Below are 57,671 nucleotides of genomic sequence, written 5' to 3'. Positions count from 1 at the left end.
TACACGGATGTTGGCCTCCCGCGTCGACAACCTGCTGGCGACCGACATTTCGGCGTCGGCAGTCGCTCGGGCGGCCTCGCTTCAGGACCATGATTCCGCGGTAGCCTATCGGCAGTTGGATCTTTTGAGCGACGAGCTGGAAGGGCCTTACGATCTCATCGTCTGCAGTGAAGTTCTGTACTATTTCGAAAACAGAGAAAAACTCCGCCAGATAGTCGACAAGATTGCGGGCAGTCTTCGCACTGGTGGTTGGTTCGTGACGGCCCACGCCAACCTCCTGATTGATAGGCCGCATGAGACAGGATTCGGATGGCCGCATGAATTCGGTGCGGTCGGCATAGGCGAGATGTTTGACCAGCACCCGGATTTAACTCTCTCGGTCGAAGCCAAAAGTCCGCTCTATAGAATCCAAAGGTTCGAGAAGGTGGAGCACGGGTGCGGCCTTGAGCCGACACGCGTGGAAGTCAAGACGGCGCAGCCTTTACCCATTCAGGTCGCCAGCCAGGTACGCTGGAGAGGGGGGCAAGTTGTGGAAGCGGCCGCCGACTGGAACGATGTCCCGATCTTGATGTATCATCAGGTTTCGGACGACGGTGCCGAACAGCTTGCTCGATACCGCCAGTCCCCGGAGGCTTTCGAAACCCAACTGGCTTTCCTGCGCGACTCCGGATGGCGCGGGATGACTTTGGACCGGCTGCTTGCTTGTTTCGATGAAGGTGCCAAACCGCCAGAGAAGACATTGGTCCTGACCTTCGACGACGCAACGCGCGATTTCATGACGCATGCCCTCCCACTGCTTCATCGATACGGCTTCCCATCCTCACTTTTTGTGCCAACCGGCAGGGTCGGCGGCTCTGCAATATGGGATTCGGCCTATGGATCGCCAGCTCCACTGCTAACGTGGGAGGAACTTGCGGCAGTCGCAGACAGCGACGTGACGCTGGGTGCCCACGGTGTCCGGCACGTGCGTTTATCTGCCCTTGCACCGGAGAGCCTATTACGAGAGCTTGCTGGCTCCAAAGCTATGCTTGAAAAATGCCTGGGCCGAGAAGTGCTGGCGGTCGCATATCCTTACGGCGACTTCGACCCCGCCATCCGGGACATAGCCGAACAATGTGGTTACCGGATCGGGTTAAGCTGCGTCGGTGGCACGGTGCGGGCGGATGCCGATAAGCTCGCATTGAAAAGACAGGAGGTTTTTCGCGGGATCACCCAGTCAGAGTTCACAAATCTGCTATTTGGCTGAGACAAGAATGGGGGATTCCACCGTCCAACCCGCATCGTACTTTGTTCCTAGGGCAAAGCGATGATTGGGATTTGGAGAGAAATAAGGTTCCTGCTTCAGCCATGATCGGGCCTTTTTTTTGAGGTTCCTCATTGCCTTTGATCTCGCGTCGACCACAAGCATCTGGGCGGCAATTGGCTTGTCATGTCGCGACATGGTAGCCACAAGTCCGATGAGCGCGCGGTATTGGCCTTGTTCAACCGCCCTCTGGGCGAGCCACCGGCCACAGCGGCGTAGGCCGGCCCGGATTGCAAGACCCTTTTCCGGGTGTCTCTTTAGCATTTCCTCCGCGACCAGGATCCAGGACCGAAGCATTCGCGTCAGATTGGCTGACATGTTGTCGGGGGTTTGGCGATAGCCAACAAGATGATCCGGCACCACGACAAAATGCGAGAGTTCAGCGGCCAGGCAGTAGAAGAGATAATCTTCACATCCCTGCGCCTCGCGCTGTTGGAGTGAGGAGTCAAATCCTCCCGTCGCGTCGAGGACATTCCGCCGGACGAGTGGCGAGCTTCCATTTCCAATGAAGTTTTCGGCAAGGACTTCGTCCAGCACATCTCCCTCGACCGAAATCTCATTGCTCCGGTAAATAACGTAATTCTTGTGGTCGATCATCGCATACCAAGTGTAGACCAGCCCAACTTGCGGGCCGCCGGTCTCCAATACCATCAATTGTCGCTCGATTTTATCAGGTGACCAAAGGTCATCAGCATCAAGAAATGCCACTAGGTCGGCCGAGGTAGAGCGCCAACCCGCATTTCGGGCAGCAGCGACGCCGGCATTTCTTTGTTTCAATACTCGCACGCGCGGATCAATTTTAACGATTTCTTGTGCAATAGCCAGGGTATCGTCCTTGGAACCGTCGTCCACCACGATGATATCAAGCGCGCGATGCGTTTGATTGCGAACGCTGCTGATTGTTTCAGCCAGAGTTCCTTGCGCGTTGTAGGCCGGGATCACAACAGCAACAGTTACTTCACTTCCTGCCGATTTCTTCAAGCTCTCAACTCCGAAGTCCACACGATCGCAAAGAGGTTACACCAGGATGGACGTTTGAGTTTCCATAAATGGAGTAATGGCTATTCGACAAAGATATTTCTAGCCAGCAGATGTTCATAGTCGAGAAAGTGCGGTGCAAAAGCGACGCGCGCCGCCAGAAAGACAGTTACCATCTGCCTGTGAGAAAGCTGTTATGTATCCATCCCGCTTCGCGCTTTCAGTACCGTGGCGGGAAGGAGATTATTGCTCGTCATTGCTCGCCTCCTTCACCGCGACCATCAGAAGGTTTGGCGACAACGGTACTCCGTTCCGCATCGCTCATGCCTCGCATCGGCGGTCGACCGAACGGTATGCTCAGTTGCTTGATCGGCATTCTCGCCGGCTGAGGCCGCCCGAAATGCGGTCCAAAGCACCGTCATCATCAAGCTGATACAGGGCTGAGGATCCGGTGTTCGTGGCTTACCGCGCGCAGCAGAGACACGGTCGCCGCCCAGTCCTAAAAATGATGGTGCTTGAAAATGCTCGTCGGAGTGAGCTTCATTCGGAGGCCCTTGAGGGACACTACGCTGCACAACCAGCGCTAATGTAATATTTTAAATAAAGTATAACAACCAAATAATAATCTTGGACAGGATCGAATTCAATTGCAATAATACCGACGCACTGTGCAAGCATTTCCTACCGGAGGACCCGTCATCCACCCCGACGGGTCCTCTGCTTTTCTTCCCGAAGGCTGGCCGAAAATACGATTGCTGTTGCTTCAACGTCAAAAATATTGCTTCGACCAGTGCTATCGCCGGGCAGAGATCCGCATGATGAGATAAGCTCACATTTTTCGACTGAAAGACAGAACGTCCGCCGCCCGCCCAAGCGGGATCAAAAGCTATATTTCAACTTCGGCCCGATACCACCTATACCTCAATGTAATTTCATCAAACGGCGATGTCATACGATCGATACCGGAACATTTTAAACGATAATAAAACCGAGAACCATGAAAATAATAATACCCTTTTTGATTAGAATTTAAGCCCAGCTGTTAACTGATACTTAAATACAACCCCTGTCTGAAAGTTACGATTTTACCTTTTGATGAACATTTTCTTGATCACTCGGACTGTCGGTTACAGGTTATTCTGTCTTTAATTCACCAACCTCGGTTCCAGTGTTTTCAGAAGGGAAAAAAGTCAGCTGAAGCCGCTTCCCACCTCGGGCTTCAGCCGCCGATACCTTGCCCGGCTCGGGAGAAGTAGATCGCTCGGCTGTCACAAAGATGCCCGCGCGCCGAAGCGTTGCCGGTGCCACTAAAGACCGTCCGGTGACGGCAGCGGAGATGCACGATAGGGCAACGTATTGCTGAATCAGATGGTTAGACGGAAAATACAGTTCAGGTCCGTCGGCAGCACCAGTCCATCCATTTCCCCCGCGAGGCATGGGTTCCGGTATATCCGACAAGGATACCCGCGCCAGGCCGCGGCGTCAGCCACGTTCGCGATCCTTTCAATACGAAGGACAGGCCCTCTTCGAGCCCATCCCGTTCAACACGCCAAAGACGTCTTATGGCATGTCACACCTGTGTCGAAATGGTCGCACATCGACAGGGAATTAACCCTTCATAAAGCATTTGCTTGCTCAACTTATAATTTGTGTCATGGTCACTGTAAGTAGTGAAGGAGCCGACCTGATGGGTGATATAGCGTCGCATATTCCGGAATTTGGTTACGATGAACGCGTGATGATCTGCCGGAAGCAGATCGAGAAGGCGGTTTATCAATTCATTGCAAATACGAAGGTCGAGGGGTGCGATCCGGCGGAAGTCGCAATGGCCATCGCAGACATTGCCGACGATTATATCTTACTGCTGGCCCAGAAGCGCAATTTGACCCACTGAGATAGGGATGGGCCGTCGATCGGCCGATCGCGCAGAAGCCATGTGAACGCCGCTTCCCCTTCTGGAAGCAACGTCAGGGATATCCATTACCCTTCGTTTGAAACCATCAGCGGATCGTTTCCGGCAGACCCTGAATAACGCGCCGACCATCCGCCGCTCGCAACGAGCCGGGCGTCTCCAAGCTGCAATTGAGATGGATTTGCTAAGGCTCGGATATCGGTTTTCACCCCGTTATCTCCCCGCGATAGGGTCGAATAGTCCCGCGAGTGCCACGTCGTAACAGCCCATGCATTGCGCCGAGCACCGAGTCCCTTGTTTTTTGCATGTCGCCCGGAACGCTGCACACTTCCGGGCGGCATGCATCAGAGTGGTCCAACTTTTCACGGAAGCATAGAACCGCTCTAGTCTTTTGTTTTTACACAACTCACGGCAAAAGCGCTTCGTGCTTTGCCCGGGAAAGCCGCTTCATGCTTTCTCTGGCATTGCTCTAATCTAATGCGCATCGCATGAAACTCATGCGACGCGCATTGGTTCTCTGTTTTTATGCATGTCGCTGTCCCGGAACCGCCGCACGCTTCCGGGCTATATGTTTTAGTGACGGCTCGCGCTCACTTGCGGAACCGGCGAGCCCAATTCGGCAAGTTCACTGGTCAAACCGTCCCCAACCTCTTGCTTCACGGCCTCGAGCGCCAGATCGAGGCAATTCGTCGCGAACTGCAATTTGACATCCTGAGCGACCTGTCGCGCGTAGGCAATCATCCGCGCCAGCGCGATGAGTTCGTTCAGACCGTCTTCCGCCCTCTGGTCTGCATCTACCTTGGCAATCGATGTCACGCCCATGACCATTTCTCCAACGAATTGAAGGCATGATACGCGCGATGAGGTCGTCGAGCCCGTGAAAAAAGCGTGACACAACCCTTGGTGAAAACTGCCATCTTCAATTTACAATGCAGAACGCGTATGGAACGCGGTTGCGTGCAGTTTCCAGGGCAGATCGACGTTCGAACGGATATCGCGGGCGTCCTGTACGGCTTTCAGCAATTCCAAGGCATCAAGGCGTTTTTGATCGACGGAATTCGAAAGAAGTGCCGCCAGCAGCTGCGGACGGTCCGGCTCGGCAATCCCGGCGCATTGCTCGACGATCGCCCGCCACGTCCGCCTTTTGAAAAAGATCGCGTTTGCCGCATCTTCGAGCTCCTGACGCAACCCACCTGCCAGCAGCCCCCGATCCTCCATCGCATCGAGCGTGGCGCTGACATTGACGAGCGGTATCGTCAGCGGCTTGCTGCCCAGCGCGCTCGGCGCGTGCATGAGTGCGACGGCGGCATCGTCGACCAGCCGGCCGGTGCGATAGTCCTCAAAAATGCGGCCGAGCCCGATCATCCCGAACGGTTGACATTCCGCAGCCCGCAAGGCGCCCATGCTTGCGGCCCCGAAAACGGCCACGCCAAGCGAGAGGGCATGGAGAATTTCCTTGTGCCAGACCGGTGCGGCATATTCGAAGCCGCCGTCGATCAGGCCGACGACGTTGGCGCCCTGCTCCACCTGAGCCAGGACATCGCCCTGCATGGCAGGAGGCAGGACGTGTATCGCCTCGCCGGCAAGCGATGCCGCCTCGGGAAGACTGGGACCTGCGAAAATGATCTTCAAAATCCCATCGCCTTGGCCAGAGCCCTTGTTCCAAATCGCCGGGCGCGCTCTCCCTCCGGATTTTCGAGCTCGGGAATAACCACCTTGACGACGCTGAAGGGAAGGGTGTCGTCGCTAAGGTCAACCCGGATGACCGAAGCGACCCCTCTGTTGCGCAGAACGTCAAGCACATGCTGCAGGAGTTGCGTCAGATCCTGTGGCCGAAATCCTGCCGCGTCGTCATCGCGCAGCGCGGCAGGCGGTGCGGCAACCGCGTCAAAGGCCCGCCGCATCAGCGGCGGGAGGGATCTCGAGAAGGTTGCAGGAGAAATATCGTCCCTGGCGCCGCTGATATAGGTCAGCCGGGATTGCACGGCTTCCGTCACCGCCCGAATGGCCGCGCGCACGGGGGACGGATGCGCTCCGCTGCCGCCGGTTACCTCGACGAGGCGAATTTGCCTGTCAGAACCAGGATGCCTGGAGCCCGCAATGAGCTCTCCGGGGCCCAGCACGGCGGTGAAACAGGGGATTGCGATGTCACTGGTGATGTCGAATAGCCTGAGTGCCAATCCCGATGCTTCGATCTTGTCGATCAGCCCGTTGAGGGCGTGGTCCTCAAAGCCGCGAGGATCCACGCAGCCGGCATAGCGATCGACTTCTCCGCCCACCAGCCACAGCACATGAGCGTCACGCTCGATACGCTCCAGCACGCCATGCAAGACTGCCTCCTCGGCACTGTTTCCCGAAGCCAGGCCATCCGACGACATCCAGTATCGCGCGTCACGCGTCCGGTCGAGTACCACCGCTTCGAAGGGAATGTGGATCTCTTCGCCGCTGAGGATATTGACCCCCGCGACCCATTCGGTCTCGTCATCCGGCCCGAGATCGGGTTTATGGACGGCGGTCAGGCAGCTCAATCTGTCGACCTGGCAGCCCATTGCCTGCAGGCGGGCGGAGGAACCGTGGACGCGCTTGATGAAGGGTTCGCCGGCAACGGCTCGTTCGAGCGCCTCCATGACGGTGGATACTTTTGCGTCCAGATCGGTCAGGCCCTTTCCCTGAGCAATCACGATCGACCGTGAATTCGGGGCATAGGCGCACCAGACGGGGATTCCGATGTCGTCCAATCCGGTATGTCGCGCAACCCTGGTAATGCCGAACCTGGCCAAGAAAGGTTCGACCCGGATAAGAGTCTCCGCCGGCGGTACGATCCTGTCGGAATAGTGGACCCGGCGCGTCAGAATGATGCCTCAGCCGTCGACGCTGAATTCATAGTTCGGGCAGAGATACGGGCCATTATCAACAGCCTCTTGCTCGGAGAGCTGACCGGGCCGCCATTCGCCTCAATCAACCGCAGATCGCCGAATCTCTGCAGGTGGAACACGCTTCGTCCTCAGCCGTTGATAACCGGATCCCGCAACTCGCCGTCGATATCAGACAGCCCCGCAACTGCCAGGCTTTTGGCCAATGCCACCAGTTTTTGCCTGATATTCGGATCCTCGATGGCGATGAACGCCTTGTTGAGCGCCAGCCCCTCCTTCGAGGACAAAAACTTGTTCAATTCGCTCGTCTCGCCTTCGATCGGTCCGGAACCGCCGTTCTCGAAAAAGAAGCCGATGGGCACACGAAGAATCTCGGATATGCGCTGAAGACGGCTGGCGCCTATTCGGTTGGTTCCTTTTTCGTATTTCTGGATCTGCTGGAAGGTAATGCCCAGAAGTTCGGCCAGACCGTGCTGGGTCATCCCGAGCGTCTTTCGCCGGACCCTGACGCGGTTGCCAACATAGACGTCGATCGAATTCGGGGATTTAGCCTTCATGTGAATAAGTCTCCCACTTTATCAGCATGCCCAGCCGTATAATGGAGAGTTTAAGCAAGAATGCAACTAAAAGTAAATATTTCGTAAGGTTTTTTTTCCGCGGCGCGCATAGCAAAAACAACCTATGGATTATTGCAGCGGATACCTAGGCATGGGGGCGCATCACACTCGCGCGCAACTGCGCAGGGCAATGCTGTTCGAATTGGCCGATGCCCGACAAAGTCTCTAAAAAGGCTTTTGAGCAACGGCGATCATCGACTTGGCAAAAATGGGAATTCTTCCGACATATTCAAAGCGGACCTTGTCGAAGCCGGCATCCAGCAACAGCGTGCTCAGGGTATTTGTCGACCAGAACTTGATATGCCCATGATCCTTCAGCGCCATGAAATGATCGTCCATTTTCCCCATCGCCGCGAGCGCAAGATTCTTCAGATAACCGTGATAGGGGGTGGACATCACGGCGACGCCACCCGGCTTGACGAGATCGTATAGCGTCGAGGTGAACGCCCTCGGATCGTAGACATGCTCGACCACCTCCAGGCTGATAACGGCATTGAACGTGCCGTATTCCCGGGAAAGATCGTCATAGGCCGAGCCGACATGCAAGGGCAGCTCGGGATAATTGATATTGGCCTTGGCAATACCATCGCTGGAGGGGTCAACGCCAACGACATAATAACCCCTCTCCGCAAGGGCAGCGGCTGCCCCGCCGGTACCACATCCCAAATCAAAGACGTCGTTTTTCGCAGAACCGCCGAAATGGTTCTCCAGCACGTCGAGCACGGCGGGCAAGATGTAGGAGTGCGCGGTTGTCGGCTCGGCGTGAACATAGGTGGTTGCGTCTAACTCGACGGACATGTCCCTCCCCCCGGCGATTGCGCGGCAAACCCTATCGCAGAATACGTCGAAAATTTGATCAAACCCACCAGATCATGGGGATAACAAAATATATAATCTGAAGTTTTATAATTTAAAACAAAACCCCGGCGCGAAATTACAGAAACGCTGAAACATAATCAATAATAATAGGACGATCTATCAGTAACTGCCTGGAACCTACCGAATAATTCATCGACATCACAATAAAAAACAGAGGAATATTTCAAATTTCGAAACCCAGCCGCGACTGTTCGCCGAACGAATAATGACATCACCCGCGGTCTGCCGCAGCGATTTTCCACACCTGCATGAACGGTTCCCGATGGAATCGTGCTGCGCCCTTGCCGAAAGCTGCCGCGCCCATCCGGTGGGGCACAAAGGCGCCCAATTGCCGACACGAGCCAAAGATATTTAACGGATAAATGTATACTGCTGGATTTAGACAGCCCGATCGAAACCCTTCTCGCACCGGAGAAGACAAGCTTGCCCGATAATTCATCGTCCGCAAATGCGAAACAGCCATTGGGAAAACCGAAGATTCCCGTGGTCTTCTGGTTGCTGCTGACGATCTCCCTCTCGCTGGTCATGGGGACGGTACTTCTTTCCAACCATATGAAACACTTGAAGACGGTCGGCCATTATTTTGGCTTCGATCTCTTCCCCCCTGACGTCAGGCCGCCTCCCCCCAAAGCCCTTCCCCGACCGACACCGCCAGCCACCTTCAAGCTGCCCTTGCATATCATCGAACCGCCGGTGGCACAGACTGCGTCGACTTTTCTGCGCACATGGCGAATATCCGGGCCTGCAATGTGTGCGGCGCTGCGCGATGCCGGCATCGAAACCAGCGATTGGGCGGCGGCGAGCTTTAACGCCGGTACGTTCGAATGCTTTTTCGAACATGGCGGCAAGCGGGAAAAGGATCAGCTTCCGAACTCCATCTTCGTCATCGTTCGCGGCGACGCCACCGGCGCGATCAACAATATGCGGGTGAAAATCATCAATCCCGAGACGGATCAACACGGCCAGCTCGATCCCGGCATTCTGCGAATTTTCGAAACCATGTTGCGGCAACCGCAATGGCTCGATTTCCACGAGACGCTGAACGCAATCAAGGATCTGAGGGACGTCAAGGAAGACGGCTTCGGAGCCAGTATCAACTTCGCCCATGAGGTGCTCAATCCCGGGCGCTATAACTTCACGCTGTCGCTGGATGCGAGCTCGGGACCACAGAAAAGAACCACACGCTATTTTTCCGACAGAACATGGCTTCCATCACCGGACCCGACAGCCGAGGCCGGCATGGCACCGGCACCGGCACCGGCAGAAAATACGCAACATCCGCAGTAGAGCAATTACAACAAAAGTACGCGGCGGAATTGCGTGAAAATTGGGCGCTCGAGCGTGCCTGTGATTCGGACACAAATGATTATGCGACGTCTAACGCCGCGTAAGCCGATCATGCCATGTAGATCATGCCATGTAGCTTGCATCGTCGTGATGCCTGGCCAGGATCCTGTAAAGCTCTTTCAAACTGTCCGCACTCGGCTGTTCGGTGCTGTCACCGCCCGCCAGGCGCCAGACACGCTCGACATTGAGGTCCTGCGTGACTTTCGCAAGGTCTTCGTTCAGCGCGGCAATGGCGAGCTCTGATCGCCGCAACCGCCGCGACTTTCTGACGAGCGCTGCGAACAGGATGAGAATGACGCCGACGATGCCGAAAAAAAGGGCTGCGAACTGCCGGCCGTCGAGAAGAGACAAATCGTTTCGGACAGTCGCCATAAAAAAAACGGCATTTTGAAATGCCATATGAAAACAGCTCAACAGATAGCTAAACCAATCTTCCATCGCGAGCGCCCTCCAGAACGGCTTATATCTTGGAGCAAGCTGGAAAGTCTAGCAGATACCTACAATATCCCCTGATACGAAAGTATATTTGAGGTTGTGTTACTCTACTGAATTGAACGCAAACCCCGCGATGGATCGTTTGCCGGCCAACCCGGCCCATTAAATTGCGCCGCGGACATGAAAAAAGCCAACAGTGAGAGATAAAATGAATAGACGACGTTTCCTCGCCTCGATTCCGCTTGCTCTGTTGTATGCCAATGCAGGCCCCGTCCTGGCACAGGTACCGCCGGCGAAAGGGTTGCGCGCCCTTGCCGATAGCAAGTCGTTGCGATTCGGATCGGCAATCGACCTGCAGAACATCGATGATCCTATCGCTTCCGGGATCTACATCGGCAACGTCAATTCGATAACGCCGCGAAACGAGCTGAAATGGAATGCGACGGAAAAGAGACCGGGTGTTTTCAGCTTCAAGAGCGCCGACCTTATGGTTGCATTTGCACGCAAAAACAACATGAGGGTTTATGGCCATACGCTGATCTGGTATCGCGTCCCGGAATGGGTGTCTGCGATCACCGACGCCAAGACGATTCAGGCGGCGATGAACCGTCATATAAAACAGGTTGTCACTCGCTATAAGAACTCGATTGACGCTTGGGATGTGGTGAACGAGCCGTTGGAATATGATGCGCCGGATCTGCGGGATTGTGTTTTCCGACGCCTTCTAGGCGACGACTACATCCGCATGAGCTTCGATATGGCACATCAGGCCAATCCCGGCGCGACGCTGGTGCTCAACGAAACGCATCTGGAGAAAAAATCGGATGTTTTCGAACAGAAGCGCGCGCGCATCCTGAAAATCGTCGAGGATCTCGTCGCCCGCAAAACGCCGATCAACGCGGTGGGGCTGCAGGCGCACTTCCGCCCCGGCCTCGACCGCATCGACCCGGAAGGCATGGGCCGTTTCTGCGCGGCTCTGAAGGACATGGGTGTCGGTGTTTTCATCACCGAACTCGACGCCTCCTGTCACTTCCTGGGCCGCGACAAAAGCTTCACGCCGGCGTCATACGCCGACATTTTCAGTGACGTGATCACCGTGGCTGCCGAACGTGGCGACTTGAAAGGCGTGACGGTATGGGGCATGTCGGAAAAATACGGCGAGCCCGACGAGAAGGCCGCCGGTCCCGACGCGGCGTGTACGAAGCGCGTTAATCTTTACGACGAAAACAATGCGCCGCGAAGTGCGGTTGATGGCATCCGGCGAGCAATAGAGGCGATGTGATGCGCAAGACAACGGAGACGTCGACAGATTCATGAGAAAAGCCGTTATTTACGTGGAAAAGTTTTTGCCTGCCAGCCAGGCATTTGTTCTCAACCAGGCGGTGGCATTTCGTTCCTTCGAAGCTGAAATTCTTGCCGGTTCGCGAATTTCTTCCGCCCACACCAAAAAATCCACTGTTCCGGTTCATGACATCCGTCGGTCTCCCGTTGCACGCGCCGGTGAACTGCTTCTGAAAATCCCCCAGATCGGCCTTCCCTTTCTCTTTCCGGCGATCGGCGGTGCCGATCTTGTTCACGCCCATTTCGGCAAGAACGGTTATGTCATCGGGCCCTTGGCACGCGCCGCCGGCAAGCCGCTGGTCACCACATTCCACGGCTTCGACGCCACTTATGGCGGCGATCCGAAAAAGCCTGGCGGCTTCAATCAGGTGCGCTTCTTCGCCAAGGGCCGCCGGGAGATGGCCGGCTGGAACAGCTGGAACATCGCCGTTTCCGATTTCATCCGCGACCGGCTGCTGGCGCTCGGATTTCGCGCCGACCGCGTCTATCGCCACCATATCGGCATCGATCTCGATCTCTTCAAAATGGAGCCGCGCCCTCGAAAAAAGGGCCTGGTGGTTTCCATTGCCCGTTTCGTCGACTATAAGGGCCACCGCTTCATGATCGACGCGCTGTCGCGCGTGGCGACGACCGGCACGCCGGTCGAATTCGTCATGGTGGGTCAGGGACCGCTGAAAGAGGAAATCGAGGCGCTGGCGCGTCGTTCCTTGCCAAGCGTCACGATCCATGAAAATCTGTCGCAGACTGAGATAAGGGATCTGCTCGCCAGTGCGGAACTTTATCTTCATGGCAGCGTGACCCTCGACAATGGTCACGCCGAAGCATTCGGCCTCGCCAATTTGGAGGCCGAAGCCGTCGGTACTCCGGTCGTCGCATTCCGTTCGGGAGGCGTGGGCGAAGCGATCGAAGAGGGGAAAACTGGTTATCTCGTGGAGGAGCGGGATGTCGCGGGAATGGCCGAAGCAGTCGGAAGGCTGCTCAACGACCAGGCCCTGTGGACAACCTTCAGCGCGCGGGCACCGCTTCTGGTGGCCGAGCGTTTCGACTTACGTCGTCAGACGGGGATGCTCGAGGACTATTACAGTTCCGTGCTAGACGAATTTTCCAGCCGGGGTCGGACTTGATGGTGCAGACAGGAAAGAAGCCGAAGTGGGGACTGAACGTATTTCGGCCGCTGCGGGACGGAATCGTGAAGGCCAAATGGCTTTACTATACAAAATTCTGGGGAATGGACATCGACCCGACGGCGAGCTTTTCCCTAAGCGTCCGGTTCGACAAGACCAATCCGAAAGGCCTTCATATCGGCGCGGAAACCTATGTCGCCTTTGAGGCGGCGATCCTGACGCATGATCTGACGCGCGGGCTCTACCTTCACACGCGAATCGGCAAACGCTGCTTCATCGGCGCCCGCAGCATCATTCTGCCCGGCGTTGAAATCGGCGACGAATGCGTCATCGGCTCCGGCTCGGTGGTGACCAGGAGCGTTCCGCCGCGCTCGCTCGTGGCGGGCAATCCGGCAAAGATCATCCGCAGCGACATCAAGATCATTTCGCGTTACGGACGCATGGCACGCGAAGACGAAACGGTCTCGCAGATCGTCACGCACTTGCCGACTGGAGAAGCACGATGAAGATGTTTGCCTACCGCGGGAAACACGAGAATTTTGGCGACGAACTCAACCATTGGCTCTGGGAGCGGCTGCTGCCCGGCTTCTTCGACGATGACGAAGGCCAGCTCTTTCTCGGCATCGGTTCGATCCTCTACGACAATTTCGATCCGAACATGCAGAAGATCGTCTTCGGTTCAGGTTATGGCGGTTACACCAACCCGCCGAAAGTCGACGGCAACTGGACATTCTATTTCGTCCGCGGAAAGAAGACCGCCGAGGTCCTCGGCATCGATCCGAGCTACGCGATCGGCGATTCGGGCATTCTGACGCGCAGCTGCTGGGATGCCAAAAGCATCGAGAAGCGTTATCCCGTCTCCTTCATGCCGCACTACGAAAGCGCCATGTACGGCAGCTGGGATAAGGTCTGCGATCTTGCCGGCATCCATTATATCGATCCCCGCTGGTCGGTGGAAAAGGTTCTGACCGAAATCAGCGCGTCGCATAAGGTCGTCTCCGAGGCGATGCATGGCTGCATCATATCGGATGCGCTGCGCGTTCCGTGGCGGGCAATCCGGCCGATCGCGCCCGGCAATCGCGCCAAGTGGTATGATTGGGCGAGTGCGCTCGATCTGGAGATCGATTTCGATCCGATCGGCCCGTCGAACCTCGTCGAGGTCGGAGCCTCGCTGGTGCGGAAAAATACCACCCTGTTGAAGAACATCACGTTCCGTCATCGCCGCATCCGGCAGCTGACCGGAAATTATGTCTTCGGATCGACGGTCAAGACATTGCAGCGGGTGGCGCAGAAGCCCGGCCAGCTCAGCACAGATGATTCTATCGTAAGAGCACACGAGAGAATGCTGGTCGAACTGAACCGGCTGAAGCAAGATTATTCCAAGAAAACGGCAAGCGTCCTTTAAGGTCGCAAACCGGTTTCGTGACGAGGCAATAAGGCATGATGCTTTCCAACTCCATCGATACCCTCTGCGCTCGCGAGGGCCAGAAGCACCTTGGATTGGCATGCGGCCCGCTCAAGTGGTCGATGTCCTCCAGCTCGGGAGCGGTTCGCCCATGAGCAGTGTGACCGACCGACTGATTCAGGGCAGCATGTGGCTGAGTCTGTCCCGCGCCATCGTCAACGGGCTTTCGGCGCTCAGCACCTTTGTTCTGGCCTGGTATCTGGTACCGGCTGATTTTGGTCTCGTCGCCATTGCAACGACGATCCAGGTCATCTTGAGTTCGGTCACCGAGCTTTCGCTCAATCAGGCCCTCATCCGACATGAATCTCCGAGCGAAACTCACTTCAGCGCGGTCTGGACATTGAGCGTGACGAGAAGCGCCATCTTGGCGATTCTGTTTGCCGCCGCGTCCTATCCGATCGCCGAGTTTTACAATGAACCTCGTTTGACGAGCGTGATGCTTGCCCTGAGTTTCAGCCTGCTGCTGAGTGGTCTCGCCAATCCGCGCCGCGTCATGCTCCAGCGCGATCTGATTTTCTGGCAGGAATTCGTCCTGAACGTCTCGCAAAAGCTGGTCGGCTTCATCGTGACGGTGGCAATTGCCGCGATTTACCAGAGCTATTGGGCGCTCGTGATCGGCACGCTTGCCTATCAGGTAACCAATATCATCGTGTCTTACACCGTCTTGCCGTTCTGGCCGCGCATAACATTCCGCCATGCCCGGGAATTGTTTTCCTTCTCGGTGTGGCTGACGGCCGGACAGATCGTCAATACGCTGAACTGGCGGATCGAGTATCTGCTGATCGGCAAGATGCTCGGCGCCACACAGCTTGGTCACTACACCGTCGGCAACACTCTTTCGACGCTGCCGACGCGCGAGGCGACGGCGCCGTTGAACCAGACGATTTATCCGGGCTTTTCCAAGGTCCGCAACGATCCGGTCCGGCTGGTTGCCGCCTATCAGCGCGCGCAGGCGCTGCTGGCGGCAGTGGCGCTGCCGGCGGGAATCGGCATGGCTGTCGTGGCGGATCCGATGATGCGGCTTGCCTTGGGAGAGAAGTGGGCGCCTGCGATCTTCATCGTCCAGGCGCTTGCATCGGTCTTCGCCCTGCAGACGCTCGGCTCGCTCGTCCAACCGCTCGGCATGGCCAAGGGCCATACCAAGATGCTGTTCATCCGCGACACGCAGATGCTGGTGGTTCGCATTCCCATCATTATCGCCGGCCTGATGATGGCCGGGCTTCCCGGCGTGGTTTATGCGCGCGTGCTGACGGGCCTGATTTCCACCGTGGTCAACATGCTTCTCGTCAAGCGCCTGATCAATCTGCCGTTCTTCCAGCAGCTCGCGGCAAATTTCCGCGCGCTTGCGAGCGTCGCCCTGATGGCCGCCGGTGTCTGGGGATTGTCGCATGTCCTGAACACCCCCACCGACAAGCTGGCGCTGGCCTTGCACCTCGCCATCCTCGTCGTCACCGGCGGTATTCTCTATATCGGTTCCAGCTTTGTCCTTTGGCTCGCAATGAAGAAGCCAAATGGCCCGGAAACCGAAGTTCAGCGTATCGCCGTCAAGTTCCTGTCAAAAGCCAAGCGTATTGCCGTTCCCAAGTCGGCTTAAAGCTAAAAACGAACCTTAAAAAGTGAGGCAGAATGACCAGCCTATCCAGATCTGAGCTGATCTCAAAACTCAACGGCATGATCCATGATTGCCTGAAGGACTATGTCTCGCGCGACGAGCCGCTCGCGATTCTCGACTTCCCCGACATCCGCAATTGTGGCGACTCGGCGATCTGGCTGGGTGAGATGGCCTATCTCAAGAATCGCTTCGGCAAGCGCCCGGACTATGTTTCCAGGCTCTACGACTTCTCCGTGGAGGAACTGAAACGGCGCGTTCCCACAGGCCCGATCTTCATTCACGGCGGCGGCAATTTCGGCGATATCTGGGTTGCCCATCAGGATTTCCGCGAGATGATCATGGAGCGCTTCCCCGATCGGCAGATCGTCCAGTTCCCACAGTCGATCCACTACAGCTCGCCTGAGCGCATCGAACAGTCCAAACGGGCAATCGGGCGCCACAAAAATTTCGTGCTGCTCGTGCGCGACGAAGAATCGAAGGAATTTTCCGAGAAACATTTCGACTGCACGGTGCGGCTGTGCCCCGATATGGCTTTCGCCATCGGCGCGCTTCCGGAAAGGGCGACGCAAATTCCCGTCCTCGCCATGCTGCGGGAGGATGCGGAACGGGTTGGCGGCACCGATCGCAACCTCCCTTCCGACATTCCTGTGGAAGACTGGATCACAGAGTCGAAACGGAAGGTGAATATCGCCAAAAAGCTTGGCGTAGCTTCGGCCTATCTGGCATTGAAGCCCAGCGAAGTCGCATTGCGCAGGCTGGACGCGGCTGCGCATAACCGCTTCGAACGCGGCATCAGCCAGATTTCACGTGCCCGCGCCATCGTGACCGACCGCCTGCACGTCCATATCTGCTCGCTGCTGCTCGGCCGTCCGCATGCCGTGCTGGACAACAGCTATGGAAAGATCCGCCGCTTCATGAATGCGTTCTCCGGCGGGACGGAACTTTCATACAAGGCAACCTCGCTCGACGACGGGATCGAGTGGGCGCGTCACCAGGCAGCCAAAGGGCGTGTCGATAACAAGGAAGCTGTGAGCTTGCGGGCTTAAGGGGTTATTCGATGCCACTCGTTACCTTCATCATACCGGTCCGACATCAGGACAATGCCCGCGACTGGAGCAAGCTGAAGGCGAATCTCAGCCAGACCGTGGCCTCGATTTCCAACCAGACCAATGGAGATTGGCGCGGCATCATCGTGGCGAACGAAGGCGCCGACCTGCCTGATCTGCCGGAAAAATTTTCTGCCGTGCGCGTGACTTTTCCGCCGAACGACCTGCATGAACTCGGAAAGGGCAGCAAGGAAGACTTCCTCGACGCCTTCCGGGCAGACAAGGGTCGGCGCGTCCTGAGCGGCATGTTGACCGCCGCCGATAGCCGCTTCTTCATGATTGTCGACGACGATGACTTCGTCAGTTCGCGGATCGTGCAGCACGCATCCGAAAATCGAGACGCGAATGGGTGGACGATCGACCACGGCTATATCTGGGACGATGGCGGCAATTTCCTGTTCGGCCACGATGATTTCAGCCATCTCTGCGGCACCTCGTTGATCATTCGTGCCGATCTCTACGAACTCCCCGGTCGCTTCGAGGATGCTTCGCTCGACTGGATCAAGTCGATGCTGGGCAGCCACGTCCGCATCGCGAACATCCTGTCCCAACGTGGAGCGCCGCTGACGAAACTTCCCTTTCGCGGGGCGGTCTATCGGGTTGCCCATGGCGGATCGCACAGTCAGGCGCCAAGCCTGCTGCGGCAATATTTCCTGAACCGCGGCGTGCTTACCAAACCGCGGCGGTGGTTGCGCAACCTTCGCAAGCTGAGGATACTCGGCCAAGGTCACAGGCGCGAGTTTTTCGGCAAGACGCGGTCGAACCCCGCATAAGCGCCGATCCCGTTCAAATATCGCACAGGCAGTCAAAATATGAGGCTTTTCTCTTTCGACTCCACCAATAGGGTTGGTCACTGATGTCGGATCTTTTCGTCAGCGTACTCTTTTCATCCTATAATGGCGCCAGCCGCCGGCTGCGCCATACTTTGGATTCCTTGGTGCGCCAGGAGCTTCCCCATGATCGGTGGGAACTGGTTGCTGTCGACAACAACAGCAATGACGACACGTTCGATCTTTTGACGTCATATAGCGACAAGCTCCCCATCACGATCCTGCAGCAGCGCAAGCCGGGAAAGTCCGGGGCGCTGAATATGGCTCTGGATCGGGTGAAGGGCGATCTCGTCGTCTTTACCGATGACGATATACGCGCCGAACCGAACTGGTTGAAAGCCATCGTCGACTGCGCCATCGCCCATCCAGCTTATGGCGTCTTCGGAGGCAGAATCGTCCCCGATTGGGAAAAGGAGCCAAAGGACCGCTTCATCGAGTGGATTCCGATGGGATCCACCTTTGCGATCGTCGATGAAACGCAAAGCGGGCCGTGTGACCCGACAAAAGTCTGGGGCCCCAATACCATCATTCGCCGGGAACTGCTGGGAGCCAGCGTGCGCTACCGGGAAGATATCGGTCCTCTTCCGGGCAAGATATTTGCCATGGGGGAAGATGCGGAGATCATCATCCGTCTGGCAGCAAACGGCGCCAAATCCTATCGATGCGCCGAAGCCGTGGTTTATCACTGGATTCCTGCATCAAGCGTCACCGAGGATTGGGTGCAGAAACGAGGCGAGCGTCTAGGCTATGGCATGCCGGCGCTCTTTCCCGACGAGGTGCCAGGAGGAGTGAGATTAAGCGGAGTTCCGCTTCCGACCTGGATCGAAAGCGCGCAATGGGCATTCCGGGCTGCCACGCTTTATCTCCTGCCGCAGTCCAAGAAGCGCTTCTGGGCTATCTGGAAATATTACTACATGCGTGGATATCGTGCCGGAATTCGCCGATACGCGCCTCAGACGCTGGCGCGGTGATCGATTGATCCAGGAGACGGCAATTTGAAACTCTCGGTGCTGATCAACAATTTCAATTATGGACAGTTCCTGCGCCCATGCATCGACAGCGTTCTGTCGCAGGCCTATCCCGACTTCGAAGTGATCGTCGTCGACGATGGCTCCACCGATGATTCCAGGGAGATCCTTGCCTCCTATGGCGAGCGGATTCGACCGGTATTGAAGGAAAACGGCGGCCAGGCCTCGAGCTTCAATGCGGGTTTTGCGGCCGCAAGCGGCGACATCCTCTTTCTCCTCGATGCCGACGACGCGTTTCTGCACGGCAAACTCGCGCGGATTGCCGAGATCTACGATCGCAACGAGATCGACTGGTGTTTCGACCGCATCACGACCGATGAAAGCGACCAGCCTGCCGCAGAATTGCAGGTGACGTTGTTCGACAAGCGTGACACGCTGCGTAAAGGCGGCTTTCCGTCGCTCCCGGTTCCCACTTCCGGCCTGAGCTTCCGCCGCAGCCTGCTGTCTCAGATATTGCCGATGTCGGTCGCAACGGATGTCGTTCTCAGCGACAACTACATCAAGTTCGCCGCCGCCTTTCTTGGCCGTGGCGCCATTGTCGAAACACCGCTGACCTTTCAACGCATTCATGCGTCGAACCGCTACACCGGCACAAGCAGGGCCAAGACACTGCGCCCGCGGATCATGATCGCGACAGGACTGGAATTGGCGCGCCGATATGATGGGCTGCAGGCGCTCGGCAAGAGCCTGGTGGCCGGCGGCATTGCCGAGACGACATCGCTGCTGAAGCTCAGGAGCGAAGCGCGCAACACGGTGACCGGTGGTCCGTTCGGCGATGCTGCCGCAACCGAGGTGGCCCTGATGGCGGCACGCAAGCGCTTGGGAAATATGCTGCGGAGAGGACAGTCATGAACCAGCAGGAAACTTTCCCGCATTCATCCGTCGGCACCGATCAGGCAGGCGCTGCGCCGTTGAAGATCGCCGTCGGCGTGCTGACCTACCGGCGGCTGGACGGGATCGCCAAGCTGCTTGACGTCATGACGCGCCAGATCCGGCACCCGGCCCGGCCCTATCATCTCACCATGGTGATCGTGGATAATGATGCGGCCGGCAGCGCAAAGGCAACGGTGGAGAGCTTTGGCCAGACACGCGCCTACGACCTGATCTACGTCGTCGAGCAAAACCAGGGCATCCCCTTTGCGCGCAACCGCGCGCTGGATTCGGCGCCTCCCGGCACCGACCTGTTCTGCTTTCTCGACGATGACGAATGGCCGGTCGACGGCTGGCTGGACGCCATGCTGGAAACCCGCGAGAAAAACCGCGCCGATTGCGTCTACGGGCCCGTCCAGCCGGTCTATCCCGAAAACCCGCCGGAATATTTCATCAAGGCCAGGGTATTCGAGCGCAAGAAGAACATCGACGGCCAGCGCATCGGTTATGCGGCTTCGAACAACGTCATGTTCGACTATCCGCTGATCCGTGCATGGAATCTTCGTTTTGAGGAGAAGATGCGCTTCACCGGCGGCACGGACTATCTTTTCTTCAATCAGGCCATCCGCCGCGGCATGAAGATTTTCTGGGCCGACAAGGCCCTTGTCCATGACATCGTTCCGGCGAACCGGATGACCTGGAAATGGGTGTTGCAAAGACAATACCGGCTCGGCAATACCTTCGCAGTCAGCGAGGTTCTGCATGGCAACCTCAAGCGCCGGGTCTACCGCGCTGCCTATGGCGCCACCAGGGTCGTGCTCGGATTGGTCATGCTGCCGGCGATCCTGATTTCACCTTACTGGGGCATGCGGGCGCTTACCCATGTTCTGCGCGGCGCCGGCATGGTTAACGGGATCCTTGGACATGCATACCAGGAATATAAACCCAATGCCGCTGTCTGATATTATGTGCGGGCAGGTTCGGATGAGCTCCAACGCTTCCTATGTTCCAAACGCACACATCCTATGTGATTGGCCGTCCACCAACTTCGGGGCTTCGACCAGCCCGGCCAAAAATGGTACAGTCCGGCGGAACTATCTTGACACGAGCGCTGTTCGGACTGAACGGTTTTTCACTCTCATCATCGGTCAAATATAGGAGATGCCTGTCTATGACTGAGAAAAAATTAAAGGTTCTCGCCGCCTCGTCAGGAGGCGGCCATTGGGAGCAGCTGATGGCCATGCGCAGCGCGTTCGAGGGCTGCGACATCATTTTTGCCACGACCATCCCCGGCCTGCTGGCCAAATACGACATTCGCGACGGGCTGGTCCTTCCCGATTGCAGCCGCGACTCGATTACCATGTCGATCCGATGCTTTTTCAGCGCCTTCTCTATCGTTCTCAGACACAGGCCCGACGTCATCATCTCAACCGGCGCCGCGCCCGGACTTTTTTGCCTGCTGGCCGGTAAATTGACGGGCAAGCGGACGATCTGGATCGACAGCGTCGCCAATGTCGAAAAGCTGTCCCTATCGGGAAAATTGGCCGGCCGTATCGCCTCGCTCTGGCTCACGCAATGGCAACATCTGTCGCGGCCGGACGGCCCCCATTATGCAGGAGCTGTCCTTTGATCCTTGTCACCGTCGGAACGCAGCTCCCGTTTGATCGCCTCGTCAAGGCCGTCGACACCTTCGCAAAGGACCTGAGCAAGCCGGTTCTGGCGCAGATCGGCAAGGGCACCTACACGCCGCAGAACATGAAATGGATCAAGAACATCGAACCGGCGGACTTCGACAGGGTCTTTCGCGATGCGACTGTCATCGTCTCTCATGCGGGGATCGGCACGGTGCTGACGGCAAAGCGTTTCGGGAAACCGATCATTCTCGTGCCGCGCCAGGCAGCCCTCGGCGAGCACCGAAACGATCATCAGCTTGCGACGGTCAGCCAGCTCGTCGGCCGGCCGGGCATCTATGTCGCCAATACCGATGACGAACTCAAGGATTACCTCCTCCAGGACCTGGACAGCCCATCCCATGAAGACGCCTCCGAGGTCGGCCGGGCGTCGCTGGTCAATTATCTGAAAGGTTATCTCGCGGCAGGTTGAAGCGCCCCGCGGACGCCATCGGCAAAGCAGAGATCTGTCATTCTTTGCAAATGCCGCGGGCAATATGTTTGACAAGTTCCGGCACGATGATCTTGGCGGCAATCTCAGGCAAAGGATGGGCGCCATCCGGAATGGCCGCGGCCAGCGCCGCCGGCGTCAGGCGCTGCCAGTTCGGCCGGTGATCGACAAACTCCAGACCGCGTTTCTGTGCCTCCGCCTGATGGCCCGAGATGTAGCTGCCGACAAAGGGGCGGATCAGGCCGCGCAGTCCCGAAAACGGATTCATCGCCATGACGATGATCCGCGCCTGTGGCAGACGCTGCCGAAGCTGATCGAGGATGTCGCCGATATCCTTCCGGCTTTGCGCAAGCGACACGAACCGCTGTAATGCTGCGTCGTTGGCGTAAAACTCGACCAGAACGATATCCGGCTGCTCGGCAACGACGCGATCGAGCTGGGTAAGAGCCCATAGCGACGTCTCGCCACTTTTTGCAACGCTTTCGATTTTCACCGGCCGCTGCAGGCAGGCGGCAAGCCCTGTCTCAAGAGCAGGCTGCCACCCTCCCCGGGCCGTCAAAGATGTTCCGAACGCTACTATTTTCAACGGCGGCGCATTCCCGGCATGACCGGTTTGAGGGAGCGACAGCATCACCAGACACGCCAAAAGCAGAAGCCATCCATAGGCCGATCGTCTCTCAATCGGCGCTGCTCGCCGAAGCCGCAAACTTATCATGGAGAAATCATATCTCGACGGAACCGATAGGTCACGCGTCAGGACTCGGCCTCGAAGGGCATGCCTGCCCTTCTTAACCCAAGCTGCAGCAGGCTTGAGACAATTTCATGAAGATGCCGTCTCATGCCGATGGTGACGCGGCACAGCCGCGCCATCACTCCTCACGGAAGACGTGCTGCATCTGATCGGTCAGCGGCTTCGTGAGATAGGAGATAACGGTCCTGTCGGCGATCTTGATAAAGACTTCAGCCGGCATGCCGGGATAGAGCTTTATCGACTTCAGCTTGGCGATGCTTTCAGCCTCCGGCTTGACGCGAACGGGATAGTAGCTGATGCCCGTCCGCTCATCCTTGACGATATCAGGCGCGATCGAAGTGATCTCGCCGCGCACATCGGGCGTCGTGCGCTGATCGAAAGCGCTGAAACGCACATCGACGGACTGGCTGACGTGAAGCTGGTCGATATCGCGCGTGGCGACTCTCGCCTCAACTGTCAGATCTTCATTTTCCGGAACGACGAGCATCAAAGTCTCACCCGGATTGACGACGCCATTGACCGTGTGAATGGAAAGCTCGTGCACGCGCCCGCTGAGCGGCGCGGTAATGTCGAGACGGCGGAGTTGATCGAGCGCAGTTCCGCGGCGCTCTTCATTCTCGGCGATCTTCGCCTCAACGTCGGTCAGTTCCTTGGCGATCTCCGAACGGCGATCCTCGTCCAGCTGGATCGACTGGCGATCGATCTCGATCGCCTTGCCTTCGGCCTCCGCCTTTGCAGCGATTTCCTGGCCGCTGTTGCCCTGAAGGTCGGCGCGGGCGCGCTTGAGCGAATTCAAACGCTGCAGCGTCACCAGCCCCTTCTTGTATAGCGTATCGACACCCTCGAGTTCCTGTTCGATCAGGCCTAGAGAATCATGGGTCGCGTCGATCTGAACGACCAACCCCTTGATCTGCTCGGCCAGTTGATCCTTGCGCGACGCCAGCTGGCTTTTCATCCCGATCAGCGCCGATCTGCGGCTGTCGAACAGCTTCGTCTCGCCGTCGAGCAGATCCCGCGCCGCGGTGCTGGACGTCAGGTCGCTGATGTTTTCCTGGACATCGAATGTCTCGGCGTCGATCCGTTCGGCCTTCAGGCGGGCACGGCGCGCATAAAGCTGAGCGAGCGTACTCTCGACGATCGAGAGCTGTGCCTTTGTCGTCGTGCCATCAAGCCGTATCAGGACTTGTCCAGCCGTCACATGGTCATTTTCGGAGACCAGCAGTTTCGACACGATACCACCGGTCAGGTGCTGGATCTTCTTGACATCGCCGTTGACGACGACAACGCCTTCGCCGATGACAGCGCTCGAGAGCTCCGTCGTTGCCGCCCAACCGCCGATGCCGCAAACGAGAGCTATCGCCAAGGCACCGACAATGGCGACATGGCGATTGAGGGAGCGTTTCGATTCACTGATGACCTTACTCACAATCTTACCTCCGGCCTATTCAGCCGCATTTATGCCGTCGACAACGACTTTGAGCTGAGCCACGCGCTCGGCAATAGGCGTACGCGCCGCTTCCGGCCGGCTGACCCGTGCCAGAACTTCCTCCTTCGGACCGAATGCGATCATCCGGCCGTCCTGCATCATCAGCACGAAGTCGCAGACCGCCAGAACCCCGGAGCGATGCGCGATGACGACGACGATGCCGCCGCGTGCGCGCACGCTCATGATCGCGGCACTCAGCGCCCGCTCGCCCTCTTCGTCGAGATTGGAATTCGGCTCGTCGAGCACGACGAGGAAGGGCTCGCCGTAGAGCGCTCTTGCAAGCGCGATACGCTGTCTCTGGCCGGCCGAAAGCGCGGCCCCCCCTTCCCCGATTTCGGTTTCGTAACCGTTCGGCAGGCGAAGAATGAGATCGTGAACACGCGCCGCCCGCGCCGCGGCAACCACCGCCTCGGGCGACATGTCCTTGGCGAAACGGCAGATATTCTGGGCGACGGTTCCTGAGAACAATTCCACGTCCTGCGGGAGATAGCCGATATGCCGGCCAAGCGCGTCGCCATCCCACTGGTCGAGTGCCGCGCCATCGAGGCGAATGGATCCCCGGGCGGTCGGCCAGATGCCCATCATCGCCCGCGCCAAGGACGACTTGCCCGAGGCGCTGTAACCGATGACCCCGAGGGCGCTACCCGCTCTCAGCCCGAAGCTGACATCGGAAATGACCAGGCGTTGACCCGCCGGCGGCCCGCTTGCCAGCCCCTCGACCGTAACCTGCTTGGAAGGCGGTGCCAGCGCGAGCGGAGCGGGAATTTCCGGAATGGTTTTCAACAGGTTCGCAAGCCGTGCCCAGCTTTGCTGGGCGGAAACGAAACCGCGCCAATTTCCGATTGCTGCTTCCACAGGCGCCAGAGCGCGAGACGTCAGGATCGAGCCCGCGATGATAATGCCTGAGGAGGCCTGTCCTTGGATGACCAGGATCGCGCCGGTCGCCAGCGTTCCCGACTGCAGGGCAATACGGAATATCTTCGACAGGGTGGCATATCCGTTCCCGACATCCGAGGCCTGCCGAGTGATGAGCCGGTATTCGCCGTTCTTGCGGTCCCAGATTTCAGCCATGGTGCCTGCCATGCCCATTGCGTGAATGACCTCGGAGTTGCGGATCGAGGTCTGCGCAAAGGCATTGCGCATATTGGCGGCTTCGGATTGCTGTTTTGATAGCGTCCGCGTCCCCTGGTTGGTCAGGAACGTCAGGATGGCGAGAACCAGCGATCCACCGATCGCGATATATCCGATCGCCGGATGAAACAGGAAGCAGATCACGATATAGAAGGGAAGCCAGGGCAGATCGAACATCGCCGTCGGGCCCATGCCGGACAGGAAGGTTCTTATCTGGTCGAAGTCGCGCAACGGCTGAAGCCCGTCGCCGCCGATTTTGACCTTCAGCGGCGCCTTGATGAGCGCCCGGAATACGCGTCCATTCACCATCTCGTCGAGAGCACCGGCAACGCGCACCAGCATTCTGCTGCGGAGAACTTCAAAGGCGCCCTGAAAGGCGTAAAGAGCGAGCGCAAGTATCGCCAACGCAGCCAGCGTCGGTATGCTTTTGCTGGGGATGACTCGGTCATACACCTCAAGCATGAAAAACGAGCTGGTAAGATAGAGAATATTGATAAGCGCGCTTGCTATGCCAATGAAGATGAGCCCCCCCTTGCACTTTCGCAAGGCTTTGGACGGCTCACTGGCATCAGTCGCTGAACTCTGAAACACGAATTAAATCCTCTCCTACCGCATCGCATACAGGTAAATAAGCCTGCGTACATCGCAGCTACCGGTCTATCAAGCCCGAACAATGACACAGCTGCTTGGGATCATCGAGATCCGGTGCCGCTGACAGACCAAAGCCTATTACATGAATCCCACTGAAAAATGACCGAAAATTCCTATTTATAGCGAGCGATTTCAGGGGCTCTAGCTTAACGCTACGCTAACTATACCGGCCTAAGCAAGTGAAAACCACGAACCGCCCAATAACGGCTCAAAGCGATGAACATGACACGCACACCGACGCGAGATTTACTGGGGCATTAACTATAAATTCAGTCTATAGTTTGTTCTGATTATGACCGGGCGGACATATTTGTCATCCGCCATCTCCGCTTTCCACAGCCTGCAGCATTCATCAACATTGGAAGTCAGGCAACGTCAGCCTGAAGAAGCCCTCCGACTGACGCTGTCTCAGCATCGGCTTGCCTCACACCAACAGGTGCGAGGCGTGGCTGGAATGAAATGCATCGACATTGATGTAGATGCCCAGCGAGTCCGTGTCGATGTGCGAAGCGCCGTCGGAAATTTTGTACTGGAAGGATTCGCTGACGTTCCCGCTGAGACCGGCGAGTTTCGCCGCGTCCACGGTGTAGGTGTAATCGCCATCACTCTCGATATGGATGACACCATATTTCCCGGTGACCGTCAGCCCGTACTTATCCACGGCGCTGTCGCCAAAGCGGCGGAGCAGCACATGTCCGTTGGCAGCACTGTCATTGTCGAGAAGGTTTCCATGATATGCGCTGCCGGTATCGGCCGAAATCTTCAAGTTGTCACGGACGGCGACAATTTTCGGCGCCGCGGCTGTGGGCACGGTTGCGACCGGCGTTTCGGTCGTCGGCGCCGGGGAGGCTATCTGCGGCTGCGCCGGGATTTCCGCGGGATGTTCGATGACCGGTACGGCAGGCGTCTGCTCGTGGCTCGGTGACGTATCGCCACTCGTGCCGCCGGCGGCGCTGTCGAGTTCGGCCTGCGCTTGCTCGAATGTCTTGTTGTCGCCGACAAAGAACGTGTTTTGCGCAGCGATTATCGCCGGCATCGTCAGGGTCGATACATCGCTGTCGATAATATTGTCATAGAAAGAGCCCGATGCAGGCCGGTCGACCTTAAGCGCCGAAGACGACAGGTCGTCAAAGACATTGTCATGAACATCGATATTCTCGCGAACATAAAGCGGATTGCCAGCGGCGCTGACCAAAACCCCATACACCCCGTCATGAATATAATTTCCGCTAATGTCGTAGTTCTTCGCGTCGCCCTGGTCGCCCAGGCCGATGCCGTAGGACCAGCTGTAGCCGCCATATCCCGAGATGTTGTTGTCGTGGATGGCGATATTGCTGCCCGCCTGTGCGCTCAACCCGAAACCGCCGCCGACGAGCGTGTTGCCCTCGACCAGCGCATCCTGAGCGCGGATCAGCACGAGGACGCCCTTGGCGCTATTGGTTTGCGTTTGCTCCAGATGATTGTCCTTGACGAGAATGTTGCGGCTGTCGTTGAGCTGAATGGCGTCCGCCGCGCTGCCCTGGCTGTTGGTGACGGTGTTGTTGATCAGGGTGACGCCGTTGACCTTGTCCATCCAAATACCGTCGGAATGGACACCGGTCAGCCTGCTGTTTTCGATGGTGATGTTCTGGCTGCTTTGGAAGCTGACAGATCCGGGCTTTCCGGCCAGGCCGGTATTCGTCACCTCGACATTGCGCACGACCCAGTTGGAGACATTCCCTGCATATATCGCGTTCGCTCCAGTATCGGCGATCTTGATATTCTCGATAACGATATTCGAAGCCTTGGAACCATGGATGCCGTCATTGCTGCTGTGAATGACCGGCGCGTCACCGAGACCGTAGCTGCCAATGGTGATCGGAGCCGTGACGCTTCCGGAGTATTTCAAGTCGAATTGTTCATTAAACACGCTGCCGGCGGCAAGCAGCACACTGTCGCCGGGGTTCAGCCTCAAGGATTCGACCGCTGACAAGGTCGCGAAAGCCGAGCTCTCCGTGGTTCCGTTGTTGTGGTCGGACCCTGTCGCTGAATTCACGTAGTAGATGGTCATGCTTTGATCTCCCCCAGCTAATGGAAATCTTCTAAGCGCGCCTCTCTCTCCGTCAGCTAAAATGAAACACTAAAATTCTTTCTATCTGTCGATATTCTTGATCGCCGGGCGTACTTTCTTCGTCCTCGGGGTATTTTTCATGGCGTTAAAGTTGCAACGCACAACAACAATGTATTTTTACTAGAATGCCGGTTCGATGGCAGTCCATTTTCCGTAACCGCCGGATTGTCGTGACCATGTCGCTACAACTGTGAAGTTTGTCCCTCGGCGTATCCGACAATGGAAATGACAATGATGAACCTAATAGGATGTGAGATAGGCTATCGAGATAACACGCCAAAATCACCAAAAGACATTGCTAGCCCAATGTGATTATTTGACAATTTCATCTGAGTGGAAGTGACATCCTGTATTCCTATTGATTGCTTCCGAATAAAACTTCTTACATTATGAAGAAATATGCTCAATCGTATGACACGCATGCGTATTCACTTATTATTAAAGCGACAATCTTTCGGCGGCTCCTCCAATTACCACGATTGTATGTGTGCCATTATTGCACACGCGGCACTCTAATGTTCATCTTACGTTAATCTCAGCCTTGACTCTCTGTATTAATATATCCTTAATCGCACCCGTCGCTAAGGTTAAAATTGGCCAGCGAAGATCAATTCAAGGAGAGACAACAATGGCTATTCACGCAACCGACGATACAGCCACATTTCTGGAAACCGACGTCATCTCGGGAAATCTGCTGAGCAACGATTCATCTGACAACGGTCACCTATTCCTTCGCGCATTCGACCAGCAGAGCGTCGGCGCCAAGCAAGGCAACAGCCAGATTACTGAAATCCAAGGCGACTACGGCACCTTTTTCGTCAAGCCGGACGGCAGCTACACCTATGTTCTGAGCGATGCTGCCAAGGTGAACTTCACCAATGGTGAATTGCTCCAGGAAAAAGTCTCGTACAAGATCTCCGACGGCAGCGGTCATACCGATGTCGGCCTGTTCACCCTGAATATTCAGGGCGTAACCCAGGTCAAGCCGATCGCCGTCGACGACCACTACAGCTTCAATGAAGGCAGCCCCATCGCCGGCAATGCGCTCGACAACGACATCCCCGGCGATAATGGACATCTCTTCCTCCGTCAGTTCGCCGGCACGAACGTGAACGGCAACCCGAGCGCAACGACCGACGTCGCCGGGACCTACGGCACCTTCCATGTCAAGGCCGATGGCTCATTCACTTATGATCTGGCGGCAGATATCGCTCCGGGCGATCACGTCACGGAAACCATCCAGTATTACAAGATTTCCGACGGCCAAGGTCATACCGATGCCGGCGTTCTGACGCTCAATATCACGGGCACGGATTTCGTCTCGGGCGCCAGCGTCTGATCGTCCAGCAGCCGATCAATCCACAGCGCCCGCCGCGCCAGCAGCGGGCGTTGTCGCTTATCAAGCCTTGCATACGACCCATCTTGAATCTGGATCGTCCTCGGAAATCTGCCGAGGGTTACTTGCCGCAACGCTGCCGAAACCGCGCTGTCACACCGTCCCCGGCGCCTGCCCAGCTTCGATCAAAGATGGGGCGGAGTTGCGGGCTGATCTCTTTTATGGCGGCGTTGACCCTGCAACGGTCACCAAGTTTCAACATCGTCGCGAGATCGCTATCGAGCGCAGTTTTTGCCGCCGAAAGCGTTGCATTGGTGAAATCGTTCCAGAAATAAAACCGGGTCAAAATCATTGACTCGTCGTGAGGGGCAAGAGCGACCGAACGCTTCATCATTCCCGCAATCGAAAGCGGCTCTTCGGCGATGATCGACTGAACAGCGGCGAGACGGAGCCAAAAATTACTGTTCGTCGGCATGCAGGAGAGCGCATATTGCAGATAATTGCGGGCGCTCGATGCGCCAGCAACCCAGGCATCGTAGTTGACACTGACATTCTGTCGATCGAGTTGCGCCAGTACCAGCGTCACACCGGCGGCGACGATATCGGATCGGCAATAATGTCCGTCAACCACGTCGGCACTGCGCGACGCATATCTGGTCACCACATCATCGGCGACGGTCTCGCCGCGCTCGATCCTCTCGGCGACGATCGAGATGCTGGCCGTTCTGATCGAAGCATAGAGCTCTCGCCCGGCCAGCACCACAAAGACGACGGTGACGACAACGAAAGCGATCCTGGTGACCGAAACGACCCGCCTTTCGAACATCAGCTTTCGGTATAGTATCGCGAATAACGCTTATAATAATATTCGCTGGAGCCGAATGTCCGGTAAAGCTTCATCTGCGACGGATCGACCTTGGTCAATATAGCGCCGACGCATTTCGCATAGAGTTCCGGCTCTGACAGCAGCGTCGACTGCACGACCTTGCGCGAGGTCTTTCCCCACTCGATAACGAAAACCACCGCATCGAGCTTAGAGTTGATGGCGCGCGCATCCACGACCGGCGCCAGGGGCGGCAGGTCGACGATAATGTAATCGAAGCTTTGACGCGCCACTTCAAGAAGCTGATCCATGCCACGCGATGCAAGCAGTTCCGACGAATGCGGGACACGATACCGCGCAACCGTCGGCAGAAATGCCAGCTTGGTTTTCGGATCGAGAAGGATCAGGTCCTTGAGCGGGCGGCCATCGACGATCGCCTCGAGCAAGCCGGCCTCGGCATGGCGGCCGATTGCCCGGGTCGCGCCGGGATTGCGCATGTCGCCGTCGATAAGCAGGCAGCGAGCGCCCTGCATTGCCAGAAGCTTGGCAAAATTGATGGAGGTCGTCGACTTGCCCTCGCCCGGCAAGCTCGACACCACGCCGATGACCTTGCAGCGCTGATCGGCTGCACTGAGGTCGATCGCAATCTTGGCGCTTCGAAGCGTCTCGGCAAACGCCGAGAGCGGGTGCTCCTCGACATAGGTCGTGGTCTTGCTGCCCCTGGCGATGCTTCGCGGATTGCTGGGATCGACGAGCGTCGGATCATCGACGTTATCGTCAACCAGCGGCATGACGCCGAGCGATTCGACATCGAGCACTTCCTTGACGTCGTCGCCAGTGCGGAAGAACCGATCCCGGAATTCTCGGAAAGCGCCTATGCCGCTTCCGACCGCACATCCGAGGAACATCGCAAAGGCGACGACAAGAGCTCTCTTCGGAGCACTCGGCTTCGTCGGGGTCTCCGCCATCGTGATGATGCGCGCAGCGGTAATCGGGAAGCTCTGCTGCTGAATGGCTTCCTGGTAGCGTGTCAGGAAGCTCTGATAGAGATTCTTGTAGGTATCGCGCGTGCGCTCGAGCTCGCGAACCTGGACCTGTGTTTCGCCGGCCGTCGCGGCAACGCCGGTCGCCTTCGTGACGCTGTCACGCAAAGAATTTTCCCGCGACTGTGCAACCTGCAGCTCGCTTTGATAGCTCTCGGCGATGCGGTTCAACTCATCGAACATGAGTCTCTTATATTCTTCCATCTCCGCACGAAGCCGAACCGCCTGGACGTGATCGGGACCAAGCCGCGCCTCGATTTCGGTCTCGAGCTTAGAGGCCTCAAGATACTTCTTCCGCAGGTCGTTGGAAATGGAGCTGTCGAGCACGTCGGTGACGATCGCATCGGTCTGCTTGGCGTCGATGATCGATTTGACGCGCGCATATTTTGCCTCGGCCTTCGCCGTCTCGGCCTGGGCATTGATCAACTGCGTGTTGATCTCCGAAAGCTGCTGCTCGCTGATCAGCGTACCGGATCCGGCCTCGACAAGCCCATGCTCGCTACGGAATTTCTGAACCGCAAGGTCGGTATCCAACGCCTGTTGCCGCAGCTCCTCGATACGCTCCTGCAGCCATTCACCGGCCCGGCGTGTCGCCTCGTATTTCGAATTGAGTTTGTCGACCAGATAGACGTCGGCAATGGCCGCGGCGATCTGACGCGCCATATCAGGCGACTGCGAGGTATAACTGACATCGAGAACGTAGGATTTGCCGACACGTTCAACATCGATATTGCCGGCCACAGTTTCCGCGGCGTACCGCCGCAGCATTTCCGGATCGGGCGCGACTGCCGCGTCGTCGGCAAACCATGATTTGAAATTCACCAGCGACTTCAGTGTCGCGACTGAAAACAGCGAACTCCGCTGGGCGTTGAACACCGGATCGTTGACCAGTTTCAACTTATCGACGACGGCATAGGCGATCGTGTCGGACTTCAAGAGCTCGACCTGGCTGAGGACGGTTCCTTCGTCATCGTCCATCTGGCCGAAAGCCGCCAACTGGTTGATCACCTGGTTATCGCTACGGTCGATCAGCACGCTTGTGTCGGCGGTGTAGACCGGCACCGACGTCAGGACATATACAACGCCGAGAATGGCGAAGGCGAACGCGCACGCCGCAACCATCCGCCACTGTCGGCGGGCAATCGCGATGAGCTTATCGAAATCGATGAAGTCAGCTTCGTTTCCCGTATCGCGGGAGGGGTCGATACGCGGCGTAAGTTTATCTGGCGATAGCAATTTCGATCTCCAACTAAGGCGTCAAGCGCTAAGATCTACGGGCAATTCCAGCTATTGTATGACGGGTGTGCTCGGACTGGTCGATCCCGTCGTGTCAGAGGACGACTGTCCTCCCCCATTGACGGTGAGGAATGTCCTTGTCGTCGTCGAGGACGAACTATCTCCGTCGCCGGCGTTCGAAACCAGCGAACCGGCAGTCGTCGCAGCGCCGTCAAAGGGCGTACCGTCGTCCGATCCAGGACCTGTCTGCCCGATCGACCCCGTATTGCCGATGCCGGATGCGGCAGTCGCACCTGCCCCCGGGCCGAGCGCTGCAGTTCCGCCTTCGGCTAGGACCTTTGCAAAGGCTGCGAGCAGCGGCGCAAGGTTGGGATCGGCGCTCGCCGCGTCGGCGACGGCCTTTTCGATCGCCAGCTTGAATTGCGGATCCGATACCTGGCAGCTGTTTGCGGCACGTCCGAGACCCGAGCCGATCGCCGCCATCTGCGCGGCATTGGCCTTCTTGGCCTGCTCAATCACCGGCGACAGCGCGTCATTGCTGGTCCCGACCAAGGCGCGAACACGCGACGACAAGATCAATGGGTCGGACATGTCGAGCAGAACGGCGGGGTTGGCCGTAAATCCGCTCACATCGACGGACGTGAGATTTGCCGGACCCAGGCAAGCCGCCGCAAAAGCGCTTGAATTCATGCCGGCAAACATCGCAACGGCAATTCCGCTATATGCAAGCTTACGATAAACAGCTGACCTTGCCATAACATAGTCCTTCATCAAAATCCGCTATATAGGCCGTCGGCATCGATCACTCGCGATCGATGCCGGCCCGCCCTAAATCAATTTCCGAGATCCTGGACCGCGTTGCGAGTATCGTTCGCATCGTCGGTCACGCCGGCAACAGTGGACGATACCGAGTTTACGATGTCAAGGAACTTGACCAATTCAACAGAGTCCGAATTGGAAATATAGATAATATCCTTGTCTTCCATCTTGAATTGCTGAACGGCAAACAAGGTTGCCGGATCGCGAAGGTTCGCGCGAACGATCACCGGAACCGTCTCACCCGTAAATCTCGTCGTGTCGACATTCATCGACTGAACCGTTTTCTTCGGGACCAGGCGATAGAGCAGGACCTGCGCCGGATCGGCGCGGTCATCGCGCAGGCCGCCCGCCTTGGCGATTGCTTCTCCGAGGGTCAGGTTAGACTCTTCGAAATCGAAGCGGCCGCTGACGCCTGCGGCGCCGAGCGTCAGATAGGTGCGGCGCTCATGATCGATCGAGACCGTATCATTCGGCGCGACATAGATATTCTCCGCCGGATTCTTCAACAGCGTATTATAGGCGACGGTTGCCGTCTTGCCGCGACGCTGCAGCGTCACATTCGTTTCGATATTGTTGGTCGTCAAACCGCCGGCGGCGGAAATGACATCGAGAACACGCTCACCGGCCGGGCTGATCGTGACGCGCTGAGGATTGTTGACGTCACCGAGCACGGCCACCTGACTGGAGCGGCTGTTCGTGGTCGTAATAACCACCTGCGGCTCGATCGCGCGGCTCGCCAGCCGATCTTCGACGTCCTGCTCCACGGTCTCCTTCAGGCGACCGGCGGCCGGAACGCGACCGGCATAGGGAATTGTAATCGTTCCGTTTCGATCGATGGTCTGCTCCGGCAGATTGATGTAATTGCCGGGTCGGCTGCCGGCGTCCGAGGGAATAAACAACCCACCGGACTGAGCTTCGAAGATTGCAACCTGAACGACGTCGCCATAACCAAGCGGAATTTCAGGCGCCCCGCCGCGACCACCGCCAAATCCTTTGAAGGACGTCGGCTGGATAGAGGTAAAATAGGGCAGAACGTTCTTGCTGAGATCGATCAGGGCGTAGTCGATGCCGACGCGACGCTCCTTCGTTGTCACTTTCACTGCCGCATCTCGATCAACATCTTTGTGATCGGGACCGGATCTTGGCAATGAGGTGCAGCTTGCCAATATAGTGGTGAGCGCTACAACAATGGCGACGCGTGTACTAACGATACGAGAACAACCCATAGAATAACCTGTGTTGACGCCCTTGAAGCTACTGCCCCGCAATCTGACAAAATACAAGACAATCCCCGATCAATAACACTGAAAGCCGATTAACATTCCCCTAACTGTGGCAGGCCGGCAACGCCGGGCTCCTTAGGAAGCGAAAACGACCCAGTCCAACTTTTCTGGCGCCGCAACAGCCCGAAGGCTAGACCCGCTATAAAATTTCTTGCGTTTCAGAGTCAACAGTTCGCACCTGCACAATCGCTATTTTCCAAAAACCTTCATAGATCCATGCGTCTAATTTTTAACGGGTGAGCGGCCGCTCATATGCCACATCAGCCCCTGCTTTGCTGCGCCCCAGACTTATCGCGACAACCGCACTGAGGAAGGCCGAATAAAACACGGCGAAACCGGGTATTTGCAACGAGAAATCGACTGCCGCGTGAAGGGCGACCAAAACCGTCGCGGCCAGGCCAAGCAGAACATAATGCCTGAGACGCCGCCTTTGGGCGAGCCCGTGCCAGAACACCCTGGCTAGCACGAAAAAGGCCAGGATCACGGCAATCGGAAACAATATCCCAAGACCCAGAAATCCTTCGAGATAGAAATTATGCGCCCGGTCGAAGATCCCGAAAATCCCGCAGGCAGGATCGCGATAGGCAGGAAATACTGTCCGGAAGGTTCCGAGACCGCTCCCCGTCAACCAGTGATCCGAAATGGCACGCCATATGCCCGGCAGGATGCAGAACCGATCATCATCCTCGAGCCGCCGCTCTTGCGCGCGCAAAATCGCCTGACCTGCAAACACCGTCAGCAGCACGACGACGAAAACGATCGCCGAGAGAAGCTTCGCCGTCGAACGCCATCCCCGTGCTGGTTTCGGGTAACGCTGCGAGCCGTTCCAATTCATCACCAGCCACGGAAAATAAATGAGAGCGGCAATAAAGGTCGCGAATATGCCGGCGCGCGAGCGGGTCAGCATCAGCGCGGCGAAGCACGCGCACAAGAGCAGGATGTACATCCACGACTTCAATAGAAGAGTGTTTCGGCCGGGTTCGCCGGGCGGATGGTTCGAATAGGAACGGGCGATGTCTCTGACCAGGGTCAGCATCAGCAGCGTCCCAAGCCCGAGGAAGGTCGCCGCGGTATTGCGGTTGACGAAGACTGCGGTCAGGCTGTCGAGGTAGGCGCGCTTCTCCACGACGATCAGGATGTTGGGAAACAATGAAAACTGCAGCAGGCCGAACACAGCGATGATTCCTGCCGAAAGCCCGAGCAGGGCCAGCACTTTCTTCGCGCGCTGATCGGTATCGCATAGGAGAAGCCCAGTCAGGAACGTCACGAAAGGCAGCGCCACAGTGAGGATCGACGCCAGCGTGTCGGCCGGTTCGACCGAGATCGCCGCGTATTCGACACCTGCGAGATCACGCGCAGCACTCCAGGCCGGGTTTGCCAGCCAGTTGGAAGGCAGTTCGATGGTCTGGATGAACGTCCAGCCTGTCACCACGACAAGCATCAACAGAGCGACACTGAAAATCCGTCTGCTTTGTCTTGGCTCTCCGAACAGCAATGCCGAAATGGCGCCGAGGGTAAACATTCCGATCGCGGCAAAGGCGAAGGGAAAGGGCGTGACGCTCCCGAACGGAATGAGCGTCAGTATAACGAGGCCGATAAAGGCGAGGAGAAGAGCCTCTCGCAAAACCTGCCTGTTGATGAGGTTGGATAACATTCGATCTCTTCGCCAGCGAGCGGCACCGGCAGAATTACAACCCGAGCGGTTAATATGCACGTACTAACATAAGTTGCATATCAAGGCCTTGCGTGTTAAAGTGCAACAGAATTTCACATCGTTTAAAATTGTCGCGAAAGACTTAAGCCAATCGAGACAAGCCCCGGATATGCTCCGTCAAGCAGCAGGAACGGGACAGTCGTTCTGCGGCCAATACTTGGCAGATCACTAAATCGCCATGCCATTGACTGAGAAAAAAGGCAAGCCTGATCTCAATCGGTTGCCCTGAACGGGGATTTAACAGATGAAGAAAACATTCGTTACACTTCTGGCGCTGGCCTTTACAGCAGGGAACGCCTGCTCGGCATTTGCCGCCGGTCCCGCAGGTTTCGCCCGCGGCCTGAACGGTAGTTCGGCGGTCAGCTATATCTCTGAAAAAGGCAAGATCATTCCGCCCTTCGCGCAGGTATTGTTCTGCGCCCAGAACCCGGCGGAATGCCGCGACAACAACGGTCTCTCGGTCGTTGCGCTCACCGATGAGCAAATGCTGCAACTGAAAAACGTGAACGGCACCGTCAATCGTACGATGATCGGCCGGAACGATTCCCGCAACGAATTGAACGGCGACGTCTGGAAAGTGAATGTCCGCAGCGGCGACTGCGAGGATTTCGCGCTCACCAAGCGCAGCCGGCTGATCGCTATGGGCTGGTCCTCACGCGCTTTGCGGATTGCGACCGCCTTTACGCCCTCCGGTGAAGGGCATGCCGTCCTGGTGGTCAGGACTGACAAGGGCGACCTCGTGCTCGACAACAGGCAAAGCAGCATCAAGAACTGGCGGGATACCGATCTGCGCTGGGACAAGATTCAATCGGGAACGGACCCTTATGTCTGGTACCGGCTGTAACAGTGGGCGCAGCAAAATAAACTGAACGCACGCTGTCGAGATCGAAGTCGAGCCGCTCTGACGAACGGCTCGACTTGTCATATTGCCCACACAAACCTATGTTTTTGCTGTCGACACGGCCGCCGGCAGAGAGTTGCGGCGCACCAGGTTCGATTTCGGGTGTGGGTATCAAGCGATCTTCGTTATTGTCTTTTCGCCCAGATTAAGTATGACGGACGCCATGCTGCGACGCAGCATGATGTCCTACTCTAATGATTTGAGGGAATTATGCGCATCACGATGATTGGATCAGGCTATGTCGGCCTCGTTTCAGGCGTTTGCTTTGCGGATTTCGGCCACGACGTCATCTGCGTAGACAAGGATCTGAGTAAGATCGAAGCCCTTCGCGAAGGCCGCATTCCGATCTACGAGCCGGGTCTGGAACAATTGGTCGCGGAAAATACCAGCACGGGCCGGCTGTCGTTTTCGACGGATGTCGGCGAAAGCGTCCGTAGCGCCGACGTCGTCTTCATCGCGGTCGGCACGCCATCCCGGCGCGGCGACGGCCACGCGGATCTCTCCTATGTCTACGCCGCCGCGCGCGAGATTGCCACCTATGTGGAAGGCTTCACCGTGATCGTCACCAAGTCGACGGTGCCGGTCGGCACCGGCGACGAAGTCGAGCGCATCATGCGCGAAACCAATCCTGCAGCGGATGTCGCCGTCGTTTCCAATCCGGAATTTTTGCGCGAAGGCGCGGCGATCGAAGATTTCAAGCGTCCCGACCGTATCGTCGTCGGGCTGAATGACGACCGGGCACGCGAAGCCATGACCGAGGTCTACCGCCCGCTTTACCTCAACCAGGCACCCCTGGTCTTCACCACCCGCCGCACCTCGGAATTGATCAAATATGCTGCCAATGCATTCCTCGCGATGAAGATCACCTTCATCAACGAGATTGCCGATCTCTGCGAACGGGTTGATGCAAACGTCCAGGACGTTTCGCGCGGCATCGGTCTCGATGGCCGTATCGGCGCCAAGTTCCTGCATGCCGGCCCAGGTTACGGCGGTTCGTGCTTCCCCAAGGATACGCTTGCCCTTGCCAAGACGGCGCAGGATTACGACGCGCCGGTGCGGCTTATCGAGACGACGATCTCGATCAACGACAACCGTAAGCGAGCCATGGGACGTAAAGTCATCTCGGCCGTCGGCGGAGACATTCGCGGCAAGAAGATCGCGATTCTCGGCCTGACCTTCAAGCCGAACACCGACGACATGCGCGACAGCCCGGCGATTGCCGTCATCCAGACCCTGCAGGACGCCGGCGCCCTGGTGGTCGGCTACGATCCCGAGGGCATGGAGAACGCCCGCAAGGTTATCGAGAACATCGACTATGCGAGTGGTCCTTATGAAGCGGCCGCTGGTGCGGATGCGCTTGTCATCGTCACCGAATGGAACCAGTTCCGCGCGCTCGATTTCAATCGCCTGAAGCAGTCGATGCGCGCCCCGGTCCTGGTCGACCTGCGCAATATTTACCGCAGCGACGAGGTCCGCAAACACGGCTTTGCCTATACGGGCATCGGCACCAATCTCTATCACGAATCGGCAGACGCCTGACAGGTTCTGGTAAACCGGTAATCGTCTCGACGCCGCGGAACAAAATTCCGCGGCGTTTGGTTTTTGGCGCACCGAAAGATCGCGACGCCTCAGGCGAGAAGCCTGACCCGCGTTCCCTTTATCGTCAGAACGGTCAGTCGGCCGGTCGCCGAAACTGCGGTGTCGATGCCGATCCGTTGCGGGCCGAATGTCGGGGTTCGCGCCGGGGTATGCCCATGGATCACGAGGACCGGAAGCTGCGGCCCTTCATCCAGGAAGGGTTGGCGGATCCACATCAGATCGCTGTCCTTCTGCTTCTTGAGGTCGATGCCCGGTTTGATTCCGGCATGGACAAAGACCACCCTACCCATCCGCAGCATGATCGGCAGAGATTCCAGGAATTGAATATGCCGCTCGGGGATCATGTTGCGAATGACGCGGGCAATCATGTCGCTTCCAGCCGCAGACTGCAGCAGATGCTCGATATCGATACCGTATGAGCGCAACGTCTCCGTCCCGGCAAAGCCGAGCCATTCAAGAATGTGCGCCGGTTTGCGGTAGAGCTTCGCCAGTTCCGCGTCATGATTGCCGCAGAGAGCGAAACGCTGAAATCCCGGCGGCGGGCTCTTGCTGAGGAATTCCAGCACCGCACTCGAGTCAGGCCCGCGGTCGACATAATCGCCGAGCATGACGATCAGCTTCGGCCCCGGAATGCGCGCGGCATCCTCCTCGATGCGGCGATGCGCCTCGACGAGTTCGTTGTAACATCCGTGAATATCGCTCATTGCATAGACCGCAGCGAATTCGCCTTCGGCAAAGGTCAGCCGGGCGCGTCCTTTGCGGCTACCAGCCAGTATCGGTATCTGTTGTCGCCACGGCCCGAGATAGTTAAACATGTAACCCATTTATGAGATCCGACAGCATCTGAGGCAATCGGAAAAGCTCCGTTTCCTGCTCATTCCTGCATAGGCATGAGCCGCAGTGTTCAAAAAGAAGTTGGCCTGACCACGGCCTTATCGAAATTGTAACCCGCCCGGCGTGAAGAGCTGTGCGGACGTCGCGGTGAACCGACAGCCCCTTTCCCAGCGTCGCCGATAGCTGCCGGCACGGTCCCCTCCCAAGCGACATCGAATCACCTGATCCTCGCCGTCACGTGCAGCGAGCTTTTCATGCAACGTTCCCGCGACCGTGAAATTACGCTGCGAGAAACGGCAATTTGTATTCGGTCATTTCGCAAGCGCATCACGGTTAATATTGCGCTGTATTTTGGTAGATGAGGGTTAATTCGGCGTTAAACCATATTATTCGTTCGCTCTGCGGCTGTGTCAGTCGCCAGTTCTCCGAGCTGGAGAATTTGCGGCAATCGGGTTTCCACAGGCGACACCTCCCAAAAAGCTGCATAAATCAACTATAGCGAGAGCCAAGAGAAAAAAATGAACGCTTAAGCTTATCATGCTTGACGCTACTGCGGCGGCGCATGATGATGGCGTATTGCGAGCGTGAATGACATTCCTCACCGGAAATCTCAGATCCAAAACTGCGGGGTGCAAAGTGGAAACTGCGGTTGATTCGAAACTTATCGAGGCGATCACCTACGACGAAGACAGCCGGCATCTACGGGTCTATCTGACAAACGGTCAAAGGCGGGAATATGAAGGTGTCCCCAAGGGCGTCGTCGTCGGCTTGACGATGGCGGAATCCCCGGGAAATTTTTATATGACGGCAATCAGGGGCAAATATCCTCCGCGCCCCTAGCGATCCATCATATCAGCCGAGATGCGGGACCGGCATTCACCGGCCCGCAAATCGGCGCCACCGACCGGCGGCCCCTTCCATCAATAGCCACTGAAGAAATCGCGGACTGCATCGATCTCGAGCGGCGCAATCTCATGGCCGCCCGGATGCCAGACCGTCCTGACGTCAGCGCCGCGATTTTTCAGATGCTCCGACAGCGCCTCGGTCACCGGGACGGGAGCGATCGGATCCCGCTGGCCGGCCGTCACCAGCACCTTTCTCCCCGCCAGAGTTGCCTGGGCTTCAGGCTGAAACGGAATGAGCGGGTGCATCAGAACAGCGGCATCGAAGATCCCCTTCTCGATCAGCACATTGGCAAGAATGTTTGCGCCATTCGAAAAACCGAGGCCAAGAATCTGGGAAGCCTGATGCTTGCCAGCCAATGCCGTGACATAGGCGGCCATCTTCTCCGTCGCCCGGGAAAGATCGGCCATGTCGTACACCCCCTCCCCGGTGCGCCGGAAGAACCGCGCCGCGCCATGTTCAAAAACGTCGCCGCGCGGCGACAGAACCGTCGCTTCGGGCAGCAGGCGCCGGCCGAAATCGAAGAACTGGTTTTCGTCGCCGCCGGTGCCATGCAGCACCAGCAGGATGGGTTTGTCGGGTGCACCGGCATGCAGCCGGTGCACATATCCAGTGTCGGTCATATCGCCTCTCCTTACGCCTCGAGCGGCTGCAGGTGCTGCTCGAGCAGCGCGCGAAGATGGGCGTGCTGCTGCGGCAGCTTCAGGGCTTCGCCGAGATGGGCCGTATCCTCGTCGCGGTTAAAGCCCGGCTCATTGGTCGCGACTTCGAACAGCACGCCGCCCGGCGTGCGGAAATAGATTGCCCAGAAATAATCGCGGTCGATCACCGGTGTCACCTGATAGCCGGTGTCCATCAGCGCCTTGCGCACTTCGAGCTGCTTCTCGCGGTTTTCCACGGCGAAGGCGACGTGGTGGACGGAGCCGGCGCCGGGAAGCGCGCGGGCAATGTTCGGCATGGTCTCCAGATCGATGAGATGCGCGCCGTTGCCGTCAGGCTTGATCAGCCGCTTGACGCCATCCCGTTCCTCGGCGACCTCGTAGCCCATGAATGTCAGGAGTTCGGCGGTGGCGCCTTCATCCCGCAGGCGCATGGCAACGGAATGGAAGCCGCGAATGGCGTGGTCCTCGCTGATGCCGCCATGGGTCCAGGCCTCGCGGGCATCGTCCTTGACCTCGACGAGCGCAAAGCCGTCACCGTCGGGACCGGAAAAATTCAGGCGCTTCTCGCCGAAACTTTCCTCGGCCTTCAGCCCGCCGATATTCAACGTGCTGAAACGATCGTTCCAGAAGCCGAGCGAACCTTGCGGAACGGAAAACACCGTCGTGCCGACCTCGCCGGTGCCGGGACGACCCTGCGCCATCTTCGGAAACGGGAAATAGGTCATGACCGTGCCGGGCGCGCCGGTCTCGTCACCATAATAAAGGTGATAGACGTCAGGCGCGTCGAAATTGACGGTCTTCTTGACGCGGCGCAGGCCAAGCGCATTAGTGAAGAACTGATTGTTGGTCCGGGCGTCCTCCGCCATCGACGTGACGTGGTGCAAACCCTTGATCTGATCGAGCATGTGAAACCCCTTTCTTGCCCGCAATTCGTGGGCTTTCGATGAGGCTAAGATGCGCGCTGAACCTCCATGGGAACAGACCCCCAGATCAAAACGCATTGTCTTCTTTTAGTGAACGAAGATGCGTTGACGTTCACAAGTCAATGTCTTGGGCATCGGCCGGCAATTGCCAGTCGATCGGCGCGCGCCCGCGTGACTGCAGGAAGTTATTCGCCTTCGAAAAATGCCCACAGCCGAAAAATCCGTTATGGGCCGAAAGCGGCGAAGGATGCGGCGCCTTGAGCACGAGATGCCGCGTCGTATCGACAAAAGCCGCCTTGCGCTGGGCATAGGAGCCCCAGAGCATGAAGACGACGGATTCGCACTCGTCGTTGACTTTGCGGATAACCGCGTCGGTGAAGCGCTCCCACCCCTTGCCCTGGTGCGCAGCCGCCTGTCCTTCCTCGACGGTCAGCACGCTGTTCAGCAACAGCACGCCCTGTCTTGCCCAATGTTCGAGAAAACCGTGGCGCGCCGGCGCTAGGCCGAGATCCGTCTGCATCTCCTTATAGATATTGACGAGGGAGGGCGGGATGCGAACCCCCGGCCGCACGCTGAAGCACAGCCCGTGTGCCTGCCCCAGCCCGTGATAGGGGTCCTGGCCAAGAATGACGACCTTGACGCTGGAGATCGGCGTCAGGTCCAGGGCGCGGAAATACTCGCTGCCCCGGGGGAAAATCCGCTTGCCGACCTGCTTCTGCGTGACCAGAAAGGATTTTAGCTGCTGCATATAGGGGCTCGAGAACTCCGTCGCCAAGGCGGCTTTCCAGCTCTCTTCGAGATTGATTGACGTATCGCTCATCCAGCAAACCCTTCGCATATGACGAAACAACGGACACACGGTTCTAACAAAATCGATCTACGCTGCAATGGCTGCCGGCCCTGCAATGCGTCTACGCCTTTGGGATAGACGAGAGAGGATTGCGAGAGGCTTCCGAGACACGGTCGTCCGTGTTTAACTATATGACGGCTTCGGTATTTACGCCGGCAGGCGGCCTGAGTAGAACCGTGATGATAAACCGGGGACATGTCTTCAGATGAAATTCGGCACGAGCGGCCTTCGCGGACTTTCAGTGGATCTCAAGGGACGCGCCTCTGCGCTTTATGCAACCGCGTTCGGAAAATATCTGCTGCGGACCGGCAAGGCTGAGGTCGGAGATGCCATTCTGATCGGCCGCGATTTTCGCGATTCGAGCCCCGATATCTCGGGAAATTGCGCCGGCGCACTCGCCGCGCTCGGTTTCCGGGTATTGGACTGCGGCAATGTCCCGACGCCAGCTCTTGCCCTTTATGGCCTCGACAGCAACGCTGCATGCCTGATGGTGACGGGCTCGCATATTCCGGCAGACCGCAACGGCATCAAGTTCTATCGCCCGGACGGCGAGATCGACAAATCGGACGAGGCTGAGATCACCGCATTTGCGGCCGAGATCGACCGAACAGGCGAGACCGTTGCAGAGGCGCCCGCCCAGACCGAAGATCATGAGGCGATCTGCCGGCAGCTCTTTTTCCAACGCAATGCCGCCCTGCTGCCGCAAGGCGCGCTATCCGGCATGAAGATCGGCGTCTACCAGCACAGCACCGTCGCCCGCGACCTGCTGGTTGACGTTCTCGCCCATTACGGCGCCGAGATCACCGCTCTCGGCCGTTCGGAGAGTTTCATTCCCGTCGACACCGAAGCCGTTTCCGACGAGACGGTCGCGCTGATGAAGCGTTGGGTGTCCGAGCACAAGTTCGATGCGATCGTCTCGACCGATGGCGACGGCGACCGCCCGCTGGTCGCAGACGAAACCGGCACGCCGCTGCGCGGCGACCTTCTCGGCCTTGTCGCAGCCAATTTTCTCGGTGCCGGCACGGTCGTGACACCTGTTACTTCAAATTCCGGCATCGAGGCCGCCGGCTCCTTCGCCGTCAGGCGCACCCGCGTCGGCTCGCCCTTCGTCATATCAGGCATGGAAGAGGCCGTGGCCGCCGGCAAGGATCACGTCATGGGCTTTGAGGCCAATGGCGGACTGCTGACCGCAACCCCTTTCGATATCAACGGCGGATCAGTGCGCGCCTTGCCGACGCGCGATTGTTTTCTCCCCATGCTTGCGATCCTGTCGCTCGCCGCCGCTCGCCGGCAGCCGCTTTCGGCCGTTGCCGCCTCCTATCATCTGCCCTTCGCCGCCGCCGATCGCTTGGAAAATTTCCCGGTGGAGACGAGTGCTGCGCTGATGGCGCATCTGCGCAGCTCCGATGAAAATCTTGGCGCCTTCCTGCAGCCGATCGGCGAGGTGGCGGCGAAATCCGATATCGACGGCCTGCGTGTGACGCTGAAAGACGGCAGGATCATTCATTTCCGCCCCTCCGGCAATGCGCCGGAAATGCGTTGCTACGTCGAAGCGGGGAGCGAAGCCGCAGCCCTGAATCTGCTGAAGACGGGGCTCGCCCGAATAACGGACTGGGCAGACGCCCGCTAAACATGCCACGAACAAGCTTTTTTCAAGGAACCCGCCTATGACGCAGAAAATCGTTCCCGTGATCATGGCCGGCGGCAAAGGCACGCGGCTCTGGCCGCTTTCCCGTGCCACCGCCCCGAAACAGTTCATCCAGTTCGTCGGCAACAAAACGCTGTTTCAGGATACGCTCGAACGCGTTTCCAACCCGGAGCTCTATGAAGCGCCGATCGTCGTCACCAATGAGGAATTTCGCTTCCTGGTCGCCGAGCAGGCCCGCGCGCTGGCTGTCCCGCTTGCCGCCGTGCTGCTCGAGCCGGTCGCCCGCAACACCGCCGCAGCGGTGGCCGCCGCTGCCACCCTTGCTTCCGAGCTTTTCGGCAAGGACACCATCATCCAGATGCTCGCCTCGGATCACGAGATCCTCGCCGACACGAGCTATTTCGATTGCATCCGCATCGCCCGGAATGCCGCAGCCGATGGCAAGCTCGTCACTTTCGGTATCACGCCCACCGAGCCGGCAACCGGTTACGGCTATATCGAAATCGGCGATGCGCTCGAAAACGGCGCCCACAAGGTCAGCCGTTTTGTGGAAAAACCGGCATTGGAAAAAGCCGAGAAAATGCTCGCCGACGGCGGCTTCTACTGGAACTCCGGCATCTTCATGTTCCCGGTGGCGGAGCTCATCGCCGAACTGCAGGAATATGCGCCGGATGTGCTGAAAGCGGCGAGCAAGGCCGTTTCCAAGGCAAGCCGCGACCTCGACTTTACCCGCCTCGACGCCGATCATTTCGCCAAGAGCCCCGACATCTCCATCGACTACGCGATCATGGAAAAGACTTCCAAGGCCGCCGTGGTCCCCTCGCCGTTCAAATGGTCTGATATGGGAAGCTGGGATGCTGTCTGGAAATCAGGCGCCCGCGACGACAACGGCAATGTCGCCGCTGCAAACACCACCGTCATCAATACCCGCAACTCGCTCGTCATGACCCACGGCGTGCATCTTGCCGTCCAGGGCATGGAGGATGTCGCCGTTATCGCCAGCGAGGACGCCGTCTATGTCGGACCGCTCAAAGATAGCCAGAATGTCGGGCAATTGGTCAAGATGCTGGCCTCTTCGTCGGCGACGGCGAAATTCACCGAAACCCACCCGACATCCTACCGGCCCTGGGGCGGCTATACCTCGATCTTCAACGGCGATCGGTTCCAGGTGAAGCGCATCTTCGTGACCCCGGGCAAGAAGCTTTCGCTGCAGAAACACCACCATCGCTCCGAACATTGGGTCGTCGTCAAGGGAACGGCCGAGGTGACGGTTGGCGAGACCGTGCGAATGCTGCGCGAGAACGAAAGCGTCTATATTCCGCTCGGCGAAGTCCATCGTCTCGCCAATCCCGGCAAGATCGTCCTCGAGCTCATCGAGGTGCAGACGGGCTCCTATCTCGGCGAGGACGACATCATCCGCATCGTCGATGAATTCGGAAGAACGTAACGTCGCCGCCGGGCTGGCCGGCCCCGAACAATGGGCCGCCTTTTCCGGCGCGACCGCCATCGCTGTTGAACTCGCTATCGGAAATCCCGTAGAATGGATGTACCGAAAGTCATGACCGGAGATCCCTTGATGCGTATCTTGCCCGCCCTCGCCGGACTTCTTGCGATCATGACACCGGGAATGGCGTTGGCCGAACCCGGAAAGATGCGGACCGCAAGCGAGGCTGAAATCCGCGAGCATCTGCCGGGCACGTCGGAGCTGAAAGAAAGCAGCAACGGTTACGAATATCGCCAGGGCAACAGGAATGGCTACAAAATAACCAATGGCCAGGTGTGCGTCCGGTTTCCCAACAAGTCGACCGACTGCGTCAGCGTGAAGACCGACGGCGAGAAATTTCAGATGATCGACAAGAAAGGCGGCAGGACGAAATTTTGACTTTGCCCGGCAGCCTATTCTGCCGGTGCAGGTTCACCGTCCCTGTCGAGAACGAATTCGGCGATCAGACCGGAATGGTTAGAGCCAAGATTGTCATCGAGACGTCTCAGCGATGTCAGATGAAGCGGCGGCCGCACAAATATATGGTCGATGGCGATCCCCAATGAGCCGGCAGCAATCGGCCATGTCGCCGGTTCGGGTGCGATCGTCTTCAGTCCCTGTTTGCGCAGGAAAGCCTGGATGCTCGGGGCGATCGACGAAGAGTTGAAATCACCTGACAGCACCAGAGGGCCCTCGATCGAACCAAGCGCTTTGGCGAGATCTTCCAATTCAGCCATCTGGAAATCGTCGAAGTATGGTTTGGTCAGATGCGCCGAAACCAGATTGATGGTTTCGCCGCCGAAGTCGACGCTCGATATTACCAGCCTGTCTTTTCGCAGACTGCCCATGCTTGCGACCTGCCGGTTGACGAAAGGCCGTTTGGACAGCACCAGCGTATCGCAGGTATCCTTCCCCGTGTCGCAACCGATATGATAGGGATAGGCCTTGAACAATTGCTGCAGATGGAAGGTCAGCGGCTTGGCTTCGAGCAAATTGACGACATCGGCATTCGACGCGATCACCATGTCGGTGATGGCGGTCGAGTTTTTCCAGTTGTCGATCGCGATATTGAACGACATCAGACGAAAAAGCGGCGGCCTGTCCGTGTTTGCGTCATCCTCGGAAAACTCGCGCAGCATGACGACGCCGTGAGCGACGAGAACAAGCGAGACAAACAGAAGAACAAAGCCGTAAGTGTGTCGCCTGACAGCCAGAATGATCAGGCTGGCGGCAACAAAGAGGACGCCGAAGTGGACCTGGAAGCTGTAGAGAAAGGACAGCAGCCAGAAGTTCGTGACATAGCGTAACGACACGATCGCGATGGCAACGGTCAGAAACGCGCAGAGAATCCAATAAATTATCTCTCTCATCGATCCTGACCTGCTTGCAGACGACACGCCGGCCATAACATGCAGGCCGACATGTCGCAACGCAGCATGGCAGCCGATGGCCGCGGCCGGCCTTCGGACGATAGCGACGGCCCGCCGTCATCAGGCCGGACAAGGGACTGATAAACCGACGACCGCAACCATGGCGGCCGCGGCCTTCTCTTTCAAAGATCTATCGACTCGGCCTCTTCTTATCTTGTAAGTGGGGGCACGCGATACGGAATCGGCTTTTGCCGTCGGCAGTGAGCCGAAAGAAGGTGGGAATGCGCTACTTCATTACCGGGACTGCCGGCTTTATCGGTTTTCATCTGGCCAGGCGCCTGCTGCAGGAAGGGCACGAAGTCACCGGCTTTGACGGCCTCACTCCTTATTACAACGTCAAGCTCAAGGAGATGCGCCATGCAGCACTCTCCCAATTCCCAGCCTTCAAACCGGTCATCGCTATGCTCGAGGATCGTGAAGCGCTGGAGGCAGCGGTTGTCGCGGCGAAGCCCGACATCCTGATCCACCTCGCCGCCCAGGCCGGCGTGCGTTACAGCCTGGAAAATCCCGAGGCCTATCTTCGATCGAATGTCGAAGGCTCGTGGAACATCATGGAAATTGCGCGGCGCGTCGAAATCCGTCATCTGATGCTGGCCTCGACGTCATCGATCTACGGCGCCAATGCGACCGTTCCCTTTCACGAGACCGATCGCGCCGACGAGCCGCTGACCATCTATGCCGCGACGAAGAAATCGATGGAGCTGATGGCGCATAGTTATGCTCATCTGCACAAGATCCCGACCACGGCCTTTCGCTTCTTCACCGTTTATGGCCCGTGGGGCCGGCCCGACATGGCGCTGTTCAAATTCACCAAGAACATGCTCGAAGACCAGCCGATTGAAATCTACGGCGAAGGTAATATGAGCCGTGACTTCACCTATATCGACGATCTCGTTGAGGGGATCGTCAGGCTGTCGGCAATCGCCCCTGGCGAGGACAACCGTCTGGGCAATGCGGCCATCGAAACGCTTTCGCGCCAGGCGCCCTTTCGGGTCGTCAATATTGGCGGCGGCCAGCCGGTCAGCCTGATGGATTTCGTCGAAACGGTGGAAAAGGCGCTCGGCCGTCCTGCCATCCGCAAGATGCTGGCGATGCAGAAGGGTGACGTGCCGCGCACCTTCGCGGCCCCCGATCTGCTCGTGGCGCTGACCGGTTACAAGCCGGATACGACTTTGGATGTCGGCGTCAAAGCCTTTGTCGACTGGTATCTCGATGTCCGCGGCGAGCTCGGCGCCTAGCTTACCTCGATTGCCGACACGAATTGCTTCCTGCGACCGGAATATCAGCGCAGAAACGTCACCGTCTGCACCGCGTCAGCCGCCTTCGAAAACACATACTCGACGACAACGGTCAGCTTCTGCGAATAGGCCTTGAGCTGATAGTCCTCGCCCTCAATTTGAGCAGGGCTGCGCAGGACGAAGGGAACGCCGGGGCGCACGAAACCGGCGCGTGTCGTCAACGGAGTTTCGGGCGAGTGGCCGATGGCGGAGGTGTACATCAGGTCGCGGCCAAGGCTGGCGGGACCGATGGCAAGCGCCGGCCCGGCGGCGCCGGCGATGGTCAAAGTCAAAGCGATGGCGGCAAGAATTTTGTGCATGTCGAAGTCCCCATTTGCGGATCGGCGGGCTTTACTTCGCCCGCCTCCAAACGATCGACGCGTCTGTCCACGCTTCGGTCGCTTTCATGAGACCACTCTACACATCAGTATTTGCAGGGCTTTTAAGCCGATCAGTCAAATTTTATGAAATTCGGTTTTCTCTCCCGATCGTCTCGGGACACACGGGAAAACGCTTGCTCGGCTGCGAGGTCGCCAAGGCAAGATCGGCGCGATGTCGATGACATGGACGCTGACTGCAGCCTAAAGAACGCGATCCAGCTTCTTGTTGATATGCAGGTTCGGCATTAATCCCGCACTTTGCGCGGCATGATAGGATTCCCGCGCCGCATCGAACGAGATCGACCACATGATGGCGCTCAACAGCAGCGCAATAATATAAATTTGGATACGCATCGCATCGGCAATACGGAAAGAGCAAGGCCGTTTTGTGTCGAAAAATGAGCGCAAAAATAGAAAAAATCGGCGAATTTTTTTGGCCGGCGTGGTTGCGAGCCTCGTGAAAAGCTCCACAGTTCGGGCCGCTTCTCGGCAAAATATATCAATCGATTGACTTATTTTGCGATCAGCGTTATAAAACTCTCATGAACCAGGAAAGCGACACCCAAACTCCGCCAGCATCCGCCCGGGCCGACGCCGCGCGGCAGAAGATGTTGGCCGCCGCCCTCGACGTCTTCGGCCGCTACGGCTTTGACGGCGCGTCGACACGCCAGCTGACCGAAGCCGCCGGCGTCAACCTGCAGGCGATCCCCTATTATTTCGGCAGCAAGGAAGGGCTTTACATCGCCACCGCCGAATATCTGATGGCCCGCATCGATACGCATGTCGGCGACATGCGGGCGCGTATCGGCACGCATCTCATGGCGATCGACGCTGCCGGCGAAACGCTCGGCGACAGCGAAGCCCGTCTCTTCCTCACGGAAATTCTCCAGACCATGGTGACGCTTTTCGTCGGCAAGGAATCCGAATCCTGGGCGCGCTTTCTGATCCGCGAGCAGATGGAGCCGACCGAAGCCTTCGCAAGGGTTTATCAGGGCATCATGCGGCCGATGATCGAGATGGGCCGGCGGCTGATCGGCGCCATCTTGCGTGAAGATCCCGCCTCCGAACATGTGCGCCTGCGCACCTTCAACCTTATGGGCAGCATCCTCGTCTTTCGCGTCACCCACGCAGCCGTGCTTGCCCAGATGGAATGGGAGGCCGTCGGCCCGGAACAGGTGGAAATCTTACGCGGTCTTGCCGCCGAACTGGTCGATGTGCTCGGCCCGCCAAAGGGAGGTGCGGCATGAAACGCCTCGTCCCCGTCGCCCTGCTTCTTCTCGTAGCGGTAGGCGCCGCCTGGTGGTACGGCCTGCCCGAAAAGCTCGGCTGGCTGCCCGAGGCCCGCCGCGAATTCGTCCTTTACGGCAATGTCGATATCCGCCAGGTGTCGCTCGGCTTCCGCGTCAGCGGCCGCCTCTCCGAACTCCGCGTCGACGAAGGCGACGTGGTCAAAAGCGGAACGGTGCTGGCGAAGCTCGACGCCGCACCCTATGAATTCGCCGTTCGCTCCGGCGAGGCCAACGCCGCCGCCCTTCGGGCAACCCTCGACAAGCTGAAGGCAGGCCCTCGCCCGACTGAGATCGCCCAGGCGCGCGCCGCCTATGACGAAAGCCTCGCCGATCTCGAAAATGCCAACCTCGCTTATGACCGCGCCCGCCAACTGCGTCCACAGGGCACGATTTCCGAAGCGACGCTCGATCAGGCGACCGCCGCAAAGGCGATGGCCGCCGCCCGTTCGCAGTCCGCCAACGAGGCGCTGAAGCTGCTGCAGGAAGGTTCGCGCATCGAGGATATCGCCGCCGCCGATGCGCAGGTAAAGGCAGCGGAGGCAACACTCGCCGCGGCCCGCACCTCACTCACGGACACCGAACTGCGCGCGCCGAACGACGGCGTCATTCTCTCGCGGGTGCGGGAGAACGGCGCGATCGTCTCGCCGGCCGATACCGTCTTCGTGCTGTCGCTGACCGAGCCCGTCTGGGTGCGCAGCTATGTCGCCGAGCCCGATCTCGGCCGCATCCACCCCGGCATGCAGGTTTCCGTCGCCTCCGATACGGCGCCCGACAAACCCTATGAAGGCACGATCGGCTTCATCTCGCCGGTCGCCGAATTCACCCCGAAATCGGTGGAGACGCCGGAGCTCCGGACCGATCTCGTCTATCGCCTGAGGATCGTCATCGACAAGCCCGGCCCGGATCTGCGCCAGGGCATGCCAGTCACGGTGCGGCTTTCCCAGCCGGCGGCAGACGGACGATGACCGCCGCCAAGCCCGCCCCCCAGACAGATTGGGACGACAAGCCGCTCGTCCGCATCGACGGCGTCACCAAGCGCTTCGGCGATGCGCCTCCCGCCCTCGACGCCGTCTCCGGCGTCATCGGCGGCGGTGCGATCACCGGCCTCGTCGGCCCTGACGGCGCCGGCAAGACGACGCTGATCCGCCTGATGACCGGCCTGATGCTGCCCGACACGGGGACGGTGGAGGTTCTCGGCTTCGATACCAGGAAAAATGCCGCCGGCATCCAGGCGGCGATCGGCTACATGCCGCAGCGCTTCGGCCTCTATGAGGACCTCTCGGTGCAGGAAAACCTCGATCTCTATGCCGATCTGCGCGGCTTGCCGAAAAGCGAGCGCACCAGCACCTTCGACGAACTGCTGACCTTCACTGACCTCAAACGCTTCACCAGCCGGCTCGCCGGAAAACTCTCCGGCGGCATGAAGCAGAAGCTCGGCCTTGCCTGCGCACTTCTCAAAAAACCACGCTTGCTGCTGCTCGACGAGCCCGGCGTCGGTGTCGATCCGATCTCGCGCCGCGACCTCTGGAAAATGGTAGAGAACCTGACGAAGGAAGGCATCGGCGTGCTCTGGTCGACCGCCTATCTCGACGAGGCGGAAGCCTGCGACCACGTGCTGCTGCTGAACCAGGGAAAACTGCTCTTCTCGGGAAAACCCGCTGAGCTGACCGAGCGCGTCAACGACCGGGTCTTCAGGGTGTCCGATGTCAGCGGGCGCCGCCGGCAGGTGCTTGCCGAGCTCCTGCAGGCCGATGGCGTCATCGACGGCGTGATCCAGGGCGAAGCGATCCGTCTGGTGGCGGCCGAGGACAAAAAACCCGATATCGGCAAGGCCGGCGACGGGGCAACGCTCGCCCCCGCCTCGCCCCGCTTCGAGGATGCCTTTGTCGACATGCTGGGCGGCGGCCCCGGCGGCCGCTCCAGGCTTGCCGAAGCGCAAGAGCCGCTGAAGGCCGAGGGCGACCGGCCGGTGATCGAGGCCAAGGGCCTGACCAAGCGCTTCGGCGATTTCACTGCTGCCGAGGATATCAGCTTCGATATTCGCCGCGGCGAGATCTTCGGCTTGCTCGGCCCGAACGGCGCCGGCAAATCCACCACCTTCAAGATGCTCTGCGGCCTATTGAAGCCGACCGGCGGCGAAGGCCGCGTCGCCGGTTTCGATCTTCGCCGCGATGCCGGAAAGGCCCGCAACCAGCTCGGCTACATGGCGCAGAAATTCTCACTCTATGGCGATCTCACCGTCATGCAGAACCTCGAATTCTTCGCCGGCGTCTATGGCCTTCGCGGGCAGCGCAAGCGCGAGCGCATCGCGCTGATGGCCGGCATTTTCGATTTCGGCCGCCACGCCCGCGAGCCCGCCAAGGACCTGCCGCTCGGCCTCAAGCAGCGCCTGGCGCTAGCCTGCGCCGTCATGCATGAGCCGCGCGCCCTCTTCCTGGACGAGCCGACATCGGGCGTCGATCCGATCACAAGGCGCGAGTTCTGGACGCATATCAACGCGCTTGTCGAAAAAGGCGTCACCGTGCTCGTCACCACCCATTTCATGGACGAGGCGGAATATTGCGACCGCATCTCGCTGATCTATCGCGGCCGCTCGATCGCGCTTGGCTCGCCCGATGAGTTAAAGGCACGAGTGGCGACGAAAGAGCAGCCGGATCCGACGATGGAGGACGCCTTCATCGCGTTGGTGCAGCAATCGGAAGCGGAGGACGCCGCATGAGCGCCTCCCCCCTCGGACGTGGCCGGCTGCGGCGTCTTTTTGCCCTCGTGCGCAAGGAAAGCTTCCAGGCGATCCGCGATCCGAGCAGCATCCTCATTGCCTTCGTGCTGCCGCTGATCCTGCTCTTTCTCTTCGGCTACGGCGTTTCGCTCGATACCACCCGCACCCGCATCGGCCTCGTGACCGAAGAACTGACGCCGCTGACCCAGGACCTGTCGGCCAGCTTCCAGGCCTCACGCTATTTCGATGTCGCAATGGGCCGCGACCGGCGCCTGTTCGAGGAAGAACTCGTGCTCGGCAAGGTGCGCGGCATCGTCGTCATACCGGCCGATTTCACCACGCGCTACACCGCCGGCAACCGTCCCGCCATCCAGGTGATCGTCGACGGTTCCGACCCGAACACCGCCAATTTCGTCCAGAATTACGCCCAGGGCGCTGTCGCCAACTGGGAGCAGCAGCGGCAGGCTGATATCGCCTCCCACACTCCCGCCATCGCGGTCGAGCAGCGCTTCTGGTTCAATCCGGAGCTCACCAGCCGCAATTTTCTCGTGCCCGGCTCAATCGCCATCGTCATGACGCTGGTCGGCACACTTCTGACCTCGCTTGTCGTCGCCCGCGAATGGGAGCGCGGCACCATGGAGGCGATGATGGCGACGCCGGTGACGGCGGTCGAACTGCTCACCGGCAAGATCCTGCCCTATTTTCTGCTCGGCCTCACCTCGATGACGCTCTGCGTGCTGCTGGCGGTCTTCCTCTTCGGCGTGCCGTTCCGCGGCTCCGTCGCCGCCCTTTACGCCCTGTCGGCCGCCTTCCTGATCCCGGCGCTCGGCCAGGGCCTGTTGATCTCGACGGCAACGAAGAACCAGTTCCTCGCCTCGCAGCTGGCGCTGATATCAGCCTTCCTGCCAGCCTTCCTGCTGTCGGGCTTCCTCTTCGAGATCAATTCCATGCCTGCCGTCATCCAATGGATCACCTTCATCGTGCCGGCGCGTTACCTGATCCCCAGCCTGCAGACGGTCTTCCTCGCCGGCGACATCTGGCCGATGTTCGGCCGCGCGATCTTCGTCATGCTGACGATCGGCGCCGTCATGTTCGTGCTTGCAGCGCGCAGCACGCGAAAGAGGATCGGCTGAGATGTGGACAAGGCTTTACGCCCTCATCGTCAAGGAACTGCTCGCCGTGCTGCGCGACCCCAAAGGCCGCGCCATCCTGATCGGCCCGCCGATCGTCCAGCTTCTCGTCTTCTCCTATGCCGCAACATTGGAAGTCCGCAATGTCGACGTCATGATCCTCAACCGCGACAGCGGTCACTGGGGCCAGGAACTGATCGAGCGTATCGACGGTTCGCCGACCTTCCGGCGGATCGAGATGGCGGGAAGCCAGGCGGATATCAGGATGGCGATCGATAGCCAGACGGCCATCGCGGCGATCGAGATCGGCCCGGATTTCTCGCGCAATATCGAGGCGGGAACGCCTGTTGATCTGCAGGTGGTGCTCGACGGCCGCCGCTCGAACGCCTCGCAGATCGTCGCCGGTTACCTCTCGCAGATCGGCGGCGCCCTTGCCGCGGAAACACCGGCCGGCAGACGCGCCGGTGCCGGCATCGTCTCATCGGCGCCGCGCAACTGGTTCAACCCCAACCTCACCTATCAATGGTTCATGGTGCCGAACCTGATCGCCAGCATCGCGCTCCTGATCGGCCTGATCGTCACGGCTTTGTCGATCGCCCGTGAGCGCGAGCTCGGCACTTTCGACCAGCTGATGGTCTCGCCGCTGCGCATGCACGAAATCCTGATCGGCAAGCTGATCCCGCCGATGATGATCGGCCTCTTCCACATCACCGTCTATATCCTGGCCGCCGTCTTCCTGTTCGAGGTGCCGCTGCGCGGCTCGCTGTTCCTGCTTTACGGCAGCGCCATCTTCTATCTTGGCTCGGTCGCCGGCCTTGGCCTCTTCATCTCGGCGCTGTCGATGACGCAGCAGCAGGCGATCCTCGGCGCCTTCCTGTTCATGGTCCCGGCCATGCTGCTCTCAGGCTTCGCGACGCCGATCGAGAACATGCCGGCGTGGCTGCAGCCGGTGACCCTGATCAACCCGCTGCGCTATTTCCTGGTGATCGTCAAAGGCGTTTTCCTCAAGGATATCCCCTTGAGCGAGGTGGTGAACCAGACGATCCCGCTGGCGCTGATCGCCGCCGTCACCCTCAGCGCCGCCGCCTGGCTCTTCCGCCGGCGGCTGGAATAATCCCATCGCGGCGGATGATCTGGGCCGCCTCACAGAATGTGAACCGGCCTTCCAAAGCGTGACTCTCTCCTGCCGGAACCTCGGATTGGCGTGGTCGTTACCCAAACGCAACCCCAGCAAAGGAGAAGCAAAATGTACAAGATTCTACTTGTCTCCAGCGCCCTTGCGCTGTCGTCACTTGCAACCAATGCACTCGCTGATGGCGCCGTGACCGGTGCAGCCGGCGGCGCCATCACCGGCGCAATCGTCGGTGGCCCCGTGGGCGCTGCCATTGGCGGCGTGGCCGGCGGTGTCGCCGGCGCCGTTGTCGATCCGCCGCCGCGCGAGGTTGTCACCTATGTCCAGCAGCAGCCGGCCCCGACTGCCTCGGTGGTCGTCCAGGAACCGATCGTCGTCGGCAAGCCGCTGCCGGCCGATGTCGTGGTAACACCGGTGCCGGATAATCCGAAATACGCCTATACGGTCATCAACAACCAGCATGTGATCGTCGAACCCCGCACCCATCGCGTGGTGCAGGTCATCGAATAAATCAAAGAACGTTCAGATCGCCGACGCCGCCTGCTGCGGCGCGGCAACCTCCAGCCCCGCTTCGGCGGGGTCTTTTTTCGTGTGTTTACGAAACGCAATTGTGCTCGATGCCCGGGTTCATGCCCTGTAAGCGACGAGCACGGCACCTCCCGCAATCATGACGACGCCGAGCCAGTTCGGAGGCGTCAGACGCTCGCCGAGGAACAGCACCGCAAAGACGGCGACGAAGACGACGGATAGTTTGTCGATCGGCGCGACACGGGCAGCATCCCCGAGCTTCAGAGCACGGAAATAACAAATCCAGGAGGCGCCCGTGGTAAGGCCGGACAGCGCCAGGAAGAGCCAGCTCCTGCTCGACACGGAAGACGGCTCCTGCCAACTGCCTGAAATGGAGACCATCATCGTCGCCGCCAGCAGGATGACGATGGTGCGAATGAACGTCGCGAAGTCGGAATTGACGTTCTCGACGCCGACCTTGGCGAAAATCGCCGTGAGCGCTGCAAAGCCGGCGGAAAGAAGCGCCCAAAGCGGCCAGCTTGTCAGAAGGCTTTTCATGCCGCTTGTCCTTGCCCGTTACACCTCATCCCAAAGCAGATCAGACTTTCAGCTCGCGCCGCTCGCGCTCGGTCACCATGGCGAGATCCAGCACCTTCTGCAGATTGGCGGCGTGGCGGAAATTCGGGTCGGGCTGGATGCCGCTTGCGACGGCCTCGGCAAAACGCTCGTAGTTGGTCGCCACCGGTTCAACCTCGATCTGCGTCCAGGTGGCGGTTTCGACACTTTCGCCGAGGCAGCCATGCAACTCGGAACCGCGGGGACGATGGATGACCTCGAGGCTGCCTTTTTCGCCGTAGATGCGCAGCTTCAGCTCGTTCAGATGGCCCGTGGCCCAGCGGCTGGCGTGAATGACGCCCAGCGCGCCGTTGGCGAAATCGACCGACATGGTGAAGCTGTCATTGGCATCCAGCATATATTCGCCGATCTGGCCGCCCGGCGCTTTGTTGAAGGTCTTCAGCCGCGCGAAGACGTGGTCGATGTCGGTCGCGGCGCCATAGGCGGCAAAATCGAGGATATGAATGCCGACGTCGCCAAGTACGCCGTTCGAGCCGTGGCCGGTGGAAAGCCGCCACAGCCAGGTCGATTCCGTCCGCCAATCGCCCCAGGCGCGCGACACCAGCCAGCTCTGCAGATAGGAGGCTTCCACATGCCTGATCGTGCCGAGCTCGCCGGCGAGTACCATCTCGCGAGCCCGCTGCAACGGCGCGACATTGCGGTAGGTCAGGTTCACCATGTTGATGACGCCGGCCTTTTCGGCCGCCTCCGTCATCTCCAGCGCCTTTGCATAATTCTCCGCCAGCGGCTTTTCGCAGAACACATGTTTGCCCGCGGCAATCAGCGCCATCGTCGTCGGGTGATGAATGCGGTCGGGCGTGACGTTCGTCGCCGCATCGAATTCACCCCAGGCGATCGCCTCCTCCAATGAAAGAAACCGCTTTTCGATGTTGAACTTGTCGGCGAAGGCCGAAAGCCGCTCGGGATCCGTGTCGACGGCGCCGACCACCGTCACGCCGTCGATGAGGGAGAAGCGGGCAAGCTGGTTTTTCGCCATCACTCCGGTGCCAAGAACGAGTAGTCGCATGGATGCTCCTCAGCGGTAACCGGCTTCGCCGGCCTGGTGCAGTTTCGGGCCGCGTTCGACGATCGGCTCCAGCGCCTTTTCTACCGGCACATTTGGGGCGTCGGTAATACCAGTCAACGCGCCTTGCGGGTTAAAGGC

General features: G+C 58.5%; 54 protein-coding genes and 1 pseudogene (1 of these 55 running past the window's edge). 29 read left to right on the top strand and 26 right to left on the bottom strand.

The genetic code is table 11. The features are described 5' to 3' along the window. On the top strand, positions 1-1,246 hold the final stretch of the coding sequence (locus ATY75_RS16695; protein WP_088938428.1) for a trifunctional glycosyltransferase/class I SAM-dependent methyltransferase/polysaccharide deacetylase. The gene continues 1,799 nt to the left of window position 1, outside the view; the window shows 1,246 of its 3,045 coding nt (coding positions 1,800-3,045); its start codon lies off the left edge, out of view; the stop codon is at positions 1,244-1,246. On the opposite strand, the gene ATY75_RS16690 is transcribed toward ATY75_RS16695, so the two are convergent. Beyond that, a complete protein-coding gene (locus tag ATY75_RS16690) occupies positions 1,235-2,284 on the bottom strand; it encodes a glycosyltransferase family 2 protein (protein ID WP_088938446.1) in 1,050 nt (349 codons plus the stop codon). The two genes, ATY75_RS16695 and ATY75_RS16690, sit on opposite strands and share 12 nt — an antisense overlap. Before the next feature lie 1,684 nt (positions 2,285-3,968). On the opposite strand from ATY75_RS16690, the gene ATY75_RS16685 reads away from it, so the two are divergent. After that, positions 3,969-4,175, top strand: coding sequence for a hypothetical protein (locus tag ATY75_RS16685; protein ID WP_064840324.1), 207 nt, complete (start codon positions 3,969-3,971; stop codon positions 4,173-4,175). A gap of 591 nt (positions 4,176-4,766) precedes the next feature. Here ATY75_RS16685 and ATY75_RS16680 read toward each other — a convergent pair. The 5 genes from ATY75_RS16680 to ATY75_RS16660 all read right to left on the bottom strand — a co-directional run bounded on the left by ATY75_RS16680 (position 4,767) and on the right by ATY75_RS16660 (position 8,481). Then, positions 4,767-5,015 carry a hypothetical protein gene (locus ATY75_RS16680; protein WP_064840326.1) on the bottom strand — a complete coding sequence of 83 codons (249 nt, stop codon included), beginning with the start codon at positions 5,013-5,015 and terminating at the stop codon, positions 4,767-4,769. A 102-nt stretch (positions 5,016-5,117) separates the two neighbouring features. Further along, positions 5,118-5,825, bottom strand: coding sequence for a TfuA-like protein (locus ATY75_RS16675; RefSeq protein ID WP_088938427.1), 708 nt, complete (start codon positions 5,823-5,825; stop codon positions 5,118-5,120). After that, on the bottom strand, positions 5,822-7,045 hold the full coding sequence (locus tag ATY75_RS16670) for a YcaO-like family protein (protein WP_088938426.1): 1,224 nt from the start codon (positions 7,043-7,045) through the stop codon (positions 5,822-5,824). Before ATY75_RS16670 ends, ATY75_RS16675 begins: the two co-directional genes overlap by 4 nt. 152 nt (positions 7,046-7,197) lie before the next feature. Then, positions 7,198-7,623, bottom strand: a complete 426-nt coding sequence (locus ATY75_RS16665; protein ID WP_088938425.1) for a helix-turn-helix transcriptional regulator — start codon at positions 7,621-7,623, stop codon at positions 7,198-7,200. Positions 7,624-7,848: 225 nt separating this feature from the next. Then, positions 7,849-8,481 (bottom strand): class I SAM-dependent methyltransferase, encoded by a 633-nt coding sequence (locus ATY75_RS16660; RefSeq protein ID WP_088938424.1) that lies wholly within the window; start codon positions 8,479-8,481, stop codon positions 7,849-7,851. A gap of 504 nt (positions 8,482-8,985) precedes the next feature. On the opposite strand from ATY75_RS16660, the gene ATY75_RS16655 reads away from it, so the two are divergent. After that, a complete protein-coding gene (locus tag ATY75_RS16655; RefSeq protein WP_088938423.1) occupies positions 8,986-9,849 on the top strand; it encodes a DUF6030 family protein in 864 nt (287 codons plus the stop codon). 123 nt (positions 9,850-9,972) lie between these two features. Here ATY75_RS16655 and ATY75_RS16650 read toward each other — a convergent pair whose 3' ends face one another. Then, positions 9,973-10,260, bottom strand: a complete 288-nt coding sequence (locus ATY75_RS16650) for a hypothetical protein (protein WP_245317590.1) — start codon at positions 10,258-10,260, stop codon at positions 9,973-9,975. 292 nt (positions 10,261-10,552) lie between these two features. Here ATY75_RS16650 and ATY75_RS16645 point away from each other — a divergent pair, with 292 nt between their 5' ends. The 12 genes from ATY75_RS16645 (at position 10,553) to ATY75_RS16590 (ending at position 21,823) form a co-directional block, all read left to right on the top strand. Continuing rightward, a complete protein-coding gene (locus ATY75_RS16645) occupies positions 10,553-11,626 on the top strand; it encodes an endo-1,4-beta-xylanase (RefSeq protein WP_088938421.1) in 1,074 nt (357 codons plus the stop codon). A 31-nt stretch (positions 11,627-11,657) separates the two neighbouring features. Next, entirely contained in the window at positions 11,658-12,809 is a 1,152-nt protein-coding gene (locus ATY75_RS16640) for a glycosyltransferase (RefSeq protein ID WP_088938420.1), read from the top strand. Next, positions 12,809-13,315, top strand: coding sequence for an acyltransferase (locus ATY75_RS16635; protein ID WP_088938419.1), 507 nt, complete (start codon positions 12,809-12,811; stop codon positions 13,313-13,315). The genes ATY75_RS16640 and ATY75_RS16635 overlap by 1 nt, the downstream gene beginning before the upstream one ends. Next, on the top strand, positions 13,312-14,214 hold the full coding sequence (pssM, locus tag ATY75_RS16630; RefSeq protein WP_088938418.1) for an exopolysaccharide glucosyl ketal-pyruvate-transferase: 903 nt from the start codon (positions 13,312-13,314) through the stop codon (positions 14,212-14,214). Before ATY75_RS16635 ends, pssM begins: the two co-directional genes overlap by 4 nt. Before the next feature lie 151 nt (positions 14,215-14,365). Further along, entirely contained in the window at positions 14,366-15,868 is a 1,503-nt protein-coding gene (locus ATY75_RS16625) for a lipopolysaccharide biosynthesis protein (RefSeq protein WP_064840339.1), read from the top strand. A gap of 32 nt (positions 15,869-15,900) precedes the next feature. Beyond that, positions 15,901-16,932, top strand: a complete 1,032-nt coding sequence (locus tag ATY75_RS16620) for a polysaccharide pyruvyl transferase family protein (RefSeq protein ID WP_088938417.1) — start codon at positions 15,901-15,903, stop codon at positions 16,930-16,932. Positions 16,933-16,943: 11 nt separating this feature from the next. Continuing rightward, the gene (locus tag ATY75_RS16615) at positions 16,944-17,765 is read left to right on the top strand and encodes a hypothetical protein (RefSeq protein ID WP_064840341.1); all 822 of its coding nucleotides are present in this window, start codon (positions 16,944-16,946) and stop codon (positions 17,763-17,765) included. A gap of 83 nt (positions 17,766-17,848) precedes the next feature. After that, positions 17,849-18,793 carry a glycosyltransferase gene (locus tag ATY75_RS16610; RefSeq protein WP_088938416.1) on the top strand — a complete coding sequence of 315 codons (945 nt, stop codon included), beginning with the start codon at positions 17,849-17,851 and terminating at the stop codon, positions 18,791-18,793. 24 nt (positions 18,794-18,817) lie between these two features. Next, positions 18,818-19,702, top strand: coding sequence for a glycosyltransferase family 2 protein (locus ATY75_RS16605; RefSeq protein WP_064840343.1), 885 nt, complete (start codon positions 18,818-18,820; stop codon positions 19,700-19,702). Further along, a complete protein-coding gene (locus tag ATY75_RS16600) occupies positions 19,699-20,682 on the top strand; it encodes a glycosyltransferase family 2 protein (protein ID WP_088938415.1) in 984 nt (327 codons plus the stop codon). The genes ATY75_RS16605 and ATY75_RS16600 overlap by 4 nt, the downstream gene beginning before the upstream one ends. A gap of 209 nt (positions 20,683-20,891) precedes the next feature. After that, positions 20,892-21,350 (top strand): glucuronosyltransferase, encoded by a 459-nt coding sequence (locus tag ATY75_RS16595; protein WP_088938414.1) that lies wholly within the window; start codon positions 20,892-20,894, stop codon positions 21,348-21,350. After that, positions 21,347-21,823: a glycosyltransferase gene (locus ATY75_RS16590; protein ID WP_064840346.1), complete on the top strand. Its 477-nt coding sequence runs from the start codon at positions 21,347-21,349 to the stop codon at positions 21,821-21,823. Before ATY75_RS16595 ends, ATY75_RS16590 begins: the two co-directional genes overlap by 4 nt. A 37-nt stretch (positions 21,824-21,860) precedes the next feature. On the opposite strand, the gene ATY75_RS16585 is transcribed toward ATY75_RS16590, so the two are convergent. From ATY75_RS16585 to ATY75_RS16570, 4 genes are all read right to left on the bottom strand, one after another. Next, complete coding sequence (locus tag ATY75_RS16585) at positions 21,861-22,556, bottom strand: SGNH/GDSL hydrolase family protein (RefSeq protein ID WP_088938413.1); 696 nt, start codon at positions 22,554-22,556, stop codon at positions 21,861-21,863. Positions 22,557-22,710: 154 nt separating this feature from the next. Then, positions 22,711-24,018 carry an HlyD family type I secretion periplasmic adaptor subunit gene (locus ATY75_RS16580; RefSeq protein WP_088938412.1) on the bottom strand — a complete coding sequence of 436 codons (1,308 nt, stop codon included), beginning with the start codon at positions 24,016-24,018 and terminating at the stop codon, positions 22,711-22,713. Positions 24,019-24,033: 15 nt separating this feature from the next. Continuing rightward, positions 24,034-25,800, bottom strand: coding sequence for a type I secretion system permease/ATPase (locus ATY75_RS16575; protein WP_088938411.1), 1,767 nt, complete (start codon positions 25,798-25,800; stop codon positions 24,034-24,036). Positions 25,801-26,284: 484 nt separating this feature from the next. Then, complete coding sequence (locus tag ATY75_RS16570) at positions 26,285-27,910, bottom strand: right-handed parallel beta-helix repeat-containing protein (RefSeq protein ID WP_088938410.1); 1,626 nt, start codon at positions 27,908-27,910, stop codon at positions 26,285-26,287. A gap of 688 nt (positions 27,911-28,598) precedes the next feature. Here ATY75_RS16570 and ATY75_RS16565 point away from each other — a divergent pair. Further along, entirely contained in the window at positions 28,599-29,309 is a 711-nt protein-coding gene (locus ATY75_RS16565) for an Ig-like domain-containing protein (protein ID WP_064840351.1), read from the top strand. Positions 29,310-29,427: 118 nt separating this feature from the next. Here the strand turns inward: ATY75_RS16565 and ATY75_RS16560 are convergent, their stop codons facing one another. The 5 genes from ATY75_RS16560 to ATY75_RS16540 form a co-directional block, all read right to left on the bottom strand. Then, positions 29,428-30,132: a hypothetical protein gene (locus ATY75_RS16560; RefSeq protein ID WP_088938409.1), complete on the bottom strand. Its 705-nt coding sequence runs from the start codon at positions 30,130-30,132 to the stop codon at positions 29,428-29,430. Then, positions 30,132-32,408, bottom strand: a complete 2,277-nt coding sequence (locus ATY75_RS16555) for a polysaccharide biosynthesis tyrosine autokinase (protein ID WP_064840353.1) — start codon at positions 32,406-32,408, stop codon at positions 30,132-30,134. The genes ATY75_RS16560 and ATY75_RS16555 overlap by 1 nt, the downstream gene beginning before the upstream one ends. Positions 32,409-32,459: 51 nt before the next feature. Next, a complete protein-coding gene (locus tag ATY75_RS16550; RefSeq protein ID WP_064841419.1) occupies positions 32,460-33,164 on the bottom strand; it encodes a hypothetical protein in 705 nt (234 codons plus the stop codon). A gap of 77 nt (positions 33,165-33,241) precedes the next feature. Next, positions 33,242-34,453, bottom strand: coding sequence for a polysaccharide biosynthesis/export family protein (locus ATY75_RS16545; RefSeq protein WP_064840354.1), 1,212 nt, complete (start codon positions 34,451-34,453; stop codon positions 33,242-33,244). Positions 34,454-34,739: 286 nt separating this feature from the next. Then, complete coding sequence (locus ATY75_RS16540) at positions 34,740-36,164, bottom strand: O-antigen ligase family protein (RefSeq protein ID WP_088938408.1); 1,425 nt, start codon at positions 36,162-36,164, stop codon at positions 34,740-34,742. Positions 36,165-36,468: 304 nt separating this feature from the next. On the opposite strand from ATY75_RS16540, the gene ATY75_RS16535 reads away from it, so the two are divergent. Together ATY75_RS16535 and ATY75_RS16530 are read left to right on the top strand one after the other, a co-directional pair. Then, positions 36,469-37,068: a transglutaminase-like cysteine peptidase gene (locus ATY75_RS16535; protein ID WP_064840356.1), complete on the top strand. Its 600-nt coding sequence runs from the start codon at positions 36,469-36,471 to the stop codon at positions 37,066-37,068. Between the two features lie 267 nt (positions 37,069-37,335). Beyond that, positions 37,336-38,664 (top strand): UDP-glucose/GDP-mannose dehydrogenase family protein, encoded by a 1,329-nt coding sequence (locus ATY75_RS16530; RefSeq protein WP_064840357.1) that lies wholly within the window; start codon positions 37,336-37,338, stop codon positions 38,662-38,664. An 89-nt stretch (positions 38,665-38,753) separates the two neighbouring features. Here ATY75_RS16530 and ATY75_RS16525 read toward each other — a convergent pair whose 3' ends face one another. Beyond that, positions 38,754-39,548 carry a metallophosphoesterase gene (locus ATY75_RS16525; protein ID WP_064840358.1) on the bottom strand — a complete coding sequence of 265 codons (795 nt, stop codon included), beginning with the start codon at positions 39,546-39,548 and terminating at the stop codon, positions 38,754-38,756. A gap of 598 nt (positions 39,549-40,146) precedes the next feature. On the opposite strand from ATY75_RS16525, the gene ATY75_RS16515 reads away from it, so the two are divergent. Then, on the top strand, positions 40,147-40,398 hold the full coding sequence (locus tag ATY75_RS16515; protein WP_049733739.1) for a KTSC domain-containing protein: 252 nt from the start codon (positions 40,147-40,149) through the stop codon (positions 40,396-40,398). 80 nt (positions 40,399-40,478) lie between these two features. On the opposite strand, the gene ATY75_RS16510 is transcribed toward ATY75_RS16515, so the two are convergent. The 3 genes from ATY75_RS16510 to ung all read right to left on the bottom strand — a co-directional run bounded on the left by ATY75_RS16510 (position 40,479) and on the right by ung (position 42,866). After that, positions 40,479-41,084: an alpha/beta hydrolase gene (locus tag ATY75_RS16510; RefSeq protein WP_088938407.1), complete on the bottom strand. Its 606-nt coding sequence runs from the start codon at positions 41,082-41,084 to the stop codon at positions 40,479-40,481. Positions 41,085-41,095: 11 nt separating this feature from the next. Beyond that, entirely contained in the window at positions 41,096-42,028 is a 933-nt protein-coding gene (locus ATY75_RS16505; protein WP_088938406.1) for a VOC family protein, read from the bottom strand. A gap of 130 nt (positions 42,029-42,158) precedes the next feature. After that, positions 42,159-42,866 (bottom strand): uracil-DNA glycosylase, encoded by a 708-nt coding sequence (gene ung, locus ATY75_RS16500; RefSeq protein ID WP_088938405.1) that lies wholly within the window; start codon positions 42,864-42,866, stop codon positions 42,159-42,161. A 235-nt stretch (positions 42,867-43,101) separates the two neighbouring features. Here ung and ATY75_RS16495 point away from each other — a divergent pair, with 235 nt between their 5' ends. The 3 genes from ATY75_RS16495 (at position 43,102) to ATY75_RS16485 (ending at position 46,426) form a co-directional block, all read left to right on the top strand. Next, on the top strand, positions 43,102-44,526 hold the full coding sequence (locus ATY75_RS16495) for a phosphomannomutase (RefSeq protein WP_088938404.1): 1,425 nt from the start codon (positions 43,102-43,104) through the stop codon (positions 44,524-44,526). Positions 44,527-44,563: 37 nt separating this feature from the next. Further along, entirely contained in the window at positions 44,564-45,991 is a 1,428-nt protein-coding gene (locus ATY75_RS16490) for a mannose-1-phosphate guanylyltransferase/mannose-6-phosphate isomerase (protein WP_088938403.1), read from the top strand. A gap of 129 nt (positions 45,992-46,120) precedes the next feature. After that, positions 46,121-46,426, top strand: a complete 306-nt coding sequence (locus ATY75_RS16485; protein WP_088938444.1) for a hypothetical protein — start codon at positions 46,121-46,123, stop codon at positions 46,424-46,426. A gap of 14 nt (positions 46,427-46,440) precedes the next feature. Here ATY75_RS16485 and ATY75_RS16480 read toward each other — a convergent pair whose 3' ends face one another. Next, positions 46,441-47,397, bottom strand: a complete 957-nt coding sequence (locus tag ATY75_RS16480; RefSeq protein WP_088938402.1) for an endonuclease/exonuclease/phosphatase family protein — start codon at positions 47,395-47,397, stop codon at positions 46,441-46,443. A 281-nt stretch (positions 47,398-47,678) separates the two neighbouring features. Between ATY75_RS16480 and ATY75_RS16475 the strand changes: the two genes are divergently transcribed. After that, entirely contained in the window at positions 47,679-48,695 is a 1,017-nt protein-coding gene (locus ATY75_RS16475) for an NAD-dependent epimerase/dehydratase family protein (RefSeq protein ID WP_088938401.1), read from the top strand. Between the two features lie 44 nt (positions 48,696-48,739). Here ATY75_RS16475 and ATY75_RS16470 read toward each other — a convergent pair whose 3' ends face one another. Both ATY75_RS16470 and ATY75_RS16465 read right to left on the bottom strand, forming a co-directional pair. Continuing rightward, positions 48,740-49,054 (bottom strand): hypothetical protein, encoded by a 315-nt coding sequence (locus tag ATY75_RS16470; protein ID WP_088938400.1) that lies wholly within the window; start codon positions 49,052-49,054, stop codon positions 48,740-48,742. Between the two features lie 261 nt (positions 49,055-49,315). Further along, entirely contained in the window at positions 49,316-49,585 is a 270-nt protein-coding gene (locus tag ATY75_RS16465) for a hypothetical protein (protein ID WP_088938399.1), read from the bottom strand. Positions 49,586-49,656: 71 nt separating this feature from the next. On the opposite strand from ATY75_RS16465, the gene ATY75_RS16460 reads away from it, so the two are divergent. The 6 genes from ATY75_RS16460 to ATY75_RS16435 all read left to right on the top strand — a co-directional run bounded on the left by ATY75_RS16460 (position 49,657) and on the right by ATY75_RS16435 (position 55,894). Then, positions 49,657-50,361, top strand: a complete 705-nt coding sequence (locus ATY75_RS16460) for a CerR family C-terminal domain-containing protein (RefSeq protein WP_088938398.1) — start codon at positions 49,657-49,659, stop codon at positions 50,359-50,361. Further along, positions 50,358-51,368, top strand: a complete 1,011-nt coding sequence (gene hlyD / locus ATY75_RS16455; protein WP_088938397.1) for a secretion protein HlyD — start codon at positions 50,358-50,360, stop codon at positions 51,366-51,368. The genes ATY75_RS16460 and hlyD overlap by 4 nt, the downstream gene beginning before the upstream one ends. Then, positions 51,365-53,122, top strand: a complete 1,758-nt coding sequence (locus ATY75_RS16450; RefSeq protein ID WP_088938396.1) for an ATP-binding cassette domain-containing protein — start codon at positions 51,365-51,367, stop codon at positions 53,120-53,122. The genes hlyD and ATY75_RS16450 overlap by 4 nt, the downstream gene beginning before the upstream one ends. Then, positions 53,119-54,255, top strand: coding sequence for an ABC transporter permease (locus tag ATY75_RS16445; RefSeq protein WP_088938395.1), 1,137 nt, complete (start codon positions 53,119-53,121; stop codon positions 54,253-54,255). The genes ATY75_RS16450 and ATY75_RS16445 overlap by 4 nt, the downstream gene beginning before the upstream one ends. Before the next feature lies 1 nt (position 54,256). Then, entirely contained in the window at positions 54,257-55,366 is a 1,110-nt protein-coding gene (locus tag ATY75_RS16440; protein WP_088938394.1) for an ABC transporter permease, read from the top strand. Positions 55,367-55,498: 132 nt separating this feature from the next. Further along, entirely contained in the window at positions 55,499-55,894 is a 396-nt protein-coding gene (locus ATY75_RS16435) for a DUF1236 domain-containing protein (protein ID WP_003542187.1), read from the top strand. A gap of 117 nt (positions 55,895-56,011) precedes the next feature. Here ATY75_RS16435 and ATY75_RS16430 read toward each other — a convergent pair whose 3' ends face one another. From ATY75_RS16430 to ATY75_RS33965, 3 genes and pseudogenes are all read right to left on the bottom strand, one after another. Continuing rightward, entirely contained in the window at positions 56,012-56,449 is a 438-nt protein-coding gene (locus ATY75_RS16430) for an EamA family transporter (protein WP_088938393.1), read from the bottom strand. Between the two features lie 40 nt (positions 56,450-56,489). Continuing rightward, positions 56,490-57,533, bottom strand: a complete 1,044-nt coding sequence (locus ATY75_RS16425) for a Gfo/Idh/MocA family oxidoreductase (protein WP_088938392.1) — start codon at positions 57,531-57,533, stop codon at positions 56,490-56,492. 9 nt (positions 57,534-57,542) lie between these two features. Then, positions 57,543-57,671, bottom strand: a pseudogene (locus ATY75_RS33965) (trehalose utilization protein ThuA); the annotation flags it as partial.

Origin of the sequence: Rhizobium sp. N122 (assembly GCF_002211295.1) — a bacterium.
Lineage (GTDB): Bacteria > Pseudomonadota > Alphaproteobacteria > Rhizobiales > Rhizobiaceae > Rhizobium.
Note: the sequence above shows the minus strand (reverse complement) of the source record. Positions and strands in the feature narration are given on the sequence as shown.

Bases quoted from the DNA above. Each gene is read 5' to 3' on its own strand.
- ATY75_RS16565 (WP_064840351.1), top strand. From the start codon at position 28,599: ATGGCTATTCACGCAACCGACGATACAGCCACATTTCTGGAAACCGAC.
- ATY75_RS16485 (WP_088938444.1), top strand. From the start codon at position 46,121: ATGCGTATCTTGCCCGCCCTCGCCGGACTTCTTGCGATCATGACACCG.
- ATY75_RS16490 (WP_088938403.1), top strand. From the start codon at position 44,564: ATGACGCAGAAAATCGTTCCCGTGATCATGGCCGGCGGCAAAGGCACG.
- ATY75_RS16540 (WP_088938408.1), bottom strand. From the start codon at position 36,164: ATGTTATCCAACCTCATCAACAGGCAGGTTTTGCGAGAGGCTCTTCTC.
- ATY75_RS16510 (WP_088938407.1), bottom strand. From the start codon at position 41,084: ATGACCGACACTGGATATGTGCACCGGCTGCATGCCGGTGCACCCGAC.
- ATY75_RS16610 (WP_088938416.1), top strand. From the start codon at position 17,849: ATGTCGGATCTTTTCGTCAGCGTACTCTTTTCATCCTATAATGGCGCC.
- ATY75_RS16685 (WP_064840324.1), top strand. From the start codon at position 3,969: ATGGGTGATATAGCGTCGCATATTCCGGAATTTGGTTACGATGAACGC.
- ATY75_RS16620 (WP_088938417.1), top strand. From the start codon at position 15,901: ATGACCAGCCTATCCAGATCTGAGCTGATCTCAAAACTCAACGGCATG.
- ATY75_RS16495 (WP_088938404.1), top strand. From the start codon at position 43,102: ATGAAATTCGGCACGAGCGGCCTTCGCGGACTTTCAGTGGATCTCAAG.
- ATY75_RS16600 (WP_088938415.1), top strand. From the start codon at position 19,699: ATGAACCAGCAGGAAACTTTCCCGCATTCATCCGTCGGCACCGATCAG.
- ATY75_RS16595 (WP_088938414.1), top strand. From the start codon at position 20,892: ATGACTGAGAAAAAATTAAAGGTTCTCGCCGCCTCGTCAGGAGGCGGC.
- ATY75_RS16615 (WP_064840341.1), top strand. From the start codon at position 16,944: ATGCCACTCGTTACCTTCATCATACCGGTCCGACATCAGGACAATGCC.
- ATY75_RS16475 (WP_088938401.1), top strand. From the start codon at position 47,679: ATGCGCTACTTCATTACCGGGACTGCCGGCTTTATCGGTTTTCATCTG.
- ATY75_RS16560 (WP_088938409.1), bottom strand. From the start codon at position 30,132: ATGTTCGAAAGGCGGGTCGTTTCGGTCACCAGGATCGCTTTCGTTGTC.
- ATY75_RS16480 (WP_088938402.1), bottom strand. From the start codon at position 47,397: ATGAGAGAGATAATTTATTGGATTCTCTGCGCGTTTCTGACCGTTGCC.
- ATY75_RS16450 (WP_088938396.1), top strand. From the start codon at position 51,365: ATGACCGCCGCCAAGCCCGCCCCCCAGACAGATTGGGACGACAAGCCG.
- ATY75_RS16515 (WP_049733739.1), top strand. From the start codon at position 40,147: ATGACATTCCTCACCGGAAATCTCAGATCCAAAACTGCGGGGTGCAAA.
- ATY75_RS16645 (WP_088938421.1), top strand. From the start codon at position 10,553: ATGAATAGACGACGTTTCCTCGCCTCGATTCCGCTTGCTCTGTTGTAT.
- ATY75_RS16665 (WP_088938425.1), bottom strand. From the start codon at position 7,623: ATGAAGGCTAAATCCCCGAATTCGATCGACGTCTATGTTGGCAACCGC.
- ATY75_RS16535 (WP_064840356.1), top strand. From the start codon at position 36,469: ATGAAGAAAACATTCGTTACACTTCTGGCGCTGGCCTTTACAGCAGGG.
- ATY75_RS16440 (WP_088938394.1), top strand. From the start codon at position 54,257: ATGTGGACAAGGCTTTACGCCCTCATCGTCAAGGAACTGCTCGCCGTG.
- ATY75_RS16545 (WP_064840354.1), bottom strand. From the start codon at position 34,453: ATGGGTTGTTCTCGTATCGTTAGTACACGCGTCGCCATTGTTGTAGCG.
- ATY75_RS16640 (WP_088938420.1), top strand. From the start codon at position 11,658: ATGAGAAAAGCCGTTATTTACGTGGAAAAGTTTTTGCCTGCCAGCCAG.
- ATY75_RS16530 (WP_064840357.1), top strand. From the start codon at position 37,336: ATGCGCATCACGATGATTGGATCAGGCTATGTCGGCCTCGTTTCAGGC.
- ATY75_RS16425 (WP_088938392.1), bottom strand. From the start codon at position 57,533: ATGCGACTACTCGTTCTTGGCACCGGAGTGATGGCGAAAAACCAGCTT.
- ATY75_RS16430 (WP_088938393.1), bottom strand. From the start codon at position 56,449: ATGAAAAGCCTTCTGACAAGCTGGCCGCTTTGGGCGCTTCTTTCCGCC.
- ATY75_RS16470 (WP_088938400.1), bottom strand. From the start codon at position 49,054: ATGCACAAAATTCTTGCCGCCATCGCTTTGACTTTGACCATCGCCGGC.
- ung (WP_088938405.1), bottom strand. From the start codon at position 42,866: ATGAGCGATACGTCAATCAATCTCGAAGAGAGCTGGAAAGCCGCCTTG.
- ATY75_RS16585 (WP_088938413.1), bottom strand. From the start codon at position 22,556: ATGATAAGTTTGCGGCTTCGGCGAGCAGCGCCGATTGAGAGACGATCG.
- ATY75_RS16660 (WP_088938424.1), bottom strand. From the start codon at position 8,481: ATGTCCGTCGAGTTAGACGCAACCACCTATGTTCACGCCGAGCCGACA.
- hlyD (WP_088938397.1), top strand. From the start codon at position 50,358: ATGAAACGCCTCGTCCCCGTCGCCCTGCTTCTTCTCGTAGCGGTAGGC.
- ATY75_RS16505 (WP_088938406.1), bottom strand. From the start codon at position 42,028: ATGCTCGATCAGATCAAGGGTTTGCACCACGTCACGTCGATGGCGGAG.
- ATY75_RS16680 (WP_064840326.1), bottom strand. From the start codon at position 5,015: ATGGGCGTGACATCGATTGCCAAGGTAGATGCAGACCAGAGGGCGGAA.
- ATY75_RS16525 (WP_064840358.1), bottom strand. From the start codon at position 39,548: ATGGGTTACATGTTTAACTATCTCGGGCCGTGGCGACAACAGATACCG.
- ATY75_RS16550 (WP_064841419.1), bottom strand. From the start codon at position 33,164: ATGGCAAGGTCAGCTGTTTATCGTAAGCTTGCATATAGCGGAATTGCC.
- ATY75_RS16460 (WP_088938398.1), top strand. From the start codon at position 49,657: ATGAACCAGGAAAGCGACACCCAAACTCCGCCAGCATCCGCCCGGGCC.
- ATY75_RS16445 (WP_088938395.1), top strand. From the start codon at position 53,119: ATGAGCGCCTCCCCCCTCGGACGTGGCCGGCTGCGGCGTCTTTTTGCC.
- ATY75_RS16625 (WP_064840339.1), top strand. From the start codon at position 14,366: ATGAGCAGTGTGACCGACCGACTGATTCAGGGCAGCATGTGGCTGAGT.
- ATY75_RS16435 (WP_003542187.1), top strand. From the start codon at position 55,499: ATGTACAAGATTCTACTTGTCTCCAGCGCCCTTGCGCTGTCGTCACTT.
- ATY75_RS16635 (WP_088938419.1), top strand. From the start codon at position 12,809: ATGGTGCAGACAGGAAAGAAGCCGAAGTGGGGACTGAACGTATTTCGG.
- pssM (WP_088938418.1), top strand. From the start codon at position 13,312: ATGAAGATGTTTGCCTACCGCGGGAAACACGAGAATTTTGGCGACGAA.
- ATY75_RS16570 (WP_088938410.1), bottom strand. From the start codon at position 27,910: ATGACCATCTACTACGTGAATTCAGCGACAGGGTCCGACCACAACAAC.